At 43.5% G+C, this 57,671-nt stretch carries 50 protein-coding genes and 3 tRNA genes (2 of these 53 only partly in view); 38 read left to right on the top strand and 15 right to left on the bottom strand.

The window, feature by feature from the left end; all coding sequences use genetic code 11:
- Positions 1 to 1,128: the 5' portion of a translation elongation factor 4 gene (gene lepA, locus ABD960_RS09545; RefSeq protein ID WP_345330924.1), read on the bottom strand. 660 nt of this gene lie to the left of the window's left edge; the window shows 1,128 of its 1,788 coding nt (coding positions 1-1,128); it begins with the start codon at positions 1,126 to 1,128; the stop codon falls past the left edge of the window.
- Between the two features lie 81 nt (positions 1,129 to 1,209).
- Between lepA and ABD960_RS09540 the strand changes: the two genes are divergently transcribed.
- The 9 genes from ABD960_RS09540 to ABD960_RS09500 all read left to right on the top strand — a co-directional run bounded on the left by ABD960_RS09540 (position 1,210) and on the right by ABD960_RS09500 (position 11,380).
- Positions 1,210 to 2,067, top strand: coding sequence for a fructosamine kinase family protein (locus ABD960_RS09540; protein WP_345330923.1), 858 nt, complete (start codon positions 1,210 to 1,212; stop codon positions 2,065 to 2,067).
- A 246-nt stretch (positions 2,068 to 2,313) separates the two neighbouring features.
- Positions 2,314 to 3,477, top strand: a complete 1,164-nt coding sequence (locus tag ABD960_RS09535) for a redoxin domain-containing protein (protein WP_345330922.1) — start codon at positions 2,314 to 2,316, stop codon at positions 3,475 to 3,477.
- 9 nt (positions 3,478 to 3,486) lie between these two features.
- A tRNA-Cys gene (locus ABD960_RS09530) sits at positions 3,487 to 3,559 on the top strand.
- 392 nt (positions 3,560 to 3,951) lie between these two features.
- Positions 3,952 to 6,228 (top strand): catalase/peroxidase HPI, encoded by a 2,277-nt coding sequence (gene katG / locus ABD960_RS09525; protein ID WP_345330921.1) that lies wholly within the window; start codon positions 3,952 to 3,954, stop codon positions 6,226 to 6,228.
- 217 nt (positions 6,229 to 6,445) lie between these two features.
- A complete protein-coding gene (locus ABD960_RS09520) occupies positions 6,446 to 6,796 on the top strand; it encodes a hypothetical protein (protein ID WP_345330920.1) in 351 nt (116 codons plus the stop codon).
- Positions 6,797 to 6,969: 173 nt separating this feature from the next.
- A complete protein-coding gene (locus tag ABD960_RS09515; protein WP_345330919.1) occupies positions 6,970 to 9,450 on the top strand; it encodes a TonB-dependent receptor in 2,481 nt (826 codons plus the stop codon).
- Positions 9,451 to 9,485: 35 nt separating this feature from the next.
- Entirely contained in the window at positions 9,486 to 10,205 is a 720-nt protein-coding gene (locus tag ABD960_RS09510) for a DUF4625 domain-containing protein (RefSeq protein ID WP_345330918.1), read from the top strand.
- A gap of 121 nt (positions 10,206 to 10,326) precedes the next feature.
- The gene (locus ABD960_RS09505) at positions 10,327 to 10,767 is read left to right on the top strand and encodes a DUF4625 domain-containing protein (RefSeq protein WP_345330917.1); all 441 of its coding nucleotides are present in this window, start codon (positions 10,327 to 10,329) and stop codon (positions 10,765 to 10,767) included.
- Between the two features lie 40 nt (positions 10,768 to 10,807).
- Positions 10,808 to 11,380: a hypothetical protein gene (locus ABD960_RS09500; RefSeq protein WP_345330916.1), complete on the top strand. Its 573-nt coding sequence runs from the start codon at positions 10,808 to 10,810 to the stop codon at positions 11,378 to 11,380.
- Positions 11,381 to 11,417: 37 nt separating this feature from the next.
- On the opposite strand, the gene ABD960_RS09495 is transcribed toward ABD960_RS09500, so the two are convergent.
- A complete protein-coding gene (locus tag ABD960_RS09495; protein ID WP_345330915.1) occupies positions 11,418 to 12,578 on the bottom strand; it encodes an FAD-dependent oxidoreductase in 1,161 nt (386 codons plus the stop codon).
- 28 nt (positions 12,579 to 12,606) lie between these two features.
- Positions 12,607 to 13,362: a helix-turn-helix domain-containing protein gene (locus tag ABD960_RS09490; protein ID WP_345330914.1), complete on the bottom strand. Its 756-nt coding sequence runs from the start codon at positions 13,360 to 13,362 to the stop codon at positions 12,607 to 12,609.
- Between the two features lie 109 nt (positions 13,363 to 13,471).
- Between ABD960_RS09490 and ABD960_RS09485 the strand changes: the two genes are divergently transcribed.
- The 7 genes from ABD960_RS09485 to ABD960_RS09455 all read left to right on the top strand — a co-directional run bounded on the left by ABD960_RS09485 (position 13,472) and on the right by ABD960_RS09455 (position 20,731).
- Positions 13,472 to 14,455 carry a helix-turn-helix domain-containing protein gene (locus ABD960_RS09485; RefSeq protein WP_345330913.1) on the top strand — a complete coding sequence of 328 codons (984 nt, stop codon included), beginning with the start codon at positions 13,472 to 13,474 and terminating at the stop codon, positions 14,453 to 14,455.
- 99 nt (positions 14,456 to 14,554) lie between these two features.
- Positions 14,555 to 15,619 (top strand): alkene reductase, encoded by a 1,065-nt coding sequence (locus ABD960_RS09480; protein ID WP_345330912.1) that lies wholly within the window; start codon positions 14,555 to 14,557, stop codon positions 15,617 to 15,619.
- Between the two features lie 24 nt (positions 15,620 to 15,643).
- On the top strand, positions 15,644 to 16,534 hold the full coding sequence (locus ABD960_RS09475) for an NmrA family NAD(P)-binding protein (RefSeq protein WP_345330911.1): 891 nt from the start codon (positions 15,644 to 15,646) through the stop codon (positions 16,532 to 16,534).
- Between the two features lie 168 nt (positions 16,535 to 16,702).
- Positions 16,703 to 17,521 carry an SDR family oxidoreductase gene (locus ABD960_RS09470; RefSeq protein WP_345330910.1) on the top strand — a complete coding sequence of 273 codons (819 nt, stop codon included), beginning with the start codon at positions 16,703 to 16,705 and terminating at the stop codon, positions 17,519 to 17,521.
- A gap of 74 nt (positions 17,522 to 17,595) precedes the next feature.
- On the top strand, positions 17,596 to 18,507 hold the full coding sequence (locus tag ABD960_RS09465) for a helix-turn-helix domain-containing protein (RefSeq protein ID WP_345330909.1): 912 nt from the start codon (positions 17,596 to 17,598) through the stop codon (positions 18,505 to 18,507).
- Positions 18,508 to 18,535: 28 nt separating this feature from the next.
- Positions 18,536 to 18,898: a DUF2200 domain-containing protein gene (locus tag ABD960_RS09460; RefSeq protein ID WP_345330908.1), complete on the top strand. Its 363-nt coding sequence runs from the start codon at positions 18,536 to 18,538 to the stop codon at positions 18,896 to 18,898.
- 129 nt (positions 18,899 to 19,027) lie between these two features.
- On the top strand, positions 19,028 to 20,731 hold the full coding sequence (locus ABD960_RS09455) for a GH39 family glycosyl hydrolase (RefSeq protein ID WP_345330907.1): 1,704 nt from the start codon (positions 19,028 to 19,030) through the stop codon (positions 20,729 to 20,731).
- 154 nt (positions 20,732 to 20,885) lie between these two features.
- Here ABD960_RS09455 and ABD960_RS09450 read toward each other — a convergent pair.
- From ABD960_RS09450 to ABD960_RS09415, 8 genes are all read right to left on the bottom strand, one after another.
- A tRNA-Pro gene (locus tag ABD960_RS09450) sits at positions 20,886 to 20,959 on the bottom strand.
- 237 nt (positions 20,960 to 21,196) lie between these two features.
- Complete coding sequence (locus ABD960_RS09445) at positions 21,197 to 21,775, bottom strand: chemotaxis protein CheB (RefSeq protein ID WP_345330906.1); 579 nt, start codon at positions 21,773 to 21,775, stop codon at positions 21,197 to 21,199.
- 67 nt (positions 21,776 to 21,842) lie between these two features.
- A complete protein-coding gene (locus ABD960_RS09440) occupies positions 21,843 to 22,574 on the bottom strand; it encodes a polyprenol monophosphomannose synthase (protein WP_345330905.1) in 732 nt (243 codons plus the stop codon).
- A gap of 50 nt (positions 22,575 to 22,624) precedes the next feature.
- Positions 22,625 to 24,136 carry a POT-type proton-dependent oligopeptide transporter gene (locus tag ABD960_RS09435; protein WP_345330904.1) on the bottom strand — a complete coding sequence of 504 codons (1,512 nt, stop codon included), beginning with the start codon at positions 24,134 to 24,136 and terminating at the stop codon, positions 22,625 to 22,627.
- A gap of 112 nt (positions 24,137 to 24,248) precedes the next feature.
- The gene (locus ABD960_RS09430) at positions 24,249 to 25,166 is read right to left on the bottom strand and encodes a hypothetical protein (protein WP_345330903.1); all 918 of its coding nucleotides are present in this window, start codon (positions 25,164 to 25,166) and stop codon (positions 24,249 to 24,251) included.
- A 61-nt stretch (positions 25,167 to 25,227) separates the two neighbouring features.
- Positions 25,228 to 25,398: a type II toxin-antitoxin system antitoxin gene (locus ABD960_RS09425; RefSeq protein ID WP_232175658.1), complete on the bottom strand. Its 171-nt coding sequence runs from the start codon at positions 25,396 to 25,398 to the stop codon at positions 25,228 to 25,230.
- A 9-nt stretch (positions 25,399 to 25,407) separates the two neighbouring features.
- Positions 25,408 to 25,926, bottom strand: coding sequence for a hypothetical protein (locus ABD960_RS09420; protein WP_345330902.1), 519 nt, complete (start codon positions 25,924 to 25,926; stop codon positions 25,408 to 25,410).
- An 11-nt stretch (positions 25,927 to 25,937) separates the two neighbouring features.
- Positions 25,938 to 26,795: an SPFH domain-containing protein gene (locus ABD960_RS09415; protein ID WP_345330900.1), complete on the bottom strand. Its 858-nt coding sequence runs from the start codon at positions 26,793 to 26,795 to the stop codon at positions 25,938 to 25,940.
- 116 nt (positions 26,796 to 26,911) lie between these two features.
- Here ABD960_RS09415 and ABD960_RS09410 point away from each other — a divergent pair, with 116 nt between their 5' ends.
- The 7 genes from ABD960_RS09410 to ABD960_RS09380 all read left to right on the top strand — a co-directional run bounded on the left by ABD960_RS09410 (position 26,912) and on the right by ABD960_RS09380 (position 33,186).
- Positions 26,912 to 28,975 carry an HD family phosphohydrolase gene (locus ABD960_RS09410; protein ID WP_345330898.1) on the top strand — a complete coding sequence of 688 codons (2,064 nt, stop codon included), beginning with the start codon at positions 26,912 to 26,914 and terminating at the stop codon, positions 28,973 to 28,975.
- Positions 28,976 to 29,056: 81 nt separating this feature from the next.
- Positions 29,057 to 29,146: transfer RNA gene (locus ABD960_RS09405), tRNA-Ser, on the top strand.
- A gap of 247 nt (positions 29,147 to 29,393) precedes the next feature.
- On the top strand, positions 29,394 to 30,647 hold the full coding sequence (locus ABD960_RS09400; RefSeq protein ID WP_345330896.1) for a site-specific integrase: 1,254 nt from the start codon (positions 29,394 to 29,396) through the stop codon (positions 30,645 to 30,647).
- Between the two features lie 479 nt (positions 30,648 to 31,126).
- A complete protein-coding gene (locus ABD960_RS09395) occupies positions 31,127 to 31,744 on the top strand; it encodes a hypothetical protein (protein WP_345330894.1) in 618 nt (205 codons plus the stop codon).
- Between the two features lie 63 nt (positions 31,745 to 31,807).
- Entirely contained in the window at positions 31,808 to 31,936 is a 129-nt protein-coding gene (locus ABD960_RS09390; RefSeq protein ID WP_345330893.1) for a hypothetical protein, read from the top strand.
- A 4-nt stretch (positions 31,937 to 31,940) separates the two neighbouring features.
- Positions 31,941 to 32,114: a hypothetical protein gene (locus ABD960_RS09385; RefSeq protein ID WP_345330892.1), complete on the top strand. Its 174-nt coding sequence runs from the start codon at positions 31,941 to 31,943 to the stop codon at positions 32,112 to 32,114.
- A 4-nt stretch (positions 32,115 to 32,118) separates the two neighbouring features.
- On the top strand, positions 32,119 to 33,186 hold the full coding sequence (locus tag ABD960_RS09380) for a DUF932 domain-containing protein (protein ID WP_345330891.1): 1,068 nt from the start codon (positions 32,119 to 32,121) through the stop codon (positions 33,184 to 33,186).
- A gap of 188 nt (positions 33,187 to 33,374) precedes the next feature.
- Here the strand turns inward: ABD960_RS09380 and ABD960_RS09375 are convergent, their stop codons facing one another.
- From ABD960_RS09375 to ABD960_RS09365, 3 genes are all read right to left on the bottom strand, one after another.
- On the bottom strand, positions 33,375 to 33,932 hold the full coding sequence (locus ABD960_RS09375; RefSeq protein ID WP_345330890.1) for a thioredoxin family protein: 558 nt from the start codon (positions 33,930 to 33,932) through the stop codon (positions 33,375 to 33,377).
- A complete protein-coding gene (locus ABD960_RS09370; RefSeq protein ID WP_345330889.1) occupies positions 33,929 to 35,014 on the bottom strand; it encodes a flavin monoamine oxidase family protein in 1,086 nt (361 codons plus the stop codon). Before ABD960_RS09370 ends, ABD960_RS09375 begins: the two co-directional genes overlap by 4 nt.
- Before the next feature lie 97 nt (positions 35,015 to 35,111).
- Positions 35,112 to 36,017: an NAD(P)/FAD-dependent oxidoreductase gene (locus ABD960_RS09365; RefSeq protein WP_345330888.1), complete on the bottom strand. Its 906-nt coding sequence runs from the start codon at positions 36,015 to 36,017 to the stop codon at positions 35,112 to 35,114.
- 50 nt (positions 36,018 to 36,067) lie between these two features.
- On the opposite strand from ABD960_RS09365, the gene ABD960_RS09360 reads away from it, so the two are divergent.
- The 7 genes from ABD960_RS09360 to ABD960_RS09330 all read left to right on the top strand — a co-directional run bounded on the left by ABD960_RS09360 (position 36,068) and on the right by ABD960_RS09330 (position 41,457).
- Positions 36,068 to 36,454: a Fur family transcriptional regulator gene (locus ABD960_RS09360; RefSeq protein WP_345330887.1), complete on the top strand. Its 387-nt coding sequence runs from the start codon at positions 36,068 to 36,070 to the stop codon at positions 36,452 to 36,454.
- Positions 36,455 to 36,461: 7 nt separating this feature from the next.
- On the top strand, positions 36,462 to 37,361 hold the full coding sequence (locus ABD960_RS09355; RefSeq protein WP_345330886.1) for an AraC family transcriptional regulator: 900 nt from the start codon (positions 36,462 to 36,464) through the stop codon (positions 37,359 to 37,361).
- A gap of 229 nt (positions 37,362 to 37,590) precedes the next feature.
- Positions 37,591 to 38,067: an OsmC family protein gene (locus ABD960_RS09350; protein ID WP_345330885.1), complete on the top strand. Its 477-nt coding sequence runs from the start codon at positions 37,591 to 37,593 to the stop codon at positions 38,065 to 38,067.
- Positions 38,068 to 38,126: 59 nt separating this feature from the next.
- Positions 38,127 to 38,513: a hypothetical protein gene (locus tag ABD960_RS09345; protein ID WP_345330884.1), complete on the top strand. Its 387-nt coding sequence runs from the start codon at positions 38,127 to 38,129 to the stop codon at positions 38,511 to 38,513.
- Between the two features lie 87 nt (positions 38,514 to 38,600).
- Positions 38,601 to 39,356, top strand: a complete 756-nt coding sequence (locus ABD960_RS09340) for an SDR family NAD(P)-dependent oxidoreductase (protein ID WP_345330883.1) — start codon at positions 38,601 to 38,603, stop codon at positions 39,354 to 39,356.
- A 110-nt stretch (positions 39,357 to 39,466) separates the two neighbouring features.
- Complete coding sequence (locus tag ABD960_RS09335; RefSeq protein ID WP_345330882.1) at positions 39,467 to 40,366, top strand: LysR substrate-binding domain-containing protein; 900 nt, start codon at positions 39,467 to 39,469, stop codon at positions 40,364 to 40,366.
- Positions 40,367 to 40,476: 110 nt separating this feature from the next.
- A complete protein-coding gene (locus ABD960_RS09330; RefSeq protein WP_345330881.1) occupies positions 40,477 to 41,457 on the top strand; it encodes a YeiH family protein in 981 nt (326 codons plus the stop codon).
- A gap of 184 nt (positions 41,458 to 41,641) precedes the next feature.
- On the opposite strand, the gene ABD960_RS09325 is transcribed toward ABD960_RS09330, so the two are convergent.
- Positions 41,642 to 42,073: a GNAT family N-acetyltransferase gene (locus tag ABD960_RS09325; protein WP_345330880.1), complete on the bottom strand. Its 432-nt coding sequence runs from the start codon at positions 42,071 to 42,073 to the stop codon at positions 41,642 to 41,644.
- Here ABD960_RS09325 and ABD960_RS09320 point away from each other — a divergent pair.
- The 8 genes from ABD960_RS09320 to ABD960_RS09285 all read left to right on the top strand — a co-directional run.
- Positions 42,058 to 42,636, top strand: coding sequence for a glycosyl hydrolase (locus ABD960_RS09320; RefSeq protein WP_345332805.1), 579 nt, complete (start codon positions 42,058 to 42,060; stop codon positions 42,634 to 42,636). The two genes, ABD960_RS09325 and ABD960_RS09320, sit on opposite strands and share 16 nt — an antisense overlap.
- Positions 42,637 to 43,368: 732 nt before the next feature.
- Complete coding sequence (locus tag ABD960_RS09315) at positions 43,369 to 44,931, top strand: hypothetical protein (protein WP_345330879.1); 1,563 nt, start codon at positions 43,369 to 43,371, stop codon at positions 44,929 to 44,931.
- 24 nt (positions 44,932 to 44,955) lie between these two features.
- Positions 44,956 to 48,741, top strand: a complete 3,786-nt coding sequence (locus ABD960_RS09310; protein ID WP_345330878.1) for an SIR2 family protein — start codon at positions 44,956 to 44,958, stop codon at positions 48,739 to 48,741.
- A gap of 22 nt (positions 48,742 to 48,763) precedes the next feature.
- Positions 48,764 to 51,655, top strand: a complete 2,892-nt coding sequence (locus tag ABD960_RS09305) for a hypothetical protein (RefSeq protein ID WP_345330877.1) — start codon at positions 48,764 to 48,766, stop codon at positions 51,653 to 51,655.
- A 675-nt stretch (positions 51,656 to 52,330) separates the two neighbouring features.
- Positions 52,331 to 52,414, top strand: a complete 84-nt coding sequence (locus ABD960_RS09300) for a DUF4385 family protein (protein WP_425563479.1) — start codon at positions 52,331 to 52,333, stop codon at positions 52,412 to 52,414.
- A gap of 630 nt (positions 52,415 to 53,044) precedes the next feature.
- Entirely contained in the window at positions 53,045 to 56,170 is a 3,126-nt protein-coding gene (locus tag ABD960_RS09295; RefSeq protein ID WP_345330876.1) for a SusC/RagA family TonB-linked outer membrane protein, read from the top strand.
- A 19-nt stretch (positions 56,171 to 56,189) separates the two neighbouring features.
- The gene (locus tag ABD960_RS09290) at positions 56,190 to 57,566 is read left to right on the top strand and encodes a RagB/SusD family nutrient uptake outer membrane protein (RefSeq protein ID WP_345330875.1); all 1,377 of its coding nucleotides are present in this window, start codon (positions 56,190 to 56,192) and stop codon (positions 57,564 to 57,566) included.
- A gap of 32 nt (positions 57,567 to 57,598) precedes the next feature.
- Positions 57,599 to 57,671, top strand: partial view of a DoxX family protein gene (locus ABD960_RS09285; protein ID WP_345330874.1) — the start only. Its footprint extends 1,262 nt past the window's final position; the window shows 73 of its 1,335 coding nt (coding positions 1-73); the start codon lies at positions 57,599 to 57,601; the stop codon falls past the right edge of the window.

The following is a 57,671-nucleotide window of genomic DNA, read 5'->3' as shown; positions in this document are numbered from 1 at the left end:
AGTGGTATAGGCTATGTATGATACGTTGGGAACGGTTGTGATCACCGTCATGTTGAATTCACGCTCCAAACGTTCCTGGATGATCTCCATGTGCAGCATGCCCAGGAAACCGCAACGGAAACCGAAGCCTAAAGCCGCTGATGATTCCGGCTCAAAAACAAGCGAAGCATCATTCAATTGCAGTTTGGCCATTGATTCGCGCAGTTCCTCATAATCCTCGGTATCTACCGGGTAAATGCCCGCGAATACCATGGGCTTTACTTCTTCAAAACCCTGTATGCCTTCGGCGCATGGGCGGTCAACCTGGGTAATGGTATCGCCAACCTTAACCTCACGCGCTTCCTTAATGCCGGATATTATATACCCCACGTCGCCGGTTTTGATAACATCCTTAGCCAGCGGACGAAGCTTTAATGTTCCAACCTCGTCAGCCAGGTATTGCTTTTCGGTAGCTACGAATTTTACCTTGTCGTTTTTACGGATCTCGCCGTTAACCACCTTAAAGTAGGCGATAATACCGCGGAAGGAATTGAAGACCGAATCGAAGATTAATGCCTGCAAAGGTGCGTCAGGATCGCCGACAGGTGCCGGCACACGCTCAACAATGGCGCGTAAAATATCGTGTACGCCCATACCGGTTTTGCCGGATGCAGCTAAAATATCCTCACGCTTACAACCTATCAGGTCAACAATCTGGTCTTTTACTTCCTCGGGCATAGCGCCGGGCAGGTCCATTTTGTTCAGCACCGGGATAATCTCCAGGTCATTCTCCAATGCCAGGTACAGGTTTGATATGGTTTGCGCCTGTATACCTTGTGCGGCATCAACAATCAATAAGGCACCTTCGCAGGCGGCAATTGAGCGTGATACCTCGTACGAGAAATCCACGTGCCCGGGCGTATCAATCAGGTTGAGCGTATATTTTTGACCATCAAGCTCGTAATCCATTTGTATGGCATGGCTTTTAATGGTGATACCGCGCTCGCGTTCAAGGTCCATATCGTCAAGCAACTGGGCCTGGCTTTCGCGCTGGGTAATGGTGTTGGTGTATTCAAGTAACCTATCGGCTAAAGTGCTTTTGCCGTGGTCAATGTGTGCTATAATACAAAAGTTACGAATATGCTTCATCAGAACCGCAAAAATAGCTTTTTGCCTTGATAAATTTGCAAAGCACCTTGCGGATATTTAGTTAATGTTATATTAAGTAGTATGGAAGCAGTATTAAAGGCTATTGAACAGCAGCTTAATGAGTTCGTACAAGGCTATCAACCTGTAAGCGGCGGCGATATTAATAGAGCATATCGTATAGATACAGTTAGTATGACCTATTTCGTCAAGGTCAACAATAAAAATAAGTTCCGGGGTATGTTTGATGCAGAGGCTAAAGGATTGAACTTAATAGCATCAACCAATACGATAGCAGTACCTCAAATAGTTATGCAGGGCGATGCAGGGGATGACAGCTATTTGCTGTTGGAATGGCTCGATACAAAAAGCGCCGCCGCCGTTGATATGCGAGAGTTGGGTAGGCAACTTGCCGATATGCATCGTGTAAGCGCAGAATATTTCGGGCTGCCGTATAATAACTATATGGGGTCATTAACGCAAAGTAACAGGCAGCATTCTACCTGGACTGAGTTTTTTGTTAATGAGCGACTGATGCCCATGATAAGTATGGCGAGAGGCAAGAAACTGCTTGATGCTGGCGACGTAGCTTTGTTTGGGCGGTTATACAACCGGCTTGCCGCGCTGTTTGACGAAGAGCCCCCGAGCCTTATTCATGGTGATTTATGGGGTGGTAATTACCTGATCGGCAGTAGGGGCAAACCATATTTAATTGACCCTGCGGTAAGCTATGGCCACCGGGAGTTCGATATCGCGATGACGACTTTGTTCAGTGGTTTTGGTAATGAGTTTTATGATGCTTACCAGGATGCTTTTCCACTAACAAAAGATTGGCGACAACGCTTAAACCTTTGGAATATTTATCCGCTGCTGGTTCATTTAGATTTGTTTGGTGTAACGTATAAGCAGCAATTAATAAGTAGTTTAAAAGGCTATCTTTAATGTCTTAATAAAATAAATAATTGAAAATCAATGTATTAATTGTAAAATTGTATTTTTATATAAAATCTATAGATTTAGTAGTATATTTGTTTCGTCAATAGAACAAATGATGAATACGACCTACATCTACTTTAGTCCTCAACTAAGCCATTTACTTAAGGCTTTTTTTTACTGTTGTTGATGGTTATTACAGAGAGAGCATCTTCCATACTTACTAATCATTCTTTTATCAACAACATAATTACCATGAAAAAATATACTTTACTGACGGCGGGTTTAGTGCTGCCTTCTGTTTTATTTGCGCAGCAAATTGATTATAATTTAAAGGGCAGTATTAAAAATTTTAACAGCGGCGGTAAGGCGTATCTGCAATACCGTACCGATGCCGGTACCGTTGTAGACTCTGCCGAAGTTCAGCAAGGAGGTTTTGCTTTTAAAGGTAAATTGCCTGAAGCAACCAAAGCTACCTTAACTATTACCCGTGATAACGAAAACTTTCAGCAGAAGCGTAACGCCGACCGGTTAGCATTTTATCTCGAAAACGGTAATGTCAATTTACAGGCAGCAGATTCAATAGCTAAGGCAACTGTAAATGCGGGACAACTTAATAAAGATAATGTTGAATTGACCGCAGTGCTAAAACCTTATAACGAACGATTGCGTGCAGAATACCGTGCTTATGGCAGCTTGCCAAAGCATCAGCAAACCAGCCAGGCCGAAGCCGAGCTCGAAAAGAGGGTAGATGCAATTGAGAACGAACAGAAAGCCGTATTGGTGCCGTTCATAAAATCGCATCCTAACTCACTGATAGCACTTGAAGCCCTAAAAACCTATGGTGGCTATTTTCCCGAAGCAGCCGACGTGGAGCCGTTATATACCGGCTTGTCCAAACAGGTTAAAAGCGGTAAGGCTGGTCTGCAATACCAAAAATGGCTAAACGGCTGGAAGAGGACTGCCTTTGGCGCTATTGCTCCTCAGTTTACGCAGGCTGACAAGGATGGAAAACCTATTTCGCTGGCATCATTTAAAGGTAAATATGTATTGGTTGATTTCTGGGCATCATGGTGCGGCCCTTGCCGGAACGAAAATCCTAACGTGGTAAAAGCCTATGATCAGTATAAAGATAAGAACTTCACTATTTTGGGTGTATCGCTTGACAGTAAACGCGATGCCTGGCTGAAAGCCGTTGCAGATGATAAGTTAGTCTGGACACAGGTATCTGACCTTAAATACTGGAAAAATGAGGTAGCTGAATTATACGGCGTTCGCGCTATACCGCAGAACTTTTTAATAGGGCCGGATGGAAAGATTGTAGCTAAAAATCTTACCGGCGATAAACTATCAGCAACGCTGGCTGAAATTTATAAGGCCGATAAGCCATTAACTACAGCAAGCGCCGGTAATAAGTAAATTTTACAAAGGTAGGGTGGCCGAGCGGTGAGGCGGAGGTCTGCAAAACCTTTTACGACGGTTCGAATCCGTTCCCAACCTCTCTTAGCACAAGTGGTGGTTCTTTGTGCTGCTGAAGATGGCTCCGGCGCTCTCGCGCCGGGCCAATACTTCAAATCAAACTTTAACTATTAACTGACTATTTGACGAGCTGCTGCGATAGCACCTCAAACGCAGGTTTTGCTTAAGTATACCTGTCCAAATAACTGTGTTAGGGTGTAAAGCTACGCAGCAAGGAGCGGCTGAGGTCATTGTAGCCGCTCCTTTTATTTTTTAGCAACTCTCATTAAGGTAATTCGTTAGCGTTTCTGTCGATACTTATCCTAATAGTTTTTAGCTATTTAGCATAGAATATATTGATTGTGATTGTACGTTTTAATGCCATACATTTACGTTGTTAAATCAAAATTACGTTGATTAATAAACTTATAAATTATGGAAAACGGATCAAATGACATTAGTAAATGCCCATTTCACAATGGCACTATGAAACACAATGTTGGTGGTGGCGGTACCCGCAACCACGACTGGTGGCCAAATCAATTAAAGATTGGTATTCTGCGCCAGCAATCATCTTTATCAAACCCGATGGATAAGGATTTTAACTATGCCGAAGCTTTTAAAAGTCTGGATCTGGAAGCCGTAAAGGCCGACCTGCATGTGCTGATGACGGATTCGCAGGATTGGTGGCCGGCTGATTTTGGTCATTACGGTGGTTTGTTTATCCGTATGGCATGGCACAGCGCTGGTACATACCGCGTAACCGATGGCCGTGGTGGTGCCGGTGCGGGAATGCAGCGTTTCGCACCCCTTAACAGCTGGCCTGATAACGTGAGCCTGGATAAGGCCCGCAGGTTGTTATGGCCAATCAAACAAAAATATGGCAACAAAATTTCATGGGCTGACTTGTTGATCCTAACCGGTAACGTCGCCCTCGAATCAATGGGCTTTAAAACCTTTGGTTTTGCCGGCGGACGCGAAGACGTTTGGGAACCGGATGAATCAGTATACTGGGGCGAAGAAAGAACCTGGCTTGGCGGCGATCTGCGCTATGCCCACGGTTCAGAAGGTGTTAATGAGAATCACGGCGTGCTCGTTTCTGACGATGATGCCGATGGTAATATCCACTCTCGTAACCTGGAGAAACCGCTTGCTGCTGTGCAAATGGGTTTGATCTACGTAAATCCTGAAGGCCCGGATGGTAATCCTGACCCGATCATGGCTGCTAAAGATATAAGGGATACGTTCGGCCGAATGGCGATGAACGATGAAGAAACCGTTGCGCTGATAGCAGGTGGACATACCTTTGGCAAAACACATGGCGCAGCTCCTGCCGATAATGTTGGCAAGGAGCCTGAAGCTGCTGATATTGAACAACAGGGCTTTGGCTGGAATAACAAGTATGGATCAGGCAAAGGTGCCGACACCATTACCAGCGGGCTTGAAGTAACCTGGACAAAGACGCCTACCCAATGGAGCAATAACTTTTTCGAGAACCTGTTTGGCTTTGAATGGGAGCTTACAAAAAGCCCGGCAGGTGCCCATCAATGGGTAGCAAAAACGGATGAAGCTATTATACCGGATGCTTACGATAACGAAAAAAGGCACAAACCAACTATGCTTACCACCGATTTGGCCCTAAGGTTTGATCCGGCTTACGAGAAAATTTCAAGGCACTTTTTAGAGAACCCTGATGCTTTTGCCGATGCATTCGCGCGTGCTTGGTTTAAATTAACCCACCGTGATATGGGTCCGCGTGAGCGTTACCTGGGGCCTGATGTTCCGCAGGAAGAGCTTTTATGGCAGGATCCGATCCCGGCGGTTGACTATGCATCGGTTGATGAGAATGACATCAACCTATTAAAAGATAAAATAGCTGACTCAGGTCTTTCGATATCTGAACTCGTTTCAACAGCCTGGGCTTCGGCATCAACCTTTCGCGGGTCAGACAAGCGCGGTGGCGCCAACGGCGCCCGCGTACGCCTTGCCCCGCAAAAGTACTGGCAGGTAAATAATCCGCCGCAACTGCAAAAGGTGCTTAGTGTATTAGAAGGCATTCAGGCAGACTTTAATAACACACAATCGACAGGTAAAAAGGTATCACTGGCTGATCTGATTGTACTGGCGGGTAACGTTGGTATCGAGAAGGCTGCTAAAGCTGCCGGACATGATGTAAAAGTTCCTTTTGCTGTTGGCCGCGCAGATGCATCTCAGGAAAAAACGGATGTAGAATCATTCAGTTACCTCGAACCAATTGCTGACGGTTTCCGTAACTACCGCAAGTCGAAAATTCGTGTATCAACAGAGGAATTATTGATCGATAAGGCACAGCTACTTACGCTAACCGCACCTGAGTTAACGGTGTTGATAGGCGGCATGCGTGTGCTTGAAACAAATTACGATGGCTCTAAGCATGGCGTGTTCACACAACGCCCCGGCCAGCTTACAAACGACTTTTTTGTTAACCTGCTGGATATGGGCACAGCCTGGAAAGCATTATCTGAAGACAGGGAGGTATACCTCGGTACCGACCGTAAAACCGGCGAGGTGAAATGGACCAGCACCCGTGCTGACCTGGTATTCGGGTCAAATTCTGAATTAAGGGCTGTAGCCGAGGTGTATGCGAGCAGCGATGCTCAACAAAAATTTATCAACGATTTTGTTGCCGCCTGGACTAAGGTGATGAACCTGGACAGGTTTGATTTGGTGTAACAAATTCGTTATTGATGTTTATTAAAAAAAGGCTGCCTTTTATGGCGGCTTTTTTTGTTTTAAGGCTTAATGTAGTTGATTTATTGTAGTTTAAATTTGGTTTTACAGCACTTGAAGGTTTATCTTAAAGAACTCAAAACTTTTTAAAATTCATTTTTGCTGCAATTATTTAAACTATTAATTGACAATCTCATCTTAAAATAACATTTTTGCAACAATGATGCATAAAGCAAAATATAAACCATTGAACAAGCGCCACGCACTGGTGTCTTTGTTAATGGTTATTGTTTTTATAGCTATCACTGCGTTTCAGGCAATTCATAAGCATAGTTACCCATCGCTTAATGATCAGGATGAAGATACGGAATATGTGTATTCTTCTGAAAAATGTACCGTTTGTGATTATATTGTACACAAGCAAGCGCATTACGCGCATTTTGATAATCTCCCCGTTATCGGCATTCCGGTAACTAAGGCCGTAACGTTGCTGAGTAAATCCTTTGCCGGCACTTACAAATTTACTCTTCAGGGCTTTACTAACAAGGGGCCCCCTGCTTACTACTGCTAAGCGTTTACTGTAAATACTTATTAATGATTTTTTGGGATAAATGCGTGCATGCGCAAGTATCTTAACATTTACCGGTCAATTAATAAACATTTCAATACGCTTTCATTCCTTGATATGCCACTCGCTTCAAGGAGCAATTAATTCATTGTAACATTCTCAATTAATTAATAACGGTGCCCGTTCCGGCACGCTTTTTCAGTATTATTTTGATCTTAAAAATCCAACCTTTCGGCTGGTGTAAAAAGCTGTTATTTGGCTTTAACATTGGTGCTTTTATCTTAACGGTAAGCTTTTTATCATTAACCTGTTGTTCAGCGGTTGCTCAAACTTATCAGCTAAATGGGATAGTTACTGATCACTCCGGTAAACCCCTGGAAGCAGTTGTGGTAAGTGTTAAACCTGCCGAACTATCTGTTATCACTGACGCCGGCGGGCAGTTTAGCATTAACTTGCCCGCCGCTGGTGAGTATTATCTCCACGTTTCGCATGTTGGTTATAATTCCGTTAAAAAAACGGTTAAAGCAGTCAATCTGCCATTGTACTTGAACATAAGCCTTCACCCGGAAAATCACGAGTTGGAAGAAGTGTTGGTGAAAGATAGATATGCAGAGCAACGTAAGCAGAGCGAATCGTTAAATGTGGAGGTTGTTAATGCCGATTTCATTCAACGTAATCTTGGCGGTAGTTTGATGGCCACCATGTCGCGCCTGCCGGGGGTTAAAACAATTGGTATTGGCTCGGGCCTGTCAAAACCGCTTATCCGGGGTTTAGGTTTTAACCGGGTTGTTGTGGCCGATAAGGGTGTTAAACATGAAGGCCAGCAATGGGGGGCTGATCATGGTTTGGAGCTTGACCAGTTTGCCGTTGGCGAGGTTGAGTTAGTAAAAGGTGCGGCCTCATTCATCTATGGGTCTGACGCTATTGCCGGCGTGGTTGATGTTAAACCGGTAGCGCCTCCCGCACCAAATTCATTCGGCGGCTCGGTTGACATGATTGGCAAGACTAACAATAATCTGTTTGGTTCATCAATTAATCTTTACGGACGTAGGCAAAAATGGTTTGCCGATGCCCGCATAACCTATCAAAATTATGGCGACTATACCGTGCCGACTAACAAGGTTTACGTTTATGATTATGCTGTCAAACTACGTAACAACCAGTTGCGTAACACGGCGGGACGCGAGACTGGCTTACACTTTAACACCGGCTATGTAAGCGAAAAATTCCGGTCGATTTTTTACGTATCTAACATTTATACACGCAGCGGCTTTTTCGCCAATGCACATGGTTTGGAACCAAGGCGGGTTGATACTCTGTTGCACAACCGTTCGAGCCGAGACATACAACTGCCAAGCCAGGAAGTGAACCATTTCAAACTCATCAACCGCACCCAATATCAGGCGGGCAGGCATTTGCTGCAAGCTGATATGGGTTATCAGCACAATTTCAGGCAAGAGTTTAGCCAGTATGTTAACCATGGTTATATGCCACCGGTTTATCCGCACACTATGCGCATCCCATCTGATCTGGAGCGGGAATTTAATAAGCGGGTATACTCATTGAACTTGCGCGACAAGCTGCAATTTGACCGGCATGAACTAACCATAGGCATTAATGGTGAATACCAGGACAATACAATTAACGGATGGAGTTTTTTGGTGCCGGCCTTTAAACAAACCATGGCCGGAGCTTTCGCTTATGATAAGTTTAAACTGAACGATAAGGTATTGTTGCACGCGGCTTTACGGTATGACTACGGCCGCATGCGTACCTTAAAATATACGGATTGGTTTGAAACAGAGGGCATAAAACAAGTTCGTGCCGATAACCTGACCAGGAATTTCAACAGCCTCGTTTGGTCGGCAGGTGTTAATTACACGCCCGAGGGCAGTTTTAGTTTGAAGGCCAACATAGGTAAAAGCTTCCGGATGCCCATAGCCAATGAACTGGCTGCAAACGGGGTAAACTATCACTATTTCCGCTTTGAAAAAGGTAATCGCTCGCTCAGTCCCGAACAATCCTATCAGGCAGATCTAACTTTAAGCTGGGACACCGAAAGGTTTTCGGCGCAACTAAGTCCGTTTTACAATTATTTTTCTAACTACATCTACCTAAACCCAACTGCTGAGCACGATTACCTGCTGGGAGCAGGCAACCAGGTATTTGTTTACACGCAGAGCAGTGTGGCAAGGTATGGCGGCGAATTGCAGTTGCAGTACAAATTAACCAATGAACTAAGTACGGAAGTGCTGGCAGAATATCTTCGCGCCCGGCAATTATCAGGCGATAAAGAGGGATATACCTTGCCTTTTTCTCCGCCGCCTTCAGTATTGTTCAACCTTACTTATGAGCCACATCATATTGATAGGCTTAAGCACAGCTACATCTCCATCGATTATCTTATTACGGGTGCTCAAAATAACATTGTTCCGCCTGAACAAAAAACGGCAGGCTACCAGGTTTGGAATATACAGGCAGGCACCAAACTGCGCTTTAACGGAAGACCATTAACCTTAAGCTTACAAGTTCAAAACTTATTCAATACCAAATACCTCAACCATACCAGTTTTTATAGGCTAATCCAACTTCCCGAAGCCGGGCGCAATATCGTGCTTTCAGTAAAGGTTCCCTTTGGCTCAAATACAATTAACTAACAAATATTTATCAATCAATTAATTAACAAAGTAAAATGAAAACAACAAAACCAATCATCTATCTGCTGCTTGCAGGTATAACATTATTCTCAGCCTGTTCAAAAGACAATGACGAAACGCCTGTAGGAGCGCCAACTATTGAAGGCCTTGAAGTGGGAGCGGGCAACAACAAAATCGCACATCCGGGTAACGACCTGCATATCGAAGCGCAAATACAAGCCGCAGCCAATATTAAGGATGTCGTGCTTGAGATTCATCCTGAAAACGGTGCAGGATGGGAGGTGAATACCACTTATACTGATGGTTTTGCCGGACTGAAAAACGCGGAATTCCACAAACATATTGATGTGCCGGCGGACGCTACTGTTGGTGAATATCATGGTCATCTTAAGGTTACGGACCAAAACGGAAAAGTAACCGAAGCAGAGTTTGAGCTAAGTGTTGAGGCTGATCCAACGTTGCCATCTGTAAGCGGATTCGAGGTCGGGCTGAACACCGCAGGCAATGATCTGCATGCAGAAGCTTCAATTACCGCACCAAATAAAATAGCGCAGGTGGTGCTTGAGGTGCACGGCAATGGCTGGGAAAAAGAAGTAACCTACACTGATGCTGCGATGGTTGGCCAAAACAATTACAACCTGCACAAACATGTTGACGTTACTGCTGCCCCGGCAGGTCACTATCATGTTTATCTGAAAGTAGTTGACCAGGCCGGTAAAGAAAATGAATTTGAAGAACATTTTGATAAAAAGTAATCAGTGATAGTTCATTAAATAATCAAATTAATTGTTAAAAAAAGGGCGGGTCGTTATCGATCTGCCTGTAATTGCTTAAAACATGAGTAACACGCTTAAAATATTAACCTTAATCATAGTTATGGCTCTATTTATTGCCGGATGCAGTAAGAAAAATGACGAAAAGGTTGATACCGAATACCCGGTGATTGACCTTTCTGCAAATAATGCTTTTCCGCAACAGTGCAGCATCATAAAAAGGGGAGAAACCTTTATATTCAGAGCCCGCCTTAGTGATAATGTACAACTCGGTTCGGTAAGTGTAGATATACACAATAACTTTGACCATCATAGCCATAGTACCGAAGTGGAAGAGTGCCAGATGGGAGCCGTTAAAACACCGGTAAACCCTTATTTGCTTATCCGCAGTTTCTCGGTTACTGAAGATTTAAACGAAATGGAGATCAGCCAAACTATCAGCGTTCCGGCGGATGTTGATGCGGGAGATTATCATTTTTTAATTCGGTTGACGGATAAGGAAGGCTGGCAGACCATAAAGGGCATCAGTGTTAAAATTCAATAATGGCAAAATGATTTGGCAAAATTGTTGCTTTCCTTTTCTTATGAGAAAAATTTTATTGCCCGTTATAGCGTTCATGCTCGCTGCTTGCCAAACCAAGGAACAAAAAAACAACGATACCGTCAGGCATGGTTTAACCGATACCGTTGCTGACACAAGCGCGGCTATATTAAAGGCCGATACAGCTGTAGATACCATCACTTATATCAAGCAAAAAGTTGAGCATATTAATACACAAAACATTCAACCGGAACACACCGAGTTTATGTGCGACGAGAGAATGAAAGTTGACCGTTATTTTGAAAATGGCAAGCTTGTGAAAATATCTGTCGACTTTGGAACAGTTGGCGACGTTTACGCTAAAGAAGATTACTACTACGATAATGGCAAGCTGATCTTTAAATATGAATTTGTTGAGGGCGGCCCAGCTTGCGAAGGATGTATCAAAAAGAACGAATACCGATCATACGTTGCAGATAATAAAGTAATTAAGTATCTAAAAGATAAAAACCAGGAGCGTTGCCGCACATGTGTATTCGAACCAAAAGCTAAAGAGAATAAATTAATAAAGGCTAAATCAAATCAAGAAATAGAGGCAATTTTATGCCGCAGATAATATCTGCGGCATAAAATTACTTTGCAGGTAAATAACCTTAATGCGGTTTAAATACCTCTAACATGTCAGTAAGCGCATGATTTGCGTGCATACGTTCACCATTTATAAGTGATTCTTGGGCAGCTGCCGCAGCGCGCTTCCTCATGCTGCTTTCAAATGAGGCAATTGAATCTGTTAAATTATCAAATTTTTCTTCAGTAAGTTTTTGGCTTAGTTCCAGTGCATCAAGCATGGCCATGTTTGCACCTTCGCCGGCAAAGGGCGGCATCACGTGTGCTGCATCGCCAATCAGGGTAACGTTGGGCTTGGCCTCCCATGTTTGCTCAAGCGGTGCGCAATATATTAGTCGTGGCACAAAGGGCAGTGCGGCCTGATCAAATAGTTCCTGCCAAAGCGGGTGCCAATCATTATAATAATTTTTAAACCACTCGGTTATTTGCTCGCGGTCGTTAAAGTTTAATCCGCTTGTTGCAGGCCAGTTTTCAGGAGCTTTAAAACTGGCGTAAAAGCCGAGGTCACCATTACCTTTCTGGCCCATAAGAATGTTTTTCTTGTTTCCGAAAGCCATGATTTTCCCGCCCTTTAATAACGCATGTATACCAGGCGCATTAACTACCGACTGATAGATGTTACCTTCGAGCATAGTAATGCCCGAGTAAAATGGCTTGGCATCTGTTACATATTGCCTGATTTTTGAATTGGCGCCATCAGCGGCGATAACCATATCTGCATAAGCAGATATGCCGTTTTTAAAAAGTAAAAGCCAGCCATTATTATGCTTTTCCATGTTTATAAAATGGCTGTCCCAAACCACAGTGTCCTGAGCGAGTGAGTTAAGCAGGATCTTGCGCAGTACACCGCGGTCAATTTCGGGCCTGAAATGCTTATGGCCAAAGTTCTCTTTGGGCTTATAATCATGGTCGCTGTGAAACACTTCAGCCCGCTCATTCATTATCTGCAATTTGTCCGCCTCCGGAAGAAAGTTTGCTTTGAAAACGTCCAGCAAACCTGCCGCGCATATGGCTGCCAGGCCCGAGTCGTCATGCAGATCAAGTGGGGCGCCCTGTACACGGGCGTGACTATCAAAATCCCGCTCGTATACTTTTACGTATACGCCTTTTATCTGTAAAAGCCTGGCTAATGTAAGGCCGCCGGGTCCGCCACCAATAATGGCTATTTGTTTATCTTGTAATAACATATTCTGTGCTGTTTAGTACAGCACAAAATTAGCTGCGCTTTAAAACGGATAATAGTACAAATCGGTCGTTTTTATTCTTGTTAAGTTCTTTTGGTACCACCCCGGAGAATTTTTTAACCTGTTTGATGAAATGATTTTGATCGCTAAAGCTAAGCTTAGGAAATAGTTTGCCCCTGGCAATATGCGATAGCGAAGCGCGGAAACGCAGTATTGTACAATAGGCTTTTAACGATAACCCCAACCACTGGTTGAAGTAACGGTTTATCTGCCTGCTGCTCCAGCCGGTTTTATCAGAAAGCTCACTCACGGGCATTTCGCCGCTCGAAGTATAAATCATTTGAAAAAGCCGGCGTTTGCGTTCATCTACAAATTCAGGCAAAAGGGAGATGACTTTATCGCTTATCTTTTGATAAAAAGAATTAAAATCAGTGAATTCTGTAAAATCTAAGTCCCAGAAATCGTTATTCAGTTCGCGGGCGGTATTTACTATCGCGGCAATAGGGTACTTTAAAATATACTCAACAGCAAGGGGTTTAAAGCTGATCACATAGGCCATCACCCCGGGCGGTACGAACCGCTGTTCAGGTTCAGTTTCCAGGCCGATCAATATAATTCGAATTGGTTCACCAGGCTGTTTCCAAAAGAAGAGATCTACCCGACCGTCCGGTAAAACTACTATCTCCTTATCGTTGGGCAAATTATTATGGAATGTACCGATGCTTTCTACAAAGTCAGCCAAGTCATCAGTCGGCGGATCAAAGCGAAGGTGAAAACCGGGTTCCATAGGTGCAATTTAGCAACATGTTGTAATATCAGGTACAGGCGTTTATAATTAATCGCGCTAAGTGTTCACCGGTTTTTTTAACTTTCGGTTTTTAAGCTGTTCAACTAAAATGATCTTCAGTTTTACTGCAACCCCGGAGTTTGATTTCATGACTTACTTTGCCCGGCATATCGGCGCAACAGTGGTTGATAATCTGCTGGTTATACCGGCGCATTTGGGAAAGGGATATATCCGTAAGTTATCATTCAGCACTGAGTTTAAGATCACCATGCATCATTATGTGCTGAAGGAAGATTTGGTGATTAAGCGTAACTCATCAAGTTTAGTTAACGAGTTAATCACCATATTTTTTTATAGTAACGAGCAAACGCTGGGCATATCTTACAGCAATAACCAAAATCTCGATTTTAACGGTCGCGACGATTCAGCCATACAGGTAACATCAAATGACCTGAGTTCTACCATTCGTTTTCCGCAAGGCCATACCGTTCATTATGCTGTTGTTGCCATTATGCCCGGCTATCTAAAATCGTTGTTAAAGCTAAATACGCTAAACTCCACTGTCGAAACCATCACCGGTAAAAGTAAATCTTTCTTATTTTTTGAAAATATGTCGGCTGACACCAAGTTACTGCTTAAAAATTTAAGTGCGGTAGATATGAACGAGGCGCTCAGCAAATTCTATATGCAAATTAAGGTGCAGGAGCTGCTTTATCTACTGTTTCAAAAACTATCTAAAAGAGAAAATACGCAGCATCAACATATTAATAATACGGATGCCGCGCGGCTGCTGCACATCCGGAACGAGATTGTCAATGACCTGAGCACGCCGCCCGTATTAAACGAACTGGCGCAAATTGCAGCCATGAGCGAAACCAAGCTTAAGCAGCTCTTTAAGCAAGCCTTTGGCGATACTATCTACAATTACTTCCAGAAAGCGCGTATGGAAGAGGCTGCCTTTTTACTTAAACAAAGTAAACGTTCTGTGGCCGAGGTAGGGTATGAGTTGGGCTTTTCTAACCTAAGTCATTTTAGCCGGCTTTTCGAGAAGCACTACGGTCTTACGCCAAAGCGGTATTCCTCCCAAAACTAAATCGTTGCTGTCGTATCGGACTGTTTTTCCGTCTTTTTGCGCTATTATCAGGCTTTAATAAGCTTCAACTTTGCTATGTAAACAATAACATACTGCAAAATGAAAAAATTATTTGAGCCCCATAGCAAAGGCGCACTGCAACTAAAAAACCATGTTGTGATGGCACCCATGACCCGTAGCCGGGCAATTAATAATGTGGCTAATGAGTTAATGGCCACTTATTACAAACAACGTTCAGGAGCCGGACTGATTATTACCGAGGGTACATCGCCAAGCCCGGATGGATTGGGTTACCCACGCATACCCGGAATTTTTACCGATGAGCAAGTTGAAGGCTGGAAGCTAGTTACCCACGCCGTACACGAAGGCAACTCCAAAATATTTTTGCAGATAATGCACACCGGTAGGGTAGCGCATAGTACAAATCTGCCAAAGGGCAATCAGGTGGTGGGCATGTCGGATATAAAGGCTGATGGAGAAATTTATACAGACAAAGGGATGTTTGAGTTTTCACAGCCCACCGCTTTAACAGAACAAGGCATAGCGCGTATTATAAAAGATCATGTTAAGGCTGCTAAGAATGCCTTAAAAGCCGGCTTTGATGGTATAGAATTACATGGCGCACATGGTTACCTGCTGGAGCAAGCATTGAATCCGCATGTAAACAACCGTACAGATAATTATGGCGGCTCGGTTGAAAATCGAAGCCGTTTGATTCTGGAAATTGTGGAACAAATTGCCGATGCAATCGGTGCTGAAAAAGTGGGGCTTCGTATTTCACCCTATCTAAAATCCAATGGCATGCCGGCTTACGATACAAACGTGGTGCATCAAACCTATACACATCTCGTTGAACAGGTTGGGCGTTTAGGTATTGATTATCTGCATATTTCCAACAATCCGGATATTCCTGAAGAAACCCACAGGGCTATCCGCGAGGCTTTCTCAAACACGATAATTTATTGCAATGGCTTTACAGCCGAAACGGCCGAGGCAAAATTGCAGGAGGGGTCAGCGGATTTGATTGCCTTCGGACGTAGCTTTTTGGCCAACCCTGATTTTGTAAGGAGAGTAGAAAAAAACGCACCCTTAAACGAACCTGATTACAGCACCCTTTATACACCCGGTGAAGCAGGTTACACCGATTACCCGGTTTCAAATTAAGTATTTACCATACAATATAAAAACATGAAAATTACAACAACAGGCTCGTTAGGTAATGTGGCCAAACCCTTAGTGGAAAAATTAATTGCAGCCGGACACCAGGTAACCGTTATCAGCACGAAAGATGACCGCAAACAGGATATAGAGGCACTTGGCGCCAAAGCAGCCATCGGTTCGGTGAGTGATGAGGCTTTTCTTAATGAAGCATTTACGGGCGCGGATGCGGTCTACGCCATGTTGCCACCATCAATGGGCCCGGAAAATATGATTGAGAACATTGCCCGGGCGGGGCAAGCCTACGCAAATGCCATAAGAGCTGCCGGAGTTAAGCGGGTGGTATTATTGAGCAGTGTTGGCGCTGAAGCCAGCGCGGGGACCGGGCCGGTAGGCGGGGTGCATCGTGTAGAGCAAATATTTCGCGAGCAATTATCAGGCATAAATGTAACCGTGTTACGTTCAGGGTTTTTTATGGTTAACTTTTTTAGGGATATACCTTTAATCAAAAGCAGAAATCTGTTTGGAAATAATTATAGCGGCGATGATTTGCTGGCGCTAACGCACCAGGACGATCTCTCATCGGCAATTGCTGAGGAATTGCAAAACCCCGGTAGTGGTTTTGAGGTGAAATACCTGGTGAGTGACGTTTCAACCGGAAAAAAGATAGCCGAAGGGTTGGGGCAGGCCATAGGTAAGCCGGATTTAACCTGGACAGAAATCCCCGATGAGCAATTGAAACAAGGTATGCTTTCTGGCGGAATGCCGCTTGAACTGGCCGGTTTAATTACAGAGCTGGGCCAGGGAGTAAGATCGGGCATTGTTATGAAAGACTTTCTTGAGGCAGACGGCGAAGCAACCGGTAAAATTAAATTAACACAATTTGCTGAGGAGTTTAAGCAGAAATATTATCAAGCCTGAAGAAATTCATCATAGCATATATAGTCTAAAAAAAAACGGGAGGTATTGTTACCTAACCCGTTTTTTATTAAAAAAACAAAAAACCGTAATAAGTATACAATCTGCCTCAATTTGTGTTATCTGTAGCATGGAATTAACCATGACCTTTACATTATAAAAAAAGTAAACATGAAAAACACAATTTTAGTTACCGGTGCAAGCAGCGGTATAGGTAAAGCAACAGCCAAGCTGTTTTTTGACAAAGGCTGGAATGTTATCGCGACGATGCGGACTCCGGAAAAAGAAACAGAGCTGGCCGGTCTGGATAACGTATTACTGGCTAAACTGGATGTACTTGACCTAGAAAGCATAAATCAGGCAATAGCTGCAGGCATCGAGAAATTCGGCAAAATAGATGTTTTGGTGAACAATGCCGGTTACGGTGCTTTCGGTCCGTTGGAAGCTTTTTCGCGAGACAATATTATTAAGCAGTTTAACACAAATGTTATCGGCCTAATGGATGTTACCCGGGCCATATTACCACATTTTCGCGCAAATAAAAGCGGTATAGTAATTAATATATCGTCTATCGGCGGTAAAATGGCATTCCCGTTGGGTACGCTTTACCATGGTACTAAGTTCGCCGTTGAAGGTATATCTGAGGCGCTGAGCTATGAGTTTGAACAATTTGGTGCTACTATAAAACTTGTTCAACCCGGCGCCATAGCTACAGATTTTTCAGGCCGTTCGCTCGACTTCAGTAACGATGAGTCGCTTACCGAATATCAGGGCATAGTAGAGAAAGTGAACGAGGGAATGCCTGCATTTTTTGAAAACGCTTCGCCGGCAAGTGTGGTGGCTGATGTAATTTACCAGGCCGCTACAGATGGTACAAACACTTTACGCTACACTGCCGGAGAAGATGCAAAAGCAATTGTAGCCCAACGCAAAGAGGCGGATGATGCTTCATTTTTCAAGGGCATCAAATCACAATTCAAGCTCGACTAACAAAACAGGGCTTAAATTTAAGCCCTTGTTTTGCTTTTTTGTTTTACATTTATTCACTTGTCAATCATAACAGTATGAGCGTTTCTCTTCACTTTTCTGAGATTGCTGATGTTTACAGGTTTTTCAACCTGGAGCAAACACTTAAGCATCCGCTTGTGGCGGTTATTGATTTTGGTAATGCCGATGAGCAGGTGGCTGAGAATACCCGTATATCCGGAGATTATTATTGCCTGATGTTTAAGCGGTATGATGGTAATAATGTAAGGTATGGCCGTAAGGTTATCGACTTTAATAATGGCAGCCTGATGTGCATAGCACCCAATCAGGTACTGGAATTAAAATATGACCTTGGCGATTGCACCGAGAAAGAGGGCTGGGGTGTGTTTTTCCATCCCGATCTGATCCGAAATACATCTTTGCAGCATAAGATTAAAGATTACAGTTTTTTCTCTTACGAAACATCAGAGGCGTTGCACATGTCAGAAAAGGAAAAACAGATTTTTTACGATTGCGTACAAAAACTTGATGGTGAACTGCAAGAGAATATAGATATTCATACTCAGGATATCATCGTATCAAACATTGAATTGTTGCTCAACTATTGTACGCGTTTTTATGCCCGGCAATTTATTACCCGTAAAAGCGTAAACAGTTCGGTAGTAGGCCAGGTAGAAAATATACTTGCGCAATACTTTGCCACAGGTAAACTAGCTGAGCGGGGATTACCGACAGTTAAAAGCCTGGCAGACAAGGTAAACCTGTCGCCGGGTTATTTAAGCGACCTGTTAAAAAAGGAAACGGGTAAAAACGCGCAGGACCATATCCATTATTATTTGATTGATGAGGCTAAGAACATTCTGCTTAGTACCGATAAGTCTGTAAGCGAAATTGCCTATGGGTTAGGGTTTGAGTATCCGCAGTATTTTAACAAGCTATTTAAACAAAAGACAGGCAAAACGCCCGTTGAGTTTCGTAACGGAAATTAATCTACATTGCTGACAAAAATTATAAATCATGGCAAATACCAAAAGTCACGATGAGCGTATAGCTACCTTGACATTTTCATCGGTATACCCGCATTACGTTACAAAAGTTGTGAAAAAGGGCCGTACGGTGGATGAGTTACACGAGGTGATTACCTGGCTTACCGGATTTAATACGGACAAAATACAAGAGCTGATTGATGCGAAGTTGAACTTTGAAGATTTCTTTGGACAGGCTACACTTAATCCCAAAGCATCAACAATTACAGGGCTGATTTGCGGTTACCGGGTAGAAGAGATTGAAAATCCGCTTACACAAAAAGTACGGTACCTGGATAAACTGGTTGATGAACTTGCCAAGGGCAAATCCATGGATAAAATACTGCGTAAATAATTGAAATCTAAAGTCAGCCGATACTAAACTTAGCAGCTGTTACGGGCTGCTTTTTTTGTTGTACAATTAACAATTAATAGAATATTATATGGATTATATATGTATTTTGCTCTATCTAATTGTAGACATATGCTCAATTATTCAAGCCTTTCCGCATGCGCTAAGCGCGTAAGTAGTTTTCTGTTGTTAGGCCTTTTTTCGTTTGGTAATGCTTTTGCGCAAAAGCCCGAGATAAGTGTCGACCTCAATCAGGTTATTGAACCGATGAAACCCATCTGGGCATGGTTTGGTTACGATGAACCGAATTATACCTATATGAAGGACGGTAAAAAGCTGCTTACCGAAATATCAAAACTGAGCCCTGCACCGGTTTATGTGCGCACACATAGTTTATTGGTAACGGGTGATGGTACGGCGGCGCTCAAATGGGGATCAACTAATGCTTACACAGAGGATACTAACGGGAAGCCGGTTTATAATTGGGCAATAATTGATAGTATCTTTGATACTTATGTAAAACGCGGTATGAAACCGCTGGCGCAAATAGGCTTTATGCCGCAGGCGCTGTCTACTCACCCTGAGCCCTATCGCCACCACTGGAAGCCGGGCGATCCTTATAACGATATTATCACCGGTTGGGCTTACCCGCCTGCGGATTACGATAAATGGCGTGAACTGGTGTATCAGTGGGTAAGGCACTCTGTTGAACGCTATGGGCAAAAGGAAGTTGAAAGCTGGTATTGGGAAGTATGGAATGAGCCGAACGGCGCTTATTGGAAAGGCACGAGAGAAGAGTTCTTTAAGTTATATGACTATGCTGCTGATGGGTTGAAAAAGGCATTACCAACTGCCAGAATTGGCGGCATTAATATTGCCGGAACAAGAACCAAAGGCGCGATAGAATGGACGCGTGAATTTATCGAGCATTGTATTAGCGGCAAAAATTACGCGACCGGCAGGGTAGGTTCGCCGCTGGATGCGGTTCTGTTTCATGCAAAGGGATGGCCAAGGCTCGTTGATGGCTTTATTCGAATGGATATGGCACCACAGCTACAGGACATTCGCACCGGGATAGAAATCGCACAATTGTACAAACAAACGCGGGATTTGCCGCTGATTGTCGGCGAGTCTGACCCGGAAGGCTGCGCGGCCTGTGGTATGGCTACCAACCCGGAGAATGCTTATCGTAACGGAGTAATGTATTCCAGCTATACCGCGGCTTCGTTTGCCCGTAAATATGAGGTGGCAACCCGAAAAAAAGCTAACTTATTAGGCGTGGTAAGCTGGTCTTTTGAATTTGAGGGGCAGCCATGGTTTTACGGATTTAGAGATTTGGCTACAAACGGTGTAGATAAGCCGGTATTAAACGTTTTCAGAATGCTGGGCATGATGAAGGGTAATCGCATACAGGTACGGGCTAACCGGATGGTTGCATTGGATAGCATTGTGAAAAACAGCGTTCATGGCGCTTTGTCTGACATTGGTGGATTGGCCGTGACAAGTGAAAGATCGGCAAGTGTTATGGTGTGGAATTACCACGATGACGATAAACCGGCTCCCGATGAAACCGTTGCACTTAAAATTGCCGGGTTAACGGCTAAGAAGGTCAATCTGAATATTTACATGATCGACAAAAATAACAGTAATGCATACGAGGTTTGGAAAAAGATGGGGTCGCCTCAGCAACCTACCGCGGCGCAAATAAGCGAATTGGAAAAGGCAGGGCAGTTAAGTTGTGTGTCATCAAGAAAAATCGAACCCAAAGCAGGTAGTGTAAGCCTGGATGTGAAGTTACAACGCCATGCAGTTGCGCTGGTTTTGCTCAAGTGGTAAAGTACTTGAGCAATCAAAAATAAGTTAGCACGTGATCGGTTAAAAAGCGTAATGACAATACGAGGTATCAAATGTCCGGTCATTCTGAAACAAAACAAAAAACCCCGTATATTTTGTATACAGGGTTTTGATACTTGTTTGGTATCGCTTGTTGTCGGGATGGCAGGATTCGAACCTGCGGCCTCCACATCCCAAATGTGGCGCGATACCGGGCTACGCTACATCCCGAATGGGTTTGCAAAGGTAAGTTTTTAAAGCGTATTCGCAAAAAAAAATTAAAGTATTTTAATACTGTTTTAACCTTCGCTATTTTAAAGTACTTCGCTTTATTTAATCGGCTATCCGTTTCTGTTAAAGCGCAGGCAAAAGTAAAGTTTTAATCGCTATTTGCAATACCTCATAGCTTAATTTATGTTGAATTGATCATACTGTTCAGACAATCAACTTATTAATTTTTCCGCTGATTTAATTATTAACTGAATTCACATGTTTAACCACCTTTTCAACTATATCCGTCGGTGTGAGTATATAGTCCGGGTGGTCGTTAGCTATCAAGGCCGACGGCATTAGCGGGAATTGAGCCGTCTCCGGAGCCTGCACAATAATTAAACCTTTACAAGCCTCAATTTGCTTGGCGCCTTCAATACCGTCGTACCCCGCACCGGAGAGTATGATGCCTAAGGATTTATCTTTAGCGTCGCGCGCCATCGATATGAAAAGATGATCAATTGTACGGTTAATCTTTTGCTGCGGACTGCGCGCACTTGTTATAAGCGCGCCGTTGTTTAAACTGAGTTGTTTACCCGCTGCCATTACATATAAATGCCCGGCTTGTAACTCGGTGCTATCTTCAACCGTAACCACGCGTAACCGTGTAGACGGTTTTAGTATGCTATCGAGTTTGCTCGGCGAATTGATAGGTACATGGCTTAACACAACTATAGCCGCATTTATATCAGCCGGCAGGTTGGCAATTATATCCTTGAGCGGGTCAATACCGCCCGCCGAAAGTCCGATACCTATTACGTAGAAGTTATATTCCATAGCGTTTGCATATTGCTTTTATGGCAATATATAAGTGTAATGAAATAATCAGGAAAAGGTTTGCTTATCAGCCTTCAGGATACTTGCGGAATATACTGTTTATACGCATCTGTATAACGCCTAAAAATGCTTCGCGGAATATACGTGTTGACATTTTTGATTCCCCAGCCGTGCGATCTGTAAAAATAATCGGCACTTCAACTACTTTAAAGCCATGTTTAATAGCTGTGTATTTCATCTCGATCTGGAAGGCGTAGCCTACGAATTTTATTTTATCGAGCTGTACGGTTTCGAGCACCTTGCGTTTATAGCACATAAACCCAGCGGTAAAATCCTGTATATCCAGGCCGGTTATCATACGTACGTAAACGGACGCGAAGTAGCTCATCAATACACGGCTCATGGGCCAGTTTACTACGTTAACTCCTTTTATGTAACGGGAGCCAACGGATGCGTCGGCGCCTTCAATACATGCCTGGCGTAGCTTTAATAAATCGTCTGGATTATGTGAGAAATCGGCATCCATTTCAAAAATGAAATCGTAATGCCGTGCTATGCACCACTTAAAACCATGGATATAGGCGGTACCTAAACCTTGCTTCCCGGCACGTTTCTCCATAAAAAGACGGTCGGTATATTTAAGTTGCAGATTTTCAACTATCTGTTGGGTGCCATCGGGCGAGCCATCGTCAACGATAAGGATATGGAAATCATGCGGAAGGGAAAATACTTTGCGAACCATCCGCTCAATATTTTCCCTTTCGTTATACGTAGGAATTATTACAATACTATCAGGCACTACTCGTAAACGCTATCGTTTTAAAAAAGTATGCAAAGCAAACAATTTTTTTAAACAATCGGGTTATCCGGATGAATTTCCTGTGTTTTATCTCCTTTTATATCCAAGGCGCCAGCAAGCGTTTCATCCGCAAGGTAGCTGCGCTCCTTAATGTGCGGGCTCACAAACAAAAAGAGCACAAAGAAACCACCGATAATGCCCACAAACAGCCAAAAGTATTTATCGCCCTCAAAATAAGCGAAGAAACCTTTTTCAGAGATGTTTTTATTTATCAGCGTGGTAAAGAAAGTACCAACTGAATAAGTCAGGTACCATATGCCGGTCATGGTGCTTTTCATTGATGGGGGAGATTGTGTGTACGCGTATTCCAAGCCTGTGATAGATACCATTACCTCACCGGCCGACAGGATGATGAAAGCCAGTATTTGCCACCATATAGAAGGCTGTTCGCCGTTTTGAAGGTTAACCTGAACCAATGCTATAATTACAAAGCTTAAGCCGGTAACAAATAAGCCTGCGCCAATTTTTTTGAGCGGCGTAAGCTTTACGCCTAATTTTTCAACTAACGGATAAACGCCGTAATTGAACACCGGTATCAAAATCAGCAGGAACAAAGCGTTTACAAACTGAACTTGCGATGGCAGAATGCGTAAACCGAAGATGCCCAAATCAAGGTCAAGCTTTGCGGCTTGCAGGGCCCATTCTGCACTGTTCATGTCCCACATTGCCCAGAAGATGGGGATGAATGCGAAAACCGCCATTACATTCCAAACTGATTTTACGGCGTCGGTTTTTGCTTTTCCATACTTGGCTTCAGTTACATTCCAGGCCTTTTTGGTTTTGTCTTTATTGCTGAATTTAGCTTTTAATGTGTATAAACTGATGGTGATAAAGTTTTCCTTACGGATGCCGCTTGGCGGAACTTTTACATACATTTTGCGGCCCGAAAAGAATATAATAGTAGCCAAAGCCATTAGTATACCCGGTACACCAAACGCCACAGAAGCGCCAAAATGCTCATATAAATAGGGGATAAGTAATATACTCACCGTTGAACCGGCGTTTATACTGAAGTAAAACCAGCTGTAAATCTTGCTCATCAGGTGCTGGTTGTTATGATCAAACTGATCACCAACGTTAGCAGATACGCACGATTTTATACCACCAGCCGCTATTGCTATCACTACTAGGCCTGCAATGAAGCCATCCAGTGAGCTGTCAAAAATCGACAGCAGGAAGTGCCCGAAGGTATAAATGATAGAGCCCATTAAAATTACCCGGTATTTGCCAAAAAACCAGTCGGCCAATATTGCGCCGAGAAGTGGCGTAAAGTATACCAGTGTTGAAAAAAGGTGGTTATAATAATTCGATTGCGCTTCGGCTTGTGTGGTTAATGCCGGTATATGGTTGGGATTAAAAAACTGGTTTACTAAAAATATTGCCAGTATACTGCGCATGCCGTAAAAGCTGAAGCGCTCTGAAAATTCGTTACCTATAATAAAAGGAATACTGCGGGGTATCTTACCCTTCGGGGTAGAAGCTGGGGTTAATGTTTCTGCCATTTAAATTTTATGAGGTTTTGCGAAATTAGTATAAATCCCCGAAATCAAAATTAAATCTTGAAAGTGTTACACTCCGGGCATTAAAATTCCGCTTCGTATCAATATTCTGATACTAATGTCGAGAGGGTACTTGCTGCCTGTCTTTAATAGCTTGCTTCTTTGGGTCGATATATTCGTTTTGATCCTGAGCAGTAGCGATGTTGCGCATATCCAGGTTTTCAACAAACTGCCATTTTCCATTGCTGAGGCGATAGCCATCATAACTTAGGTCCGGCCCAAACGTTTCGGGTTTTCCAGATGAGCTTTTATCCGGTGGTGAGAGGTGGTCAAAAACAATTATATTATCATCGGGTACATAGCGTAACAGCATTGATGCCTGGCGCGAATATTCAAACACAACGCGCTTACGTGTTTTTTTGCCGTTACCCACAAAAACGTCGGCGCCAAACAGGGGCTGTCCGTTTCTGTTGAATGATATGGCATCAATCACTTTTTTGGTGGATTTTACTGTGTGCCCTTTCCAACCCAGCAAGACGTAGTAGGGGGTAGTGCTGTTTTTTACAGATACAATTTTGTAATACTGCGCGCCGTACCATTTGCGGTTATCGGTAACGGAATCTTCCGGATTTTTCAACAAAGGGGAGTAATCCTCAAGCGGAAAAAGTTTAAGCGCGCCACCGGTGTTCATTTGTACCGCACCGTAAAACCGGTAGCTGCCATCCACGTTTATTACGTGCCAGGTAAAAATGCGGAACCGATTATCCGGGGCGTTTAAAACACTGATTGACTTAACACTATCAAACGAATAATTGAAAGAGCCGGGCAACTTAAGCGTGCTAACCAGAGTGCGTATAAACTGGTAGTTGGCGTTTTTGCGCTCCATATCGTCAGGGTCATTTATAAACTTAGCCCCCAAGTGGGTCAGGCTGTCGCGGAGGGCATTAAATTGTTTAATGCTGCGCGTGTCCTGCGCCATGAGCATCGCGGTCGTCTGTAAAAAAAATAATAGCGCGAGTATGTGTTTCTTCATTTATAATTCAACGCAAATCAGCAAACCGCTTTTTAAAATGAGCGGTTTGCTGTCGATTATCTTATTGTAACGGATCTTTTTTCTTTTTGGTTTTTTTGCGCGCGTTAAGTGCCTGTTGCAGCAGGTATTCAATCTGGCCATTAGTGCTTCTGAATTCTTCGGCAGCCCAATTTTCAACCTCCTTCAGCATTTCAGGATTGATGCGCAATATAAAAGCTTTTTTTTCGGCCATAAACTTATTCTATACTCCGGCTGCCGCAGCCTGCCGTTGCCTTGATATTATAAGATAAAACCCCACAAACGTCAAAAGTGGAAATATATGAAGCGGAACTGTGCTTTGTTCGATAAAAACCTCGTCGGTACTTGAAAAGGGGTTTAATTTGATCGTAATCAAACGCCCGTTGGTGCTGTTTTCCCACTCGTAAGAAGCTTTCCAGAATGACGTCCGCTTTAAAATGTACTGCGTGCCATCTGTCAAGGTAAAGGTTGATGTAAAGCTGAATGTTTTACTCTTTAGCGTGCCGATTAAATTCTCATTTTCATCGGTAACACTGATCTCGCGTTTCCATGTGTCCGAAAATTTAAAGTTCAAAACCGAACCGGCAAGTTCGGCCATACCCCTGTTTTTTAAGGAAACCGTTTTAAAAGTAAGCTTACCGTAGCTATGCAGGTCGTCCCTTAACTCATATTCAGGCTTTACCCAACCATGGCGCTGCAGGTATAGTTTACTTACGTTGCGATTATTAAAGGCTGAAAGCATAACAATGTGTATTAATGGTAAAGAGTGCCCGTGTTAACTACCGGCGCCACATTCCGCTCACCGCAAAGCACTACAAGCAGGTTACTCACCATAGCGGCCTTGCGCTCTTCGTCCAGTTCGACTATATTTTTTGCAGATAGCTTATCAAGCGCCATCTCAACCATGCCGACTGCACCTTCAACAATTTGCTTACGCGCTGCTATAATAGCTGTAGCCTGCTGGCGCTGGAGCATGGCGTTCGCAATTTCAGGAGCGTAAGCCAGGTGTGAGATACGCGCTTCCAGCACTTCGATACCCGCACGGGCAAGCCTGTCATTTAATTCCTTTTCGAGTAATATACTTACATGTTCGGCGCCGTCGCGCAGCGTAACTGATGCGTCCTCATCTTCAAAATGATCGTAAGCGAACGAGTTGGCTAAGTGGCGTACGGCGGCCTCGCTCTGGATGTTAACGTATTGAATGTAATTTTCAACCGAAAATACCGCTGCTGCCGTATCCTTAACGCGCCAAACTATTACTGCGGCAATTTCAATGGGATTGCCCACCTTGTCGTTTACCTTAAGTTGCTGTCCGTTCAGATTAAAAGCTCTTAACGACACCTTCTTTTTAACAGTGAAGGGATTAACCCAGAAAAAGCCGTCTTTTTTAACCGTGCCGGTATACTTACCAAACAGGGTTAATACTTTAGATTCGTTAGGGTTAACAATTACCAGTCCGGGCAGAACAAGCGAAAAGTTGAGTATGAATATAATAACGGCGATTATCGGCATACCCTGCCATATTAATATACCCGACGCGGCAATCAATATTAAAAACATCGCGAAGGTAGCGTATCCGGACGGCGGGTTGATGATTTTTTCGTTTTCCATGATTTTGGTTTTGATTTTAAAATGATATCATAAAGATATCAAATAACTTTTTACAAATGCAAGAAAAAGTACGCAACACAGAAACTTATATTATTTTTGAGAGGTTAACATAGCAAATGGTTCAAATTTCTACATCCCGGCGCAAAGCTTTGCTGCGTAAATATGCACGTAACATTAAATTTTTAATGATACTGGGCAGTATATGCCTCATTGTTGCTGCTTTACCCAAGCAAGCGCAATTTAGATATGAGTTTGAAAAGGGCAAGGTATGGAATCAAAAAGACCTGGTGTCTCCGTATAGTTTCGCTATCCTGAAAACGCCGCAGGAAATTGAGAGCGACCGTAAAACCGCGCTGGCAAGCGTAACGCCCGTTTACCGGTTTGACCGTGATATGGGTAAGCAGCAGATTGAAGGGTTCAGGAATGACCTGGGGATAAAATGGCATACCGCCGGGCTGCCTGAAAACCAGCAGGAAAAGTATCAAGCCGTAGGGGCAAACCTTTTAAACGAAGTGTACAGTAGGGGTGTTATAAAGGTTAATCAAAAACATCAGCGAGCAGAAGCCTTAAATATCACTGTACTAAATAATAATGTATCAACCGAGCGCAATATAAATGATCTGTTCACGCGTGACCGGGCTCTAAACTATTGCGAACAGCAGCTAAACGCCCGTAAAGACATGGACAAGGCGTTTTTGTTAGACTTGATAAGCGACCGCCTGCTGGTGAATCTCACCTTTGACGAAAGCTTTACCGCCAAGCTCGAAAAAGAAGCGTTAGACAACCTTTCGCTTACCCGGGGAATGGTACAAATAGGAGAAACTATTGTTGCTAAAGGCGCAACGGTAAATGATGATGTTTTTCAAAAACTGCAATCATACAAAAAAGCGTTTGAAGACAATGCGCGTATTGATGGAAACGGAAACCTGGTGTTATTTGGCCGGTTTTTGCTGGTTGGCCTTGCCATAACACTGCTCATCGTGTTTCTGTATCTGTTCAGGCGTGATATATATAATGATAACCGTTTAGTGGGCCTGATATTGATGGTAGTTACGGCTATGTTAGCTACGCTTTCTGTAGCCATAATGCTGCAAATACCAACCTTATATTATATACCTTACTGTATAGTGCCAATTATTATTAGGATATTATTTGATACCCGTTTGGCGCTTTACATACATTTATTAGTGGTGCTGATAGCCGGCTTTTTTGTGCCCAACAGTTTCGAATTTGCGTATTACCAAATTACCGCGGGTATGGTGGCTATCTATACCATAAAAAACCTGATACGCCGCGAGCAATTTCTCACTTCGGCATTAATCATCACGGCTACCTATCTTGTCGCGTTTCTCGGTATTTCATTTATCAGGCAGGGGAGCCTGGCATCCATTGAATGGCTGGATTTTATACCGTTTACGGTAAGTGTGTTGCTTACGCTGCTGGCATATCCGCTAATCTATGCTTTCGAGAAGCTTTTCGCGCTTACGTCAGATATTACGCTGATTGAACTTACTAATACCAATTCGCCATTATTGCGCGAAATGGCTTTCACGGCGCCAGGCACCTTTCAGCATTCGTTGCAAGTGGCTAACCTTGCAGAAAACGCAATTTACGCGATAGGGGGCAACGCCTTATTGGTTAGAGCCGGTGCGCTTTATCACGATATCGGTAAAATAGAAAACCCGCTATTTTTCATCGAGAACCAAACATCGTCCTTTAATCCGCACGATAAACTGCCATATGAGGAGAGCGCTCAGATTATTATTCGCCATGTAAGCAAAGGTATTGAGATGGCACGGCGGGCAAACCTGCCGGATATTGTGACCGACTTTATACGTACACACCATGGCAATACGCGTGTTGACTATTTTTACCAGTCATTTTTGAAAAATTTTCCGGAAAAATTCATTGACGAGAACATTTTTCGCTATCCGGGGCCTATACCTTTCTCTAAGGAGACCGGTGTTTTAATGCTGGCCGACTCGGTTGAGGCGGCTTCACGCTCATTGAAGGAGCCTAATCAAAAATCGATCAGTGACCTGGTTGATCGCATTGTAAAATATAAATTAGATCAGGATCAGTTGAAAGACAGCAACATAACGCTAAAAGACATCGAAACCATCAAAACGATATTTAAACGAATGCTGATGAGTATTTACCACGTGCGGATAGAATATTAAAAAACCTCACTTTTTTTTTTGACAGGTATGCACTTTTACTATATTTGCAGACCTCAAAAAAATGAGGCGTACTTAAAAAAAGGTGAGGTGCCTGAGAGGCCGAAAGGATCAGTTTGCTAAACTGACGTACGGGAAACTGTACCGAGGGTTCGAATCCCTCCCTCACCGCCAGATTAGAAGTCAAAAAGCGTCAAAAGCCTGTAAATCATACGATTACAGGCTTTTTTATTTTCCGGAAAGACGCAAAATATATAGCAATTCGCAAAAAAAAAGTGTGACTTATAGTGTGACTTTTTTTTCAGAAAAAGTCACACTGAAACGGGCATAAGCATCTGATGTTTAACCTGTTATCAGAGTGTACATCTTGAATTTAATTAGCCGCATTTCGATATTTATTAACTTAAAGAGGTGTGCAATTATGTTAGAGAAAAGCTTTGGTATTTTATTTTACTTAAGGAAACAAAGAAATGAAGCGTCAAATCTGCAGTACATTATCCTGCGTGTAACCGTCGACGGGGTAGCAAGAGAGATGTCCGTGAAGCGATCCTGGCCATCTTCCAGGTGGAACCCTAAAGCCAACCGGGCGCTCGGCTCGAAAGAAGATGCTAGAACCTTAAACGAATTTTTGGATGTTGTACAAGCCAATGTGTATGCTGCCAGGCAGAAACTCCTTGAAACCGGACAAATGCTCACTGCAGAAGCAGTTATCGAGATTGTAAGTGGCGCGGCCCAGCGCAGGCGTGGCCTGATGGCGCTGTTCAAAAAGCACAATGAGGAATTGGAGAAGTTGATAGGGAAGGGCGTGGCGAAGGGGACGTGGACAAATTTTAATACCAGTTACCGGCATTTGGGAACCTTTCTCAACAAAGAGTATGGGACAGATGAAATAAACATCATTTCATTAAACCTCGAGTTTGTAAAGAAATTCTATAACTGGTTACGAGTAGAAAAGAACTTAAAGCACAATTCAGCGCTTAAAAATATCGCCAATATGAAGAAGATCGTTATTACCTGCGTGGATAATGGCTGGCTGAAAGTTGATCCCTTTGTAAAATTCGATCTGTCACGGGAAGAAGTTCAAACAACGTTCCTGGTTAAAGAAGAGATCCAGGCAATAGCGGAAAAGGTGTTTGTTAATCAGAGGCTGGCGCGTGTACGGGATGTTTTTATTTTTTGTTGTTTTACAGGACTCGCGTTTGCAGATGTTAAGCAGTTGAAGAAGTCGGAAGTAAGTATTGGCATAGATAGCCAGTTGAGGATATACAAAGGAAGACAAAAGACCGGTACGCCTTCGTTTATACCGTTGCTACCGATCACTATGAAGATACTTAAAAAATATGAGCAAGATCCTGAATGCCTTGGTAAAGATCAGCTTTTGCCGGTTTTGAGTAACCAGAAATATAACGCGTATTTAAAGGAAATAGGGGATTTGTGTGGTATCGAGAAGGAATTGAAAACGCATGTCGCGAGACATACGTTCGGTACCAGCGTCACGCTGGCTAATAACGTGCCGCTGGAGTCAATTAAGGAAATGATGGGTCATAAGAGTTTGCGGCAAACGCTCCACTACGCAAAAGTTTCCGGTCTGAAAGTTTCTCAGGATATGGCCAAACTTCGGGAACATTTACAGGAAAATAATTTTATATCGGAGGCGGAAATAATCAAAATGTAAGTTTGATGCACTTAGATATACTGCGTGATTATACAGAAAACGGCATCTTGGCTTTCTGTGAAAATTCCTTGTCCGTTTTCTGTTCACGTATTGTAGTGGAGAATATGGAGCCGTTGACCATATGATTCCGGGCTTCTTTGAGCAGGTTATTGTGTGAAGTGGTGGTTAAGTTGAAGCATCAAATCCAAATACTTAAGATCGTCAAAGTGTTTCGGAATACATGGTTATCCTTTTTCGAGCCAAGTGGTCAATGCTACCGTATTCTCCAATCTCGGTCAGCCTTCACGTACGAACGCATAATGTCCTTCGCTTCGCTGCGGCCACCCTTCGGGACCTATAGTTCTCCCGCTCTGGCTTACGACCGCTTTTTTGACTTTCTTTTTTACCGTTTTTTCTTTTGAAAAATAGCTTTTTAAGGGAAGTCTTCGGGAAAGGAGGGAAGCGAAAACAATTTTTTTAACCCTTTAAAATCTTTTAAGATGAAAACAGCAGAAAAAAATGCAAATGGTGTACAAGGTGCAGCAGCAAAAGCGAACGAAACTAACAAAACTCAAAACCGCCCAAGTCTAACAGGCAAAGAAGCCAAAGAGCATGGGAACACTACCGATGAAAAGCCCGCCGAAAATACACAAGCTGCGGAAGCTGCGCCTGCCCAGGCTGCGACCAGTGGCACCGCTACAGTGGATAACCAACCCGCTAACGTTGTGCCCTATACAACTGGACAAGGATTGGACGGAGAACAACAACCCGAAACCGCCAAAACCGAAGAGGTAAAATTTGAGCCCAAAAAGTTTGCGCTCAACTTAGAACAAACGCTTAAGTCGGTGAATGACCTGCACCGCTTATCTATTCAGCGTTTAGCCTTGATCGCCCGTATCAAGACCTTAGAAGATTTTGAGGTGCAATTGCAGGAAGAGAACGACGAACTGGAAAGCAACCCGTACCAAGGCTGCAAATTCATTATTCAGGATGATAAACGCCGTGAATTCGTAACCAACACGCCTAACCTTATCCGCATGGTGGCACAATTCATTTTTGACGCCTGCCATGAAAAACTGGCCGACATTGAGGCGAACATTATTTTTCCGAACGCCTGAACAAGTATTGCTCCCGGTGTTTAGCCGGGGGCATTTTCAAACTTCATTAAAACAGCAACTCCCATGTACGAGCAATTTATAGAACTGACCGACCAGATTTTTTGGGAAGGTTATGCCGAACAGCTGGCGCAGGAAAACCCAGCACAGTTTCAAATGGAACTCCGCGATTTTTTGAACACCTATCAATATTAAGGCGATGGAAGACAAAATTTTTTTATTGGTGAAAGTGACCATCGAGACCACGCACCCCAACATACACGACGCGATAGCAGAATTGCAAAATAGCGACGTAGCAGTTACCGGCACCGAAAACGTCAAGGTGCTGCGTACCGAGATCATCCCATTAAACACAAGAACCTCTAAAAACTAATATCATGGCACATCAGATCAATTTCAACAGCAATACAGGCAAACACAGTTTTATGAGTGTAAAGGAAAAAGCCTGGCACGGATTAGGGCAAATCATTGATCGTTACCCGACCAGTAGTGAAGCGATACAGCACGCAGGTTTGGACTACATTGTAGAGAAACGTCCTTTATTTACTTATGATACTGCCAACCATTGGGGCGAAAGCAGCGACGATATCATTATCCCTGAAATAGCAGTACCTAATTTCTTTGCCACCGTACGGGCAGATACCGAGCAGGTTTTAGGGGTTGTTGGCAATGACTATGAAGTAGTACAAAACCGTGAGGCGTTTTCCTTCTTTGACGCAATTGTCGGCGGAGGCAATGGTATCCTGTATGAGACCGCAGGCGCATTAGGAAACGGCGAACGGGTTTTTATTACCGCCAAACTGCCTGATTATATCCGTGTTGGTGTGAAGGACTGGATAGAGCAATACCTGTTTTTAACCACTTCGCACGACGGGTTAGGCAGTATTACCGCAGCATTTACGCCAATTAGAATTGTATGTAACAACACGCTTAATGCTGCCATGCGCAACCATTCAGGAGCAATTAAGATACGGCATACCGCGTCTGCTGCCGAGCGATTGAAGCAAGCGCATACGCTCATGGGCATCAGCCGTGAGTTGAGCAATGAAATGGAAGGCTTGTTTAACCGGTGGGCAAAAGTCCGCATTACTGACAGTGAAGTGAAAAAACTGATACAGATCGCTATGGCACCTAATAAAGAAGTATTAGACCATTTAGCCGAAGGCAAGTTTGACCAGCTTTCGACGCAATACACGAACATTGTAGACGGCGTGTATGAATATGCTTTAGCCAGTCCGACCCAGCAGATCGATACGACCGCGGGAACAGTGTTTGGTGCATACAATGCCGTAACAGGCTATTTTCAAAATGTACGCAGTTTTAAGAACGAGGAGGCTAAATTCAAATCTATCATGGACGGTACTGCCAAACAAAGGGCGCAAACCGCCTTTGATCTATGCCGGGACTTTGCCACTCATGGCCAAGAAGCATTGACGTACAATTGAACTAGACAAGGGGGAACAATCCCCCTTGCTTAAAAATTGCCGGACGGCGGGCTATCGCCCGCCCATTTTAGGACGCCCCCTGTTTTCGTATTATTAATGATTTTAGTAAAAACAGGGGGCGGTTAATCCATGATGACTTAAATATCATCATTAAATATTAGTATTAATTTGCAGTCTTTTAAATAATATTACCGAATGTTCAATTGCTGGAACAGCTGCGTGATCTCCACATTGATCGAAACGCCTTTATTCTGATTATACCAGTTCTGTAAGGCGATCTTTGGATCGACGCTTGCAACTGTTAAGGATTTTAGCAGTTTCTGAGCTGGCTTCGGGCGCGGTCCCCAGTTGAACAAGTCTTCTCCTGCCATGTTCCGCACGATCAGTTTCGGGATGCTTTTCGCCCCTTCAGTCAGATAGGAATCGATCAGGAAAGGACTACTATCACGTAACTGAATATCATAGGTGATCAGCGGATTTTGTGTGGTCATCCGGATCAGAAACGGAAGTATATGGGCTGCATCGCCGCACCACGGCTCTGTAATAATGATCCAATGCTGCGGTAATTCCAAGCGCTGTAACAACGTCATCAAATGTTTATCGAGCGATAACTGTTTATCCCGGCGACGCATTCGGGAACTGTTTAGCTTGGTATATTCCAGGTAAGCTTCGTTGTCGTAGGGATGGGACAGCGAAGGATCGCTTAAAATGCGACCGAATAAAGCATGGTATTGTTCGTACGTCATGCCCGGTGCGGTGTGTGGTTCAAAAAAGTGCGAATCTGCTCTGCAACCCTTGTGGCGGAAATGACAGCCCCTTCCATATACCCGCCGCAAATAGGCGAAGTCTCCGTACCGCAAAACAACAGTTTTTGATTCAGGTAGGCTTGCTGTAACAAATGGTGGCCGTTGAACTGGTGCGGTCGCTCAATGATGGGGTTGCCGGACAACAGGTACTTATCATTCCATACCTTGTCCTGGTAAGTTAGTGGACTAGCAGCCTCCGCACCGAACAGATCGGTCAGCTGACGTAAGACGAACTCTTTTCTTACTTCAAGATCATAGTTTGCTGCGCCGCCATTCAAAAAACCAGTAAACCCAAAAAGCGTCTCCTCTATATTGGTATGATCATACATTTCTACGACTACTCCTGCATGGCTGTAAAGCATGCCCGAAAAGCCTTTATTGCGCCAAAAAGGTTCGCCATATTCCAGGGTAAATTTTACTGATCCCGCCATCCACGTTTGTACTGCTGGCAATACTTTATTCACCGCATCCGGTAATATCGGCTCAAACTTTATTTGGGAGGCTGCCAGCTGCGGTGGCAGGCAAACGACCGCAACCAGACCTTTATAAGTTTGGCCTTCGCTGGTCATGACATCGACGTGAGTGCCCGCCTCGGTGATGCGGTCGGCATTAGCATTCAGTATGATCTCTGTACTCTTCAGCCTGACTGCGAGTGTATCTATCAGCTGCTGTGTTCCGCCACTTAGCCGGTAAGAAGGCGTTTCTGCCCCCGAAACATAAAATTGCTGGGCCGGCTCAAAAGATTTGGTCTGAAATAAAGAGACACCTTTAGAATATTGAGGAAATTTAGTCAATCCCAGATCACCGATCAACGCCAGGAGATTCGGATGCATATCGGAGAACCAGGTTGCACCCAATTCCAGAGGTGTTCCATGGACACCTGTTAAAGTCTGTATCCTTCCGCCTAGGCGATTCGATGCTTCTAAGAAAAGTGACCTGACGTTTAACTTCTCTAACTGGTAGGCCAGCAGCAGACCGCTTAAACCGCCGCCGATAATAATAATTTTATCCTCAACATTCATCAGGCGAAATTGCTGATTTAAAATAAAGATTTATTGTATTAAATGGAGTTTTGATGGTAATTATCCCCAGTGAACTGTAAAGCCTGGTATTTTAATTTTAAAATTGCTCGCTGGCTAATTCCCGGTTGATGGTCGCTCCGGCAAAATTGCCGTTGGCTACAGCATTTGAAACGGCGCGGAACGGGCTGGTATTATCGCCACAGGCGTATACGCCCTCAACGGTAGTTTTAAAAAACATGTCTGTTTTAAGATAGCCCTTGTCCGTATATTCACAGCCTAACGCCGAAGGAATGCCGCAATGCTGTTCAAAAGGTAATTGGGTGTAAAGTGCATCGAAACTTTCTTTACGGGCATCCTGAAATAAGATAGTTCGCAACTGACCATTTGAATGTTCCAGTTCGGCTATCTTACCTTCTTCGATACGGATGCCATTTTTGTTGAATTTGGACCTTTCCTCCGTTGTGAACCGGACGGCCCCGTTGGTCAGTACGGTAACCTTCTGGGTGAGATTACGAATAAGCGGAGCCAGATGAAAAGCGTTCTCTTCGTTTACCCAAATGGCCGTTTTCTGATCCCTGTACTCGTATCCATGGCAGTAAGGGCAGTGAATGACCGATTTGCCCCAGCACTCTACAAAGCCTTTAATGTCCGGCATAATATCTTTAATGCCTGTTGAAAAGACCAGTTTAGCTGTCTTATACACCTGGCCGGATTTAGTCTCGATTATAAAAGTATTTTCCAAACGTTCGGCTTTGATCGCTTCATCACTTATAAACGTTACGGAAGCATACTTCTCGACCTGTTCTTTGGCGATCTTTGCAATTTGCTGCGGTGTCATACCATCCTGTGTTAGAAAATTATGGGAATGAGGCGTAAAATGGTTGCAAGGCTTTGCGCTGTCAATAACCAGTGTTTTCCTTAAAGATCTGCCCAGGGTCATCGCCGCTGATAGGCCTGAATAGCTTCCGCCGACAACAATTACTTTAAAATCTTGTGCTTCCATGACAGCAAAGCTAAATAATCTATTTATTATTGCAACTTAATCGCAATAAGATGATCAAAAGGCGAAGTACACCAACAAAGGAAGCGGTACTTGAGGTCCTCAAGAATACTGGGAAGGCCATGAGCAAGGATGCCATAGAGCAGCAGATCCAAGTGGACATCGACCGTGCGACCATTTACCGGGTACTCAACCGATTTTGTGAAGACGGAACATTGCATAAGATCATAGCGGAAGGCGGCAAGCAGTATTTTGCATTGTGTATCAAATGCAAAGACACAGATCAGGTGCGACATCATTTTCATTTCCGTTGCAATTGTTGTAAAACAATAGAATGCTTACCTAATTCTGTACACTTTACAGTACCGGAAGGCTATGAAGTAGAAGATGTAAACTGTATACTTAGCGGCGTATGTAAAGCATGCGCTGTTCAAAAATAAAAGAGCTATGGCAGAAAAAAATAATCTTACCTTAACTGAGTTTCACCTGCATAAGAACCAGCCAGATAAATCGCAGTTTGCCATCTTTGAATTAGGCGACTATCTGGAAAAGCACGGCGCAAATGCCAGCAAGGCACACATCCACAGTTTTTACCAGATCATTTGGTTCAAGACCGGAAGCGGGAAGCATTTTGTTGATTTCAAGGAATATGAGGTAGTTGATAATTCTGTTTTTTTTATTGCAAAGAACCAGGTGCATTACTTCGATACCGGTAGCAATTATACCGGGATACTCATACATTTCAATGAACCCTTTCTAATGGGTAACGATGGTGATGTTGCCTTTATGGTCAAGCAGAACCTGTTCAACAATCCTTACCAGCTGCCCTCATGCTGTGTAGCCAGCCAAATCAATGTCCTTTTGGATGATTACATCCGCTTGATGAAGCTGGAACTAAGCGGTGAGCCAGGCTTCGGTCAAGACGAACTGCTGCGGAGTTACCTGAAAGCTTTTCTTATTCAGGTCCAGCGCCGTAAAAGTACATTCGAAAAAACGGTCGATCTGTCTGTATTGAAAGTTGATGACAAAAAGATCCAGTTGCTGCGCTTTACCGATATGGTGGAACAACATTATAAGGATGGGCTTACTGTAGCGGCTTATGCAGAACTCATGCTAGTTTCGGCCCGGACACTCGCAGACCTAACAAATCAGTTTCTGGGTAAAAGCCCCTCGCAGATCATTCAGGAACGCATCATCTTAGAGGCGCAGCGCATGCTGGTACACTTGCCTTTAAATGTTAATCAGATCGGCTACGACCTTGGCTTTGAGGACCCGTCCTATTTTGTGAAGTTCTTTAAAAAGCATAGCGGCATGTCGCCACTGGAATTCCGGAGATCAATTGCCTGATCCCCCCATTTATTATTCTATCCCGGCACCTCCCGACCCGGACGGCAGGAACATCTTTTAAGTATACCCATAAGTACAATCTAATTGCGGATTTGTCCATTTTGCCGCTTGTAACTGCTCCATAGCTTTGTAAAAAATTATAAAGCATATGTTGAACGGTCTGAATTTAGAAGCATTAAAGAGTTACATAGACGTTATCGGGCAAGATCCGAACGAAGCTCAACTTACATTGGGGGTCACAGCCAACTGGAAGGGTGGCGTAGAAACAGAGATCACTACTCACCCCAAAAATATCGGTTCAAAACCAGCGGCCAAACAATTCACCTATTCTATCGGTGAGCCGGAAGCTTTGCTGGGTGACAATCGTTATCCTAACCCGCAGGATTATTTATTGGGCGGTATGGCCGGTTGCATGATGGTCGGATTCGTAGCTGGCGCTACCGCTAAAGGCATCCAACTGGAAAGCGTTAAATTAACAATCAAAGGTGCGTTAGACCTTAGGGGCTTCCTGGACCTTGATCCTAACGTTTCGGTGGGATTCGAAGAGTTGCAGTTCAATTTCGAGGTAGCCGGCCGCGGTACCACTGAACAGTATGATGAAATCATTGCCCACGTCCAAAAAGTATCGCCGGGCTACCGTACCATTTCTGATCCGGTCCGTATATCGATCAATAGGCATCTCGGAATAGAACAGCAAGAAGTGTAAGCGCATTGAAGGAGAAGCCGATTACTAAATCAGTAATGGTTTGGAGGAACGTCCATCGCATGCAACAGAAATCTACCATACTTCCTCCAATATCTCCCTTGTTCACCTTTGGTGCAAAACGGAAATTTGTATCAACAAAAAATCAAAATTTAAAAAACATGGCAAAAGCATTTTTAGAGATCACTTTACAGATCGATAACGCCGACCGCGCAAACGCCGCCGGTATCTACACCAAGTACAAAGCCCCCTTTCTGGAACGTATCGAGGGCGCATCCTCCAAGGAATTATTGATCCGCGACGAGGATGTACAGGTGCTGCACGGTTTCGAATCGGCGGATCAGGCCAGCGCCTACCTGTCAAGCGAACTATTTACCAATGATGTGGTGGTCGAGCTAAAACCGTACTTGAAAGCTACTCCGGAGGTTAGGATCTACACAGTAGCTTAACAGGAAGATTAAAAATTCACAGGCAGGAACGCTGTCATCAAGCATTCCTGTTACTTCAGTTAACGTAAAAATTTAATAAAAAAGAATATGTCACAAGCATTGATCATAGGCGGTTCTACTGGTATGGGAAAAGCCACCGCAAAAGCACTAATAGAAAAAGGTATCGAAGTTGCAATTGTTGCGAGAGATGAAAATAACCTAATTAAAACGGCCGAAGAGTTAAATGCGGCCGGCGGTAAGGTACAAACCTATTTAGTTGACCTGTCGGATATGAACCAGGTGAGGTCATTCAGCGAAAAGCTGGGTAAAGAGCTGCCCCAATTAAAATACCTGGTGAACGCAGCCGGTTACTTTAAACCTAAAACTTTCCTGGAGCATACGGAAGCAGATTATGACATCTATCATAACTTCAATAAAGCCTTTTTCTTTATCACCCAAGCTGCGGCCCAGGTCATGAAAAATAATGGTGGCGGATCAATCGTTAATGTTGGTTCCATGTGGGCTAAACAAGCGATCAAAGCTACACCTTCATCTGCTTATTCCATGGCCAAAGCGGGTCTGCACAGCCTGACCCAGCACCTGGCTATGGAACTGGCCGATCATAACATCCGTGTTAACGCAGTTTCACCGGCGGTCGTGGTAACGCCGATTTACGGTTCCTTTATTGACAAGGACAAGATCGAGACGGCTCTACAAGATTTCAATGGCTTTCATCCAATAGGTCGCGTTGGTACCGCTGAGGATATTGCCGAAACGATTGCTTACCTGCTTTCAGATGATACCAGCTGGGTAACCGGCGCTGTATGGGATATTGATGGTGGCGTAATGGCTGGAAGGAATTAACAAATTCTATTTCTTTAGAATTGTTTGATAAATAGCATACGATGATGGGGCTGGTAAGCCCCATTTTTTTGAGGTCTTAATAATACAGGAAATGGATAGCTTTACCCAGCATGTTTGATTTCAGATTAAAAGTATTTTTTACAGTCGCCAAAAGATTGAATTTTACAAAGGCAGCAAACGAATTGTTCATTACACAGCCAGCGGTGACAAAACATATCCACGAATTGGAAGCTCATTACAAAACTACTTTATTGGAACGCAGCGGAAACAGGCGCATCCATTTGACCCCTGCTGGTGAGATACTTTTAAGATATGCAGAAAAGCTAATAGCTGTTCATAACGAACTGGAGTTTGATATAAACCAATTGGTTCAGCGGTATAGCGGAGTGCTTCGTATAGGTGGCAGCAACACAATTGCCCAGTATATCATTCCTCAGGTACTGGCGCAGTTCCGTAAAAAGTTTAATGATGTAGAAATTCATTTGGTCACCGGTAACACAGAGCAGATTGAACAGGCATTAATAGATAAGCAAATTGACTTGGGCATTGTAGAAGGCATCCATCGTAATCCGCAGCTGCGTTATGACGAATACCTTCATGACGAATTGGTGCTGGTTTGTAGTAATGTCAACAAAACAATCAGAGAAGAATTGTCAAAACCGGAAGAATTGATGTCGCTGCCTCTGTTATTGCGTGAACCAGGTTCCGGAACGTTAGAGGTAATAGTTCATGCCTTGAAACCGTTTAATATCCGCTTAGCCAATCTTAAAATCGAGATGCAGTTAGGTGGAACGGAAAGCATTAAATCTTACCTGAACGGTAGTGATTGCTTTGCATTTTTATCTGTGCACTCCATTTTAAAAGAATTGCGACACAATGAGTTCCGAATTATAGATATAAAAGGTTTAGCCATTGAACGACCTTTTTACTTCATTCAGCCGCATGGTCAGCTTTCCTCTTTGGCGGAGCTTTTCAAGCGTTTTGCCAGTATGCATAGCAGTCATTTGTGAAATAAAGTATATGTCTGCTTTAATGATAACTTGTTGTTATCTATCATCGCGATTTGTGATAAAAATCCGCTCCTGAGATAAGAGATCTTTGGCGTATTCAGATAAAAGATATGAATACGCCATCTTCAACACCGCAACATTCTCCTAAGAGTCTGTTTCCCAATTTAAGTCATACTAACCAAAAAGCGATTTTTGCATTTTGTCTATTGTTATGCTTAACGCCACTTATCAGTCCGACTGCCGCTTTGTTTTTAGGACTGGCAATAGCACAGGTTACAGGGCATCCTTTTTTAAGTTACAATTATAAAGCGACGCATATTTTACTTCAATTTTCTGTAGTTGGCCTTGGTTTTGGAATGAACCTACATAGCGCGATAATGGCTGGTAAACAAGGTTTTATGTTCACCGTTGTTTCTATCTTCTTCACGTTTATAATTGGCTACCTGATGGGTCAATGGCTGCACATTGAAAAGAAAACCGCGTACCTAATCTCTTGCGGAACAGCTATATGTGGTGGAAGTGCTATTGCGGCCATCTCACCGGTTATCAAAGCTGAAGAGAAGCAAATTTCGGTGGCCTTAGGTTGTGTGTTCATATTGAACTCGCTGGCGCTGTTTCTATTTCCGTTAGTTGGACATGCACTTCACTTGTCGCAAACCCAGTTTGGCTTATGGTGTGCAATTGCTATACACGATACAAGTTCAGTCGTCGGGGCGGCCAGCAAATACGGCGCACATGCGCTGGAAGTAGCAACAACTGTGAAGCTGGCCCGTGCACTTTGGATCATTCCGGTAGCTTTTATATCAACCGTAATTTTCAAGAACCGATCAGGCAAGATCAATATTCCATATTTTATCGGACTTTTTTTACTGGCTACAGTAACTAGTACTTATACACCGTTCGTAAGAATGATTAGTCCATATTTAGTAATGGCGGCAAAGGCTGGGCTTTCGTCGACCTTGTTTTTGATTGGTGCAGGCTTATCTAGAAATGTGCTTGCTTCTGTAGGGGTCAGACCGCTGTTGCAGGGTGTACTATTATGGATATTGATCTCCGTGGGGGCATTGTATGTCGTTACTCACTTAGCTTAAGAAATTCTTTAAATGAAACTACAGAGCATGTAAAGCAACGCTTGCTGTTTAAAATAAAATAAATCAAGCAAAGGTTCGCATCACTGGCCGTGAGGGGAAAAAATGAAAGATCGCTATGGCACCAAATAAGGAAGTGTTAGCCATTTTAGCTGAAGGCAAGTTAGACCAACTATCGCACGCCCGTTTAAGACTTAGTAAGATCAAGATCGTAACGTTCTTCACTCATCGTTTTTCCCCATTGCTTCAACTTCATAGAAGCCGTGAGCTGGAATCCCGCTTTTTTATACATAGTGATCGCCTTATGTTGTTCATCAGTAGTTAAAAGATAAACATTTTTTAACTGTTGCTCTTGGCAGTGCGCAATCGCTTTTGTAAAAAGATGCTTGCCTACACCAGTGCCTCTAAATACCGGATGAACCAGAAACCACCTGAGTTGCGCCTCATTGTTCGGTTTTGATAAGATTGCAATGCAGCCGATGATCTTTTCGTTGTATGTAGCGAGCCAAATCTTGTCTTTTTCGGGATTGTAGTGTTCTAAAAACTCATAGAAGTCAAACCGAGGAGTTCTATGCGAACGCAACCGGTTTTGACGCCAGCAAGATCGATGACCCTTCATCTGCGGAATACGCTGCAATGATAAGTGATATTGACTACGTCTCAGGCCAGTTAAAACAACTACAGGACCAGCATATTCCCGTAATTTGGCGACCCATTCATGAAGCCGCTAATCAATCATTCTGGTGGGGTGCAAAAGGTGGTGCTGTGTACAAAAAACTATATCAAGTTATGTTCGATCGTATGGTTAACCACCACGGTTTAAAAAACTTAATTTGGGTGTACACTACTGAGCCGGGAGACAACGATTGGTATCCCGGTGATGAATATGTTGACATCATTGGTAGGGACATGTACAAGACGGGAGACCACGGTTCGCAGGTTGCCGAATACAATCGTATATACGCTCAATATGGCGGCAAGAAAATGGTCGCCTATACCGAGGCCGGATCCATCCCGGACCCGGAGATACTCGAGCGTGAAAACGCGGGTTGGTCGTGGTTTCAGATTTGGTCGGGCGACTATACAATCGGTACAACCTGGAATTCGGTTGAATTATGGAAGAAGACGTTCGAAAGTACCTACGTAATTACGTTAGATGAGATGCCTAACCTAAGAGACTAAAACGTTTAAATCTTTTATTGCAATTAATGAAGCAGGGCGTACTTTATGTGCGTTCTGCTTTTTTTTATGGAAGTAAGTTGAAGTCTGCAGTTGTTAGTAGCTACTAGTATAAAGTTTAATATGCTATCACTCAAAAAATTAATTATCACTGTTTGTAATTGTAGTCGCTTTTTAATCATTTAGCAGGTTATTCTCAATGATGAGGATCGTTACTTGCACAAATTCCACCTTCCGAGGCTATGTTAATTAAGTGACGTTGTAAGTACAGTTTGGATACGAAGGCCGTTTCAGACCCATTGATGTTTATACATGATACTTCATAAAAGGACGCAAATTGTTCGTAACATTACAAGATAACAACTGCCTTCCTGCGCGGCTTATCGCTGCCTGGAGCTTAGAATTAACATTTACAAAACGTAAAGCGCGAAACACTTTACGTTGCAATCAAATAAAACGATCCTAGTTTAATTTTACCTATAGTACTGAAACCGCTTGTTGTGCATCTTTTGAATGATAAAACACTGTTGACAGAACCAAACAGTTTCAGTACTTTCGATTTGCGTTCAAACTCTAAACCATCACTATTCACTTGAAGTACAAAATATTCTATTCTTATCAGTCCGATATTGACAAAGATATCAATGAAAATTTTATTGGCAGAGCACTGAAAGAGGCCGCCGCCATTAAGCTTTGCCAGCTAGATATAGTCAAGGGTTTTGAGGATAAAATTACATGAGTAAGGAAACAGCACAGCAAGCCGGCGAGATACTGATCCGCAAATTCAGAGATCAATTTCTTCACGGAAACAAAGAAGCGATTTATACAGCCGTGTCGGAACTTATCAAGGTTCAAGGAAAGATTGATCAGGAGCTCAGACAAGAGTTTGTTAACTTAGCATCGAACAGATGGCCGGTAGCGGAAGAGGATATTGAGCGAATCAGTGCAATTTTGTCCGAGCATGACGGGAAAAGCCCCATGGAACAGCTATCGCTTTACGTGATTATGGCGCCATACGAACTTGTAAAAACAAACAATGGCTATCAAGATAAGTCAGAGGAAAAAGCAAGACGATTCGCGCGGGAAATAAATTTAAATACGCTTGTTTCTGAAAATGCACTTACCATACTGCAATCGGGCGAGCAGCGGCAAACATATAATTTTGGTGAAGAAATCGGACGAATATCCGGCCCAAGCATTGATTTTATCAAAGCTGTCGTTCAGTCCCTTGCTGATATTGAAGAACAAAAACAAAATCCAGCGTTCGTTCTTGGTTTTTTAGCAGGCACTGCAGATGATACATTCATACGGGAAACCATTGACCTGCTTCTGCAACACCATAATACCGAAAGGCACGCGGTACGTGCCGGCCGGTACTTGAAAGTTATGTTGACAGATCTCCTCAAATATGAAAACGTACTGTTAAGATCTCCGGAAACAATTCAGAATTTACAGTACATCCATGCTGAAGCTTTACCGTTAAATGAGTTTGAATCCTATATCCGTTGGCTGGTGAAGCTCGGAGAACAGGGGTATTGGCAGGCTTTGGACACCATACACTTGGCCCTTTACCGAAATGAAGAACGTTGGCATGAGCTTAAAGCTATCGTCCGTGAACTTGTGTCCGGCGCAAATATCATCTCATTCGATGCAGGTGTGCTCATCAAGCATACCTATGAGACGATTGCACTTCGGCTGGTTAAGGAAGATAACGACAGCGTACTTTCTGCATACCTCGCGGAAGGCGCTGTACAAACATTTTCATCTCATTTTTTTCGTTCGGAAAGTTTGATCGAGAACCTTCTGGTTAATTTGCTGGAGTATCAATGGGATACGGTGTGGCCGATCCTTGGACACTACTTGCTTGAAGGTGATATACAAATCGCTGATCAACTCATCGAAGTGTTAAAATCATTCCGGCGATACGACGAAGAAAAATTACTGCAGTGGGCACAGGAAAATAAACCAGAGGGTCCCCGCCGTTTGGCTGCATTTGTAGAATTCGAGCGTAGCGATGAAGAGGGTAATGTCACCTTGACTCCGATAATCATTAGCTTGCTGAATTTTTACGGAGCGGATGAACGTCTACTCAGCGAATTATCGTCACGTTTACATACATTTTCATCGGTCGGCAGCGCTATGCCAATATTTGAGCGCCGTAAAAGATTAGCTGAATCATTGCTGACCCATCCGGTTGATGAAGTGAAAGATTTTGCTAAAAGAGAAATTGGATATTTCGAAAATGATATCGAAAGAGAAAAGCGATTTATTGAGAATTTTGGTTTAGGCGAGTTTTAAGAGCCCAAAATTATTTACTTCTGAATGTCTTATATAAAAAATCTCACTACACTTCGCCGGAAGCTGGCGGGCGATCAGCTTTCGCTATTAGTTGGTTCCGGCTTCAGTAAAAATGTTAGCCCATTATTTTTAACCTGGGACGAGTTACTGCATGACCTGGTATGTGAGTTATATAAAGACGAGATTGGCGTGGCATTTGACCAGCATTGTCTCCATACACCGCGGTACCGCCGTCTATTGCGTCAGGAGTTTGTTCGGGATAAAGCTAAAGCAATTTTGCGAGCTGAAGGATACCTGCAGGTTGTATCAAAGTTCATTTCAATAAAGGGTTACGCTGAATCGATAGCGGGGTATATTGAAGAACGGACACCGCAAATCATAAAAAAGCACGACGAATTGTATTTGTTAAGCCGTGGGGCGACGAAGATGTTGCCCAGGGAACAGCTGGCTTTACACCTTGAGATCATCAATTTGCCATGGAACAATATCTACACGACCAATTACGATGAGTTGCTGGATGTTTGTATTGACCCTGACATCATTCCGGAATTGCAGCATAAAATAATGATGGTGGAGCGTGAACTTGATGATGTTGACAAAGAGATCATCTTGGTTCGAAAAGCGCTTGAAGCACTTAAAAATGATGAAGGAGCAGAGAATAGTGCCGCTGCGATTCTGGTGGACGCGCACACCCGTGAAAACCCGAAACGCAATGTTTCGCAAGAGCGGTTCGACTTAGGCCATAGACTGCAGGAACTTGGCACACGAAAAGAGGAGAAAGAGAAACAGGTTCGCGACTTGGAACGGTCGGTCAACGAAAGTTACCGTGTAGTCACACACGCAGCAGATTTAAAACTCAAACGAAACCGGAATATTGTAAAGTTACACGGCTCACTGCGCACCAAAGCCCAAAAAGAGTCGCATTATTTCGAATTCGATGGCGATTTTAAAACACAATATATTATCGCGGCAGAACACTATAACGATTACCCGGTGAAACATGAGGCTTTTACACAACTCATGCGCCTTTCGCTGCTGCAGGAGTCATTCTGCCTGATCGGTTTTTCTGGCGTAGACCCCAATTTTCTTGCATGGATTGGCTGGGTCCGGGATATCCTGCAAAAGCAGGCCGCTAAACCGGAAGGTCAGCGTGAATATAAGATATACCTCATCGACGTCAACAATACTCCTGACACTGTGGATAAACGGCTGTTTTATGAAAATCACAGTATTATCCGGATACCTATCCGGGAGCCTGAGATACTAAAGTTTATCGCACCGCCTGGTACAGACACGGATAGCGTAGATCCGCGAGCAGCAATAGGTTATTTCCTGGCCTATTTATCCGGTGATTACGATATACGTCCCATCGTTCCTCTCAAAGATCTTTCGGCTGAGCAAGACCGCAGGCGGGCTTGGACTGACCTGCATTTTAAAGACTCTTCGTTCGGCTTTGAAATAGCGTCAATCAAAAAGACCGTCAGTAAACTGGAAAAATTACGTGGCAAGGTGCTACTACCCGACATTAACCACGCTTATAGCCGAAATCAGCATGAAGTGCTGAGGTACGCGCGCAGCAAGTGGCCGTCCGAGCCAGAAGATACGCCGGAAATTGAACAACTTAGCCGGCTGGTGCTTTACGCGCTGCAGGACTATTTTGTTCCCATACGAGAAGTGCTTCCGCAAGAAGTTATTGATGCGCTGCTACGGCAACCCGCTACGGCGCCGGGCACAAAGCAACTTTTGTACCGGTATGACGCGCTTACAGGCATTGCGGTTCTGCACGACGGGCCAGAATATGAGCAGGTATTGTATTTGGCATACACATTACAGTTCGACAAGTTGCGATCTGCGTTGGACGCATGGCAACCTCAGGGCCGGCAAGTCCTGCAAAAAGCTGGTTTTATGGCCGTCTTTGATTTGGGTGCTGCGTCAGCGTTGTTGACGGAAGAATTGGAGAACGGTGACCGGATCAACGGCGAGGAACGGTTGTATGCCTATGAAATGCTTTCCCATTTCAAGCTTACCAGGAACTGGCATCGGGATAAGAAATTGGACAGGATCACTGAAGCGTATGAACAAAGCGGCTTTCGACCGCTTAGGGCCAATTACAAATATTTGCAAAGTGAAATTGTCCCCAAAGACGAAAAAATAACGCCTTATGGCAAAGGACGCTTCTCTACCGGAAGCTCAGTCCATTTCATCACCTTTACGGCGCAGGAGATGTCCTCACAATATCTGGGGCTATTAGCTGAACTGGGTAACCAAATGGCTTTGAGAGGCGTTTACCTTCAAAGTCCTAAGGATTTTTACCCGGTTTTTAAATTGTCCTTCGAACGTTATCCATTTCCTTGCCTATATCACTGCATACAACACCAGGATACGGACTTTTTAAAAAGGATCGGTCAGGATTATGCGGCCAGCGAAATATTGCGTGAGCAGCGTCCACGGCTTTGTCAAACCCTTTTTGCTGCGTTAAAGACCGCGCCTGTCTATTTACATGATCATATCCGCTATGTGCTTTCCGAGTTGCTGATCGCTGTCAAACCCGCATTTTGGGAGAACTCATTTTTAGACCTGTGGAAAGCATTGGTATTAAGCGGTGAAGCCTTTAAGGAACGGGATCGCGCAGAAAATGCCTTCTTTACTACCGCTATAAAGCATCTGCGCAACCGAGATTCTTTTGTAGTTATCATTCGCGACTGTCTTGAACACATTTTGTCAGGCAAATCCAAAATTCCGATAGACTATTTATTTTACTTGAACTCGAATGCGTTTTATAAACATTTGCGTAACAAAAAACAGGTTGGACAGCAACTCCATGAACTAATTGAGGTGCTAATAGATGAATTAACGGCTAAGGTGGACAGCCATTTATTTGCACTTGGAAATTTATACCGATTACTGACACCGGAGCAGCATAGCAAGATCAGCGCCGCTTTACAACTAGTAGACTACAGCACGGTACGCAATGTGCGGGTTTGGCGGATCATTTTACATTTCGTGAAGCCGGAGCGAAACCTTATGAAACGTATCCGTCAGGCGCTTTTGTCCCATTACGCGCTATGGTACACCGGCATCGAAGGAACTACCATATCTGGCGGAATAGAAAGTATCGATGTTAGTGCATTGACAAAAGGCCCTGAAAATGCAAAAGGTATCACCTGGACTGCAGGTGATTTAGACTTGCTGTACAAAAAGATCAAAGATAGCCTTCGACTCATTAAAAATGTAGGAGACAGGCCGCTGGTATTTAACTCCTTCGCTAATGTACTCGAAGATATGATCGCATTTATGAGACTGCACCGGCATAAGCTAGGAGGTAAAGCCGACTATGCAGAGGTAATGCAGCTGGCTTCAGCTCTTTTTGATGAGCAGCGCGAATATAAATCGCTTACCGAAGGCTTGCTCAGCGCAGATAGTTCAGCGGTCATTTGGGCGCTTAGCGAAGTAAGCCGAGCGTTGCAAGCAGGTCAGTTTGATCCGCAACATATCATCATCATTATTAACAAAGCCTTACTGCAGCAGCAACCAGGGCTGGAAGCATCGTTGAATTATCTGGCACACTGGGGCAGTAATACCATGCTACAAAAGCAGTTTGAATTATTTGCGCCCTGGTATATCCTTTTGCTGGAAAAATACCTTGATAAAATGCCGGACAATGTGGACGTACCTTATGTTCAGGAACGCCTGGTGATGATGGCGCTGCAATTACAAAAATGGGGGACGGAGCACGCAGTTGTAGAGGAATGGCTTTTGAAAGCCAAATTATCTGACTTCAATAATGTTCAGCAGTTACTTATGCGCTGATTCAAATCCTTATCTTGGTACCATGCCGGTTTATAACCCTTTGTTCACAAACGAATTTCTCAGCGATCGTCTCGCTTCTTTTGAACTTTCATCGGTCGTCAATATTGATACTATCCGTGAGACAATTACCAATCTCATCGGATCTTTGAACAACAAAAAATTCGATTACATGAAAGAGGAGGCGTTGAAATCCCGCTTTTTAATGGAGTTTTTTGGCAATGTCTTAGGTTTTAGCTATAAAAATACAGATAAATGGTTATTCGATGAGGAGGTCAAGTCCTTAACGGATGGTACGAAATCGGATGGGGCTTTAGGGCTTTTTTACATCACTGATAGTGGTATAGCGAGAGAGGTGCGGCTGGTCATCGAATTAAAAAATACAAAAACTGAATTGGATGGACCGCAACAGGATCGTCAGCAAAAGATAACACCGGTGGAACAGGCTATGCTATATGGTTCAAAAACCGGGGGCAACTGTCAGTGGGTTGTTGTAACAAACATAAAAGAGATTCGTTTTTACCGGGCAAACGACCAAACGCGATACCAGCGCTTTTTGCTTAATGAACTGATCAATGAAGATACACTTAGGGAGCTGCTCTATCTGTTTCACCGGGATCGCTTTTTCACCGGAGGGGTCTCGGCTACTGATGGACTATACCGACTTGTTCGTAAGGCATCAACAGGAAAAGAACGTTACAAACAACACATTGTCGACCAATTATATCAGTGCTTAAAAAGATTTGACCAGTTATCTTATATCGACCCTAGACGGATTGCGAATATGAAACCGTTCAATATACTGGATGAACATGTCTGGCATTACACCGATGGGCACCTGTTTACATTGAACCCGGCTATATATGATTTGCTTAATGCTGTTGAAGTAAGCAACGGCGAGGTAAACATTACTACGGACTATGAGGCAATGTTGAAAGAAGCAGTCGTTATCGAATATAAGAAAAAGATCGAGTATGTACTTGATAAACTTTACGATGCGCAGGTCACGCACTTTTCGGCACTTGCCGATCTCGAAGCCGAAAAGGTAAAAAACAAGGGTGTTATTGGTTTCAGTTACCGGAGTATCATGGCCTTGAACGATAAAAATAGCGTTACCTTGCAGCTTAGCCGGCAGACCAAGAAAGACTGTAATTGTTTGCTTTGTATTTATCATTCACTTGATTTTAAGAGACTGATCCGCAAGGTAGCGCAGATGGAAGACGAGCCGAAGGCAAATAGGCTGGAATTGGCTTATGGTCATTATCTGCTGGGCACGGATAACTATCAAAAAGCGTTTAAAATTTACAGGGAAATAGAAGCTGATGCTAAAGGAGACGATAAACGGCTATTCGAATATTTTTTGGCCAAGTATAACCTGTTGTATCTGCACAACCTTTTTTTTACAGACGAAGAATATCAAGGTAACAGGCACTATGCACGATCCGTCGATCTGGACAGGGTGATCAGCGATGAGTTGGACCTGTTTATAAATGACGAGGTTCGGAAAGTAATGCTGGAAATCAAAGAAAACAAGGTCATAGAAGATGCCATCAAAAAAGTGCGAGGTTTATCCAAAGAAATAAAAACGGTCCGGCGCGCTTTAGCTAAAGGCACAGTTTATCATGCTGTTCCGAATTATGCACGCCAACTACTTTGGGTCTATCGACACGTGTATGCCCATACACAGAGAAACTATTTGATATATGATGCATACACAATTTACCGCGACCTGTCTGCGGATGTTTTTAAAGGTATGCTCGTTAGCTATCGAACTCCAAACCATGGTATCAGTTCGTTCAACAGTTTTGCGCTAACAGAAGCTATCCTGCTTGTCGAACCGAAGAGATTACAGGAAATGCTGTGCGGGATAAAAACGCTGGATTTACCGGCCGAAGATACGGAAACGATGATTGCCCGGGCAGCAGCGTTCTTTAGTTCTTACTTTAAAAATAATCTTTTTGGTGACCCGCACATTGATGAGCTCATCGAAAAACAGCTCGTCAATTTTCTTTTTTGCGACAAATACACCGATATATTCAGTAACCTGTGCACGATCTTACGTTGTCTTGAACCGACGGAAGACCAATTCAGACCGGTGGCAACCGCATTAATCGGATTTATCAAGGTTGATGGGAGGCTTGCCTGGTGGGATATCGAGCAACTGGGCTTGCTTTTACAGACAAAAGGACATTTGTTTGGCCGGGAGCGCTTGCTCGACTTGCTTTACTTCGCTTTAGAACACCATCGTGAAGGGCAAACTAACAAGTATGAAAGCCTGATACAGCAGGCCGCTAAGAGTCTCGGAAAGTTTTACCCGGATTATAAATTTGATGATAAACACCTGATCAAACGCGCTATCCTGAATTGTCGGTCACGTAATGGACACATTGATCTTAAACCTCTTATACCATTGTGGCAAAATTCCGGCCCGCAAGTGAGGCAATTGCTAACAGAGGCTTTCGAAGATGCCCTCGATGAAGATTTTGATGAGTATTTATATGACCGGTTACTGAAAAAGAAAGTGCTTCCAATTGACCGGAAACATTATTTGGATCACTTAACCGCGCTAGTCGAGCGGCAAAAAGGTTCAGGATATCTGGGCATTGTAGATGGTCTTCCTAAGTTTGCCGATACTACGGCTTATAGTTTTTTGCTGATTCCTTATGTGCTGGATATGGAATTCAATGACGTAAGGCTAAGGCAATTGACAAGGCTTTCCCCGTTTGAAGAATGGTTGTCAAATCCGTATCAATTTGACTATGCTATTTTCGACCCTTATTGGTTGCTTGCCGCCAATAGCCCATATATATTGAACAGGCTGAAAGGACACGAAAAGATTCGAATAAAACTGGAGCATGTTTTAAAAGAAAAATATAATAAAGAGTTGGCCAAGTATTATTTTGCATATTTTGTATAACTTATATTTAATAGTTTAACCCGACTTAATATAATCATCAATTTTTCAATTAGCTCGGCTACAAATATCATTAGCTTAAAGCAAACCAAATCTTTGATTTAACTGATTCAATACATTAGTAAGAAATTAATGGTTTTACGAAATCTTCCGGTTATTGATTATATTATTAAATAATTATAACTTTGATAAGTCAATGTAGATGAGGTTGTTGAAAAAAAAGTGTTACATATGGTGTGACTTCTTTTTTTAATGCTATAAATAACTGCAAATCAACTGGTTAGGAAAGTGGTTCGAATCCCTCCCTCACCGCTGATTAGATGATCAAACCATGCAAAAGCCGCTAAATCGTATGATTTAGCGGCTTTTTTGTTCTTTACACTACACAATTCATGCAAAAAAAGGCAATATGAAAGTGAGTCATTCGTGTAGTTACCCCTCACGTTAAAAAAGACTCACTGAAAGTGATGTAAACATTGTATAACAGAATGTTCATAAATTGAACATCTTGATTCATAACGACTGCTTTTCGACATTTGTTAACCCTTTAATTGAAGTATTAATCGCTTCCGGCACGCTTTCGGCCACAATCCGGCCGCCCGATTCTATGAAAGCGAAGATCCCATCTAATTTGGATTTTGATACCGGCAATATGTCTGGAAGACAGACATTAATTACATGAAGCAGCCGGAAATTTATCGTGTGGGTAAAAGCGAACAAGGCGTATTGATCTGCGAACCCTATAACTTCTGGGAGTTGTAGAAATCTGCTCATGCGGTCATTGTCTTTTAACAACAACGCGGCATAAAGACTATGACAATGTATATAGGCACCATTAGTGCTTATTATACATCTATCTATGAACGAATCAATTTAACAGGTCGTCAAAGCTGCCCGCATGGGTGACGTTGATGCTTTAAAAAGCCTGATAACTGCTGATACCAACCCGAAATATTAAAATTATCTATATAAATATATAAAACCTATGGAATTAGTAGATAAAGTTATATATTCGCTTCCGTTATCACACAAGCACGACAATGGAAAAATTTTTACATACAGCAAATTCTAAAATGTTGAATATTGGCTTCAATATTAACTGCTGCTGTACTTGTTGCTGTTGTTAACCTTACCTCAGCGAAATTCTGAATATCCCAACTGATTTCGGGGAACCTAAAAAATCTTAAATAATTCGGTAGGGCGGTACACAGGCACCGCACCAAATCTTCTGCAAAAAAGGAGGGTATGGGATAAGAACTATATAAAACTATCATCAAAGACAACAAAGGAGATGCGTAAGGCATCCCCTTAGGAATAATTAAATCAGAATGAGACAGGCAGTCAATTGGCGTTGCACCTGAATCATAACATATAATTAAACATTGTAAAAGTATGCAAAAAATGCACAATGCAAAGCTGCCCGGCACGGGTGTTTTGCTAAACCTTGCGCTGCCTGCTACAGCAGGCGGGAGCATTTATAGGCTGTTATTAAATCTACGAACATTATTTTTTATTGTCGCCGCGGCACTTTTTTTACCGCTGCAATTATCGGCACAAACCACGCCGCTTATTAATTCCAAACTTACTGGTAAGGTGGTTGATGCTAAAACAAAAGAACCGCTTCCGGGCGCTACAGTTGCTATACAGGGTACAACGCATTCGGTTGCTACCGACGGTAACGGGCATTTTAACTTCGTAACTGGTCAAAAATTTCCTTACACGCTGGTTGTTTCATTCATCGGTTATAAAACACAGACGCTGATAGCTAACGGCGAAACGCTTGAAGTGGGCCTTGAAGCATCGGCCAGTCAGTTGAATGATGTGGTGGTAGTTGGTTACGGTACCCAACAGCGCCGTGACGTGGTGAGTGCCGTTACAAAAATCGACCCCTCTGCCACTAAAAACATCCCTGAAGCCAGCTTTGATGCGCAATTGCAAGGCAAAGCTTCAGGTGTTCAAATAAACTCCAACATCGGTGTACCTGGGTCAGACCTTTACATACGCGTCCGTGGCGCGACTTCTATTAATGCGTCAAACAGTCCGCTTTATGTAATTGACGGGGTGTTTGTGAACAATAAATCGCTGCAAGGTATATTTCAGGACAGGGCAACCTCGCCATTGGCTGACATTAACCCGGCTGATATTCAAAGTATTGAGATACTTAAAGATGCTTCAGCCATTGCTATTTACGGTTCGCGCGGTGCAAACGGTGTGATCATCGTCACCACCAAAAAAGGTAACTACGGACAAAAAACCAAGATAGAGTTCAACGCGTCTGAAGGTTTTGCCAACGCGCCGGGCGAAAGGGTTTGGAAAACCACCACCGGTCCCGAGCATGCTTTACTGGTAAATGAATATAGCCGCAACATGGGCAAACCGGAACCTTTCAGAGCGAAGGATGTAATTGTGAACGGTGTTGCCGGTCGTGGCCTGCCCGAAGAGCAACCCACTTACGATCGTATGAGCTACCTCAACCGCACTGCAGCCTTGCGCGACTATAATATCGCGGTAAGCGGCGGGTCAGAACGTACACGCTTTTACCTGGGCGGTGGTTATACCAAGCAGGAATCGATATGGAAACCTATGGGTTTTGAGCGTCAAAGCTTAAAAATTAACCTCGACCATAAGATAAGCGAAAGGGTAACTATTGGTACTACTAATACATTAAGCCGCAGCTATCGTGACCAGGCACGTCCTGCAAACGGAGGTAATGGTACGTTGTTACAAGCATCATTAAATATACCCACTTATTTGCCAATATTTGATGAAGCCGGCCAGCCGCTGCGTTGGGTAAACTTTGATAATATAGCCACGCTTACCAGTACGGTAAATTTGTGGTCAACCAGTTTGCATTACATCGGCAATACATTTATTGATATCGATGTAGCGAAACACCTGAAATTCCGCTCAAGCTTTTCAGTTGATTACAATAATTATGACGAAAACGAATACTGGCAAAAAAATACTATTTTGGGTAATGCCGGTGGTAAGGGCAGCCAAAGTGTTACCGCGCTGGCCACGCTGATAAATGAGCAGACCTTAAACTATAGCAACAAATTTGGCGACCATAGCCTGAATGTGCTGGTAGGGAACACCATACAAAGTTCAACCGTTAGAAATGTTAGCGCTACCGGCTCTAACTTTCCGAGTGATGCGTACACGCAGATATCATCGGCCGCCATACAAACAGCTTCGCAATACAATAATGCCAGCAGATTGGCTTCATTTTTTGGTAGGGTAGGATATGACTACGCTAAGAAATACTACGTGGAGTTTACGGCCCGTGCCGATGGTTCATCAAAATTTGCTAAAAAGTGGGGTTATTTTCCGGGTGTAGGGGTATCATGGCGTATAAATGAAGAGAACTTTTTGAAGGATGTTAAGCAGATAAGCAACTTCAAGTTAAGGGCAAGCTACGGATCGGTAGGTAATCAGGAAGGAATAAATGATTTTGCTTCGCGCGGCTTATGGAGCGGCGGTTACAGTTATCCGGACGGTGTAGGCAGTAACGAAAATCCGGGCATTGGCCCTTATCAATTGGCCAATAATAACTTAACCTGGGAGCGTACCACACAATTCAGCACAGGTATCGATCTGGGCTTGTTTAACGATAACCTGGCTATCGAGTTTAACTATTATGATAAGAAAACTACAGACCTGCTATTATTAAGGCCATTGGCTGCAATAACCGGTTACCCATCATACACAAGCAATTTTGCGCAAATAAGCAATAAAGGTTTTGAATTGTCTATCAATTCAACAAATATTAAAACCAGCAGCTTTACCTGGCGAACCGACTTTAATATATCAAAAAACAAGAATAATGTTGACAAGATCGCAGCCGATATTCCTTTTGCCGGCCGCGATTTGATACGCATACAACAGGGTAAAGAACTTTACTCATACTGGCTTTATAAACAATTGCGCGTAAATCCTGAAACCGGGGACGCTGAATTTGAAGATGTGAACGGCGACGGTAAAATAACTGCCGACGACCGCCAGATAGTAGGCAGCGTATGGCCTAAATTTTTCGGTGGTTTCACTAATAATTTTACTTACAAAGGTATCGATCTGAACATATTTTTTACTTACTCATTTGGAAACAAAGTATGGAACCACAACCGCATGCTGGGCGAAACAGGTGGTACGCTGGATGCCAACCGGGTATTATTGGCTTCGCAGCTTGACAGGTGGACAACTCCCGGCCAAATAACTGATGTGCCAAGGTTAACTGATGCCAATTACTCAAGGCAGGAAAACAGCCGCTTTTTAGAAGACGGCTCATATGTCAGATTGCGCTCTGTAACGTTTGGCTATACTTTTCCATCACATATCACCTCAAAAATCGGGATTCAAAAACTGCGTGTGTTTGCCAGCGGCACCAATTTGCTGCTATTCACCAACTACTCAGGTGCCGATCCCGAATCAAACATCGGCCAGGACAACATCCAGGGGTATGATTATGGTGTGCCGCCGCAGCCGCGCGCGTTCCAGTTCGGTTTAAATCTAACCCTGTAAATTACTAATTGATATCGACATGAAAATTTCAAAATATACTTCAATTGCATTTATGGCCGTTGCGTTAACGCTGTCGTCTTGCAATAAATTTCTGGATACAAAACCCGTTAGCTATGTTAGCGATGATGTAACCATTTTCGATTTGGCCTCAAGCCAGTCTGCCCTGCGTGGCGTGTACCGCCAGCTGGCTTCAACCGGATATTACGGAGAAACTTATGTAACGTTGGGTTACTTTCCAAGTGGCGATGTAAAAAACCTAACTACAGGTGGTGCAGCCAACCTGGTTACTGTGAACTTCAGGGCCGATGATTTGAATTTTAACACTGCCTGGACAGCCATCTATTATACCATTAACCGTGCAAATAACGTAATAACCAAGGTGCCTGCATTAGTTGGCCCCGGCTTTACGCAAGCGCAAAATGATCAGATTGTTGGCGAAGCGAAATTCATTCGCGCGCTTGCTTACTTTGACATTGCACGTGCGTGGGGCGGCGCCCAAATTGTGCTGACGCCAACCACTTCAATTGATGCGTTGCCACAAGTAAAACGCAGCACACTTGAACAAACTTACGACCGGGTGGAGCAGGATTTGAACGATGCGGAAGCATTATTGCCAAATACTGTTAATCGCATCCGTGCTACTAAACGTACCGTTTGGGCGCTTAAAGCAAGGCTATATCTGTACCGTAAGAATTGGGCTAAGGCTGATGAATATGCTACGAAACTTATCGAATCAACCGATTATCAGTTATTGAAGCCATTTAGCAGTTGGTTTGCCAATGATGTAGTGGGCACCCGCGAATCGATTTTCGAGCTGGCTTACAGCGCAGCTAACCCAAGCACTATCAGGCAGCAAATGCAGCATTCAACCAACGGTGGTACTTACCGTTACGCGCCTACCGACAAGTTTGTGCAATTGTTGAATGACCCTGCAGTTTCAGGCGGCCGTAGCGCTTTGATTGGCAAAGTAACACAGGCCGGTACCACGCTTTGGTTTGGCAATTTGTACTACCGCAAAAACTCAACTGATCCGGCATATGTGTTGCGCATTGCCGAGCAGTACCTCATCCGTGCAGAAGCTCGCGCACGTTTAGGTTTAATTGAAGGCGCAACAGGCGGTCTTAACGACTTAAACGAGGTGAGGAAACGTGCTGATGTTGAGCCATTAACGCTCACCACTGCCAACGACCTGCTGCTTGCCATTGAAAGCGAACGCCGAATAGAGCTTGCTTGGGAAGCCCATCGCTGGTTTGACCTCGCCCGTACCGGTCGTGCGAAGACTGTGCTTGAGGCAATTGACCCAACAATTAAGGTTGACGCGCACGAAACCGTGTTCCCGATACCGGTAACGCAGCTGCAACTTGACAAAAACCTGGAGCAAAATACCGGCTACTAAATCATCCATTGATAACCATAAACCCATTTTATATGAGCTTTTTTAATATATCTAATGGACGTTCTTCCGAGTGGAAGAGATACGAAAAAGCAGCCTTGCGCTTCT

Origin of the sequence: Mucilaginibacter defluvii, from assembly GCF_039543225.1 — a bacterium.
GTDB classification, from domain to species: domain Bacteria; phylum Bacteroidota; class Bacteroidia; order Sphingobacteriales; family Sphingobacteriaceae; genus Mucilaginibacter; species Mucilaginibacter defluvii.
This window is presented reverse-complemented; position numbering and strand designations above follow the sequence as displayed.

Coding starts and splice junctions, on each gene's coding strand:
- ABD960_RS09540 (WP_345330923.1), top strand. CDS start 1,210: ATGGAAGCAGTATTAAAGGCTATTGAACAGCAGCTTAATGAGTTCGTA.
- ABD960_RS09535 (WP_345330922.1), top strand. CDS start 2,314: ATGAAAAAATATACTTTACTGACGGCGGGTTTAGTGCTGCCTTCTGTT.
- katG (WP_345330921.1), top strand. CDS start 3,952: ATGGAAAACGGATCAAATGACATTAGTAAATGCCCATTTCACAATGGC.
- ABD960_RS09520 (WP_345330920.1), top strand. CDS start 6,446: ATGATGCATAAAGCAAAATATAAACCATTGAACAAGCGCCACGCACTG.
- ABD960_RS09510 (WP_345330918.1), top strand. CDS start 9,486: ATGAAAACAACAAAACCAATCATCTATCTGCTGCTTGCAGGTATAACA.
- ABD960_RS09505 (WP_345330917.1), top strand. CDS start 10,327: ATGGCTCTATTTATTGCCGGATGCAGTAAGAAAAATGACGAAAAGGTT.
- ABD960_RS09500 (WP_345330916.1), top strand. CDS start 10,808: ATGAGAAAAATTTTATTGCCCGTTATAGCGTTCATGCTCGCTGCTTGC.
- ABD960_RS09495 (WP_345330915.1), bottom strand. CDS start 12,578: ATGTTATTACAAGATAAACAAATAGCCATTATTGGTGGCGGACCCGGC.
- ABD960_RS09490 (WP_345330914.1), bottom strand. CDS start 13,362: ATGGAACCCGGTTTTCACCTTCGCTTTGATCCGCCGACTGATGACTTG.
- ABD960_RS09485 (WP_345330913.1), top strand. CDS start 13,472: ATGATCTTCAGTTTTACTGCAACCCCGGAGTTTGATTTCATGACTTAC.
- ABD960_RS09480 (WP_345330912.1), top strand. CDS start 14,555: ATGAAAAAATTATTTGAGCCCCATAGCAAAGGCGCACTGCAACTAAAA.
- ABD960_RS09475 (WP_345330911.1), top strand. CDS start 15,644: ATGAAAATTACAACAACAGGCTCGTTAGGTAATGTGGCCAAACCCTTA.
- ABD960_RS09470 (WP_345330910.1), top strand. CDS start 16,703: ATGAAAAACACAATTTTAGTTACCGGTGCAAGCAGCGGTATAGGTAAA.
- ABD960_RS09465 (WP_345330909.1), top strand. CDS start 17,596: ATGAGCGTTTCTCTTCACTTTTCTGAGATTGCTGATGTTTACAGGTTT.
- ABD960_RS09460 (WP_345330908.1), top strand. CDS start 18,536: ATGGCAAATACCAAAAGTCACGATGAGCGTATAGCTACCTTGACATTT.
- ABD960_RS09455 (WP_345330907.1), top strand. CDS start 19,028: ATGCTCAATTATTCAAGCCTTTCCGCATGCGCTAAGCGCGTAAGTAGT.
- ABD960_RS09445 (WP_345330906.1), bottom strand. CDS start 21,775: ATGGAATATAACTTCTACGTAATAGGTATCGGACTTTCGGCGGGCGGT.
- ABD960_RS09435 (WP_345330904.1), bottom strand. CDS start 24,136: ATGGCAGAAACATTAACCCCAGCTTCTACCCCGAAGGGTAAGATACCC.
- ABD960_RS09430 (WP_345330903.1), bottom strand. CDS start 25,166: ATGAAGAAACACATACTCGCGCTATTATTTTTTTTACAGACGACCGCG.
- ABD960_RS09425 (WP_232175658.1), bottom strand. CDS start 25,398: ATGGCCGAAAAAAAAGCTTTTATATTGCGCATCAATCCTGAAATGCTG.
- ABD960_RS09420 (WP_345330902.1), bottom strand. CDS start 25,926: ATGCTTTCAGCCTTTAATAATCGCAACGTAAGTAAACTATACCTGCAG.
- ABD960_RS09415 (WP_345330900.1), bottom strand. CDS start 26,795: ATGGAAAACGAAAAAATCATCAACCCGCCGTCCGGATACGCTACCTTC.
- ABD960_RS09410 (WP_345330898.1), top strand. CDS start 26,912: ATGGTTCAAATTTCTACATCCCGGCGCAAAGCTTTGCTGCGTAAATAT.
- ABD960_RS09400 (WP_345330896.1), top strand. CDS start 29,394: ATGTTAGAGAAAAGCTTTGGTATTTTATTTTACTTAAGGAAACAAAGA.
- ABD960_RS09395 (WP_345330894.1), top strand. CDS start 31,127: ATGAAAACAGCAGAAAAAAATGCAAATGGTGTACAAGGTGCAGCAGCA.
- ABD960_RS09390 (WP_345330893.1), top strand. CDS start 31,808: ATGTACGAGCAATTTATAGAACTGACCGACCAGATTTTTTGGGAAGGT.
- ABD960_RS09385 (WP_345330892.1), top strand. CDS start 31,941: ATGGAAGACAAAATTTTTTTATTGGTGAAAGTGACCATCGAGACCACG.
- ABD960_RS09380 (WP_345330891.1), top strand. CDS start 32,119: ATGGCACATCAGATCAATTTCAACAGCAATACAGGCAAACACAGTTTT.
- ABD960_RS09375 (WP_345330890.1), bottom strand. CDS start 33,932: ATGACGTACGAACAATACCATGCTTTATTCGGTCGCATTTTAAGCGAT.
- ABD960_RS09370 (WP_345330889.1), bottom strand. CDS start 35,014: ATGAATGTTGAGGATAAAATTATTATTATCGGCGGCGGTTTAAGCGGT.
- ABD960_RS09365 (WP_345330888.1), bottom strand. CDS start 36,017: ATGGAAGCACAAGATTTTAAAGTAATTGTTGTCGGCGGAAGCTATTCA.
- ABD960_RS09360 (WP_345330887.1), top strand. CDS start 36,068: ATGATCAAAAGGCGAAGTACACCAACAAAGGAAGCGGTACTTGAGGTC.
- ABD960_RS09355 (WP_345330886.1), top strand. CDS start 36,462: ATGGCAGAAAAAAATAATCTTACCTTAACTGAGTTTCACCTGCATAAG.
- ABD960_RS09345 (WP_345330884.1), top strand. CDS start 38,127: ATGCAACAGAAATCTACCATACTTCCTCCAATATCTCCCTTGTTCACC.
- ABD960_RS09340 (WP_345330883.1), top strand. CDS start 38,601: ATGTCACAAGCATTGATCATAGGCGGTTCTACTGGTATGGGAAAAGCC.
- ABD960_RS09335 (WP_345330882.1), top strand. CDS start 39,467: ATGTTTGATTTCAGATTAAAAGTATTTTTTACAGTCGCCAAAAGATTG.
- ABD960_RS09330 (WP_345330881.1), top strand. CDS start 40,477: ATGAATACGCCATCTTCAACACCGCAACATTCTCCTAAGAGTCTGTTT.
- ABD960_RS09325 (WP_345330880.1), bottom strand. CDS start 42,073: ATGAAGGGTCATCGATCTTGCTGGCGTCAAAACCGGTTGCGTTCGCAT.
- ABD960_RS09315 (WP_345330879.1), top strand. CDS start 43,369: ATGAGTAAGGAAACAGCACAGCAAGCCGGCGAGATACTGATCCGCAAA.
- ABD960_RS09310 (WP_345330878.1), top strand. CDS start 44,956: ATGTCTTATATAAAAAATCTCACTACACTTCGCCGGAAGCTGGCGGGC.
- ABD960_RS09305 (WP_345330877.1), top strand. CDS start 48,764: ATGCCGGTTTATAACCCTTTGTTCACAAACGAATTTCTCAGCGATCGT.
- ABD960_RS09300 (WP_425563479.1), top strand. CDS start 52,331: ATGAAGCAGCCGGAAATTTATCGTGTGGGTAAAAGCGAACAAGGCGTA.
- ABD960_RS09295 (WP_345330876.1), top strand. CDS start 53,045: ATGCAAAAAATGCACAATGCAAAGCTGCCCGGCACGGGTGTTTTGCTA.
- ABD960_RS09290 (WP_345330875.1), top strand. CDS start 56,190: ATGAAAATTTCAAAATATACTTCAATTGCATTTATGGCCGTTGCGTTA.